51 protein-coding genes (2 of these 51 running past the window's edge) are annotated in these 57671 nt (G+C 52.5%); 28 read left to right on the top strand and 23 right to left on the bottom strand.

Features of this window, described 5'->3' with window-relative positions; all coding sequences use genetic code 11:
- The 6 genes from ftsA to mutT form a co-directional block, all read left to right on the top strand.
- Positions 1 to 501: the final stretch of a cell division protein FtsA gene (gene ftsA, locus SK39_RS07515; protein ID WP_003018755.1), read on the top strand. The gene continues 762 nt to the left of window position 1, outside the view; 501 of the gene's 1263 nt are visible here — the last part of the coding sequence; the start codon falls outside the window, past its left edge; its stop codon occupies positions 499 to 501.
- 62 nt (positions 502 to 563) lie between these two features.
- Positions 564 to 1715 (top strand): cell division protein FtsZ, encoded by a 1152-nt coding sequence (ftsZ, locus tag SK39_RS07510; protein WP_003018753.1) that lies wholly within the window; start codon positions 564 to 566, stop codon positions 1713 to 1715.
- A gap of 100 nt (positions 1716 to 1815) precedes the next feature.
- Positions 1816 to 2733 (top strand): UDP-3-O-acyl-N-acetylglucosamine deacetylase, encoded by a 918-nt coding sequence (gene lpxC, locus SK39_RS07505; protein ID WP_003018750.1) that lies wholly within the window; start codon positions 1816 to 1818, stop codon positions 2731 to 2733.
- Positions 2734 to 3016: 283 nt separating this feature from the next.
- The gene (gene secM / locus SK39_RS07500; RefSeq protein WP_003018748.1) at positions 3017 to 3523 is read left to right on the top strand and encodes a secA translation cis-regulator SecM; all 507 of its coding nucleotides are present in this window, start codon (positions 3017 to 3019) and stop codon (positions 3521 to 3523) included.
- Between the two features lie 60 nt (positions 3524 to 3583).
- Entirely contained in the window at positions 3584 to 6289 is a 2706-nt protein-coding gene (gene secA / locus SK39_RS07495; RefSeq protein WP_003018746.1) for a preprotein translocase subunit SecA, read from the top strand.
- Positions 6290 to 6345: 56 nt separating this feature from the next.
- On the top strand, positions 6346 to 6735 hold the full coding sequence (gene mutT / locus SK39_RS07490) for an 8-oxo-dGTP diphosphatase MutT (protein WP_003837443.1): 390 nt from the start codon (positions 6346 to 6348) through the stop codon (positions 6733 to 6735).
- An 88-nt stretch (positions 6736 to 6823) separates the two neighbouring features.
- Here the strand turns inward: mutT and yacG are convergent, their stop codons facing one another.
- The 3 genes from yacG to coaE are packed head-to-tail and all read right to left on the bottom strand — an operon-like array spanning position 6824 to position 8391.
- Positions 6824 to 7018 carry a DNA gyrase inhibitor YacG gene (gene yacG, locus SK39_RS07485; protein ID WP_003018740.1) on the bottom strand — a complete coding sequence of 65 codons (195 nt, stop codon included), beginning with the start codon at positions 7016 to 7018 and terminating at the stop codon, positions 6824 to 6826.
- A 9-nt stretch (positions 7019 to 7027) separates the two neighbouring features.
- Positions 7028 to 7771, bottom strand: a complete 744-nt coding sequence (gene zapD / locus SK39_RS07480; RefSeq protein WP_003837445.1) for a cell division protein ZapD — start codon at positions 7769 to 7771, stop codon at positions 7028 to 7030.
- Positions 7771 to 8391, bottom strand: a complete 621-nt coding sequence (coaE, locus tag SK39_RS07475; RefSeq protein ID WP_003837447.1) for a dephospho-CoA kinase — start codon at positions 8389 to 8391, stop codon at positions 7771 to 7773. Before coaE ends, zapD begins: the two co-directional genes overlap by 1 nt.
- A 225-nt stretch (positions 8392 to 8616) precedes the next feature.
- Between coaE and SK39_RS07470 the strand changes: the two genes are divergently transcribed.
- Positions 8617 to 9660, top strand: a complete 1044-nt coding sequence (locus SK39_RS07470) for a GMP reductase (RefSeq protein WP_003018732.1) — start codon at positions 8617 to 8619, stop codon at positions 9658 to 9660.
- A gap of 56 nt (positions 9661 to 9716) precedes the next feature.
- Here the strand turns inward: SK39_RS07470 and hofC are convergent, their stop codons facing one another.
- The 4 genes from hofC to nadC all read right to left on the bottom strand — a co-directional run bounded on the left by hofC (position 9717) and on the right by nadC (position 13875).
- Positions 9717 to 10919, bottom strand: coding sequence for a protein transport protein HofC (hofC, locus tag SK39_RS07465; protein WP_032937546.1), 1203 nt, complete (start codon positions 10917 to 10919; stop codon positions 9717 to 9719).
- Positions 10909 to 12291 carry a type II secretion system protein GspE gene (gene gspE / locus SK39_RS07460; protein WP_032937547.1) on the bottom strand — a complete coding sequence of 461 codons (1383 nt, stop codon included), beginning with the start codon at positions 12289 to 12291 and terminating at the stop codon, positions 10909 to 10911. The genes hofC and gspE overlap by 11 nt, the downstream gene beginning before the upstream one ends.
- Before the next feature lie 9 nt (positions 12292 to 12300).
- Complete coding sequence (gene ppdD / locus SK39_RS07455) at positions 12301 to 12738, bottom strand: prepilin peptidase-dependent pilin (protein WP_032937549.1); 438 nt, start codon at positions 12736 to 12738, stop codon at positions 12301 to 12303.
- Between the two features lie 243 nt (positions 12739 to 12981).
- Positions 12982 to 13875 carry a carboxylating nicotinate-nucleotide diphosphorylase gene (nadC, locus tag SK39_RS07450; RefSeq protein ID WP_003837454.1) on the bottom strand — a complete coding sequence of 298 codons (894 nt, stop codon included), beginning with the start codon at positions 13873 to 13875 and terminating at the stop codon, positions 12982 to 12984.
- An 87-nt stretch (positions 13876 to 13962) separates the two neighbouring features.
- Here nadC and ampD point away from each other — a divergent pair, with 87 nt between their 5' ends.
- Both ampD and ampE read left to right on the top strand, forming a co-directional pair.
- Positions 13963 to 14526: a 1,6-anhydro-N-acetylmuramyl-L-alanine amidase AmpD gene (gene ampD / locus SK39_RS07445; RefSeq protein WP_003018719.1), complete on the top strand. Its 564-nt coding sequence runs from the start codon at positions 13963 to 13965 to the stop codon at positions 14524 to 14526.
- Entirely contained in the window at positions 14523 to 15377 is an 855-nt protein-coding gene (gene ampE / locus SK39_RS07440) for a beta-lactamase regulator AmpE (RefSeq protein WP_003018711.1), read from the top strand. Before ampD ends, ampE begins: the two co-directional genes overlap by 4 nt.
- 92 nt (positions 15378 to 15469) lie before the next feature.
- On the opposite strand, the gene SK39_RS07435 is transcribed toward ampE, so the two are convergent.
- The 3 genes from SK39_RS07435 to aroP all read right to left on the bottom strand — a co-directional run bounded on the left by SK39_RS07435 (position 15470) and on the right by aroP (position 19357).
- Entirely contained in the window at positions 15470 to 16420 is a 951-nt protein-coding gene (locus tag SK39_RS07435; protein WP_032937551.1) for a glycoside hydrolase family 43 protein, read from the bottom strand.
- Entirely contained in the window at positions 16420 to 17826 is a 1407-nt protein-coding gene (locus SK39_RS07430; RefSeq protein WP_003845756.1) for a glycoside-pentoside-hexuronide (GPH):cation symporter, read from the bottom strand. Before SK39_RS07430 ends, SK39_RS07435 begins: the two co-directional genes overlap by 1 nt.
- A 157-nt stretch (positions 17827 to 17983) precedes the next feature.
- Positions 17984 to 19357, bottom strand: coding sequence for an aromatic amino acid transporter AroP (gene aroP, locus SK39_RS07425; protein ID WP_085951556.1), 1374 nt, complete (start codon positions 19355 to 19357; stop codon positions 17984 to 17986).
- A gap of 564 nt (positions 19358 to 19921) precedes the next feature.
- On the opposite strand from aroP, the gene pdhR reads away from it, so the two are divergent.
- The 5 genes from pdhR (at position 19922) to traT (ending at position 27943) form a co-directional block, all read left to right on the top strand.
- A complete protein-coding gene (gene pdhR, locus SK39_RS07420; RefSeq protein ID WP_003018699.1) occupies positions 19922 to 20686 on the top strand; it encodes a pyruvate dehydrogenase complex transcriptional repressor PdhR in 765 nt (254 codons plus the stop codon).
- Between the two features lie 163 nt (positions 20687 to 20849).
- The gene (gene aceE, locus SK39_RS07415) at positions 20850 to 23513 is read left to right on the top strand and encodes a pyruvate dehydrogenase (acetyl-transferring), homodimeric type (RefSeq protein WP_003845758.1); all 2664 of its coding nucleotides are present in this window, start codon (positions 20850 to 20852) and stop codon (positions 23511 to 23513) included.
- 14 nt (positions 23514 to 23527) lie between these two features.
- Positions 23528 to 25417: a pyruvate dehydrogenase complex dihydrolipoyllysine-residue acetyltransferase gene (gene aceF, locus SK39_RS07410; protein ID WP_032937553.1), complete on the top strand. Its 1890-nt coding sequence runs from the start codon at positions 23528 to 23530 to the stop codon at positions 25415 to 25417.
- Positions 25418 to 25592: 175 nt separating this feature from the next.
- The gene (lpdA, locus tag SK39_RS07405) at positions 25593 to 27017 is read left to right on the top strand and encodes a dihydrolipoyl dehydrogenase (protein WP_003018686.1); all 1425 of its coding nucleotides are present in this window, start codon (positions 25593 to 25595) and stop codon (positions 27015 to 27017) included.
- A gap of 194 nt (positions 27018 to 27211) precedes the next feature.
- Entirely contained in the window at positions 27212 to 27943 is a 732-nt protein-coding gene (gene traT, locus SK39_RS07400) for a complement resistance protein TraT (RefSeq protein ID WP_003837465.1), read from the top strand.
- A gap of 63 nt (positions 27944 to 28006) precedes the next feature.
- On the opposite strand, the gene SK39_RS07395 is transcribed toward traT, so the two are convergent.
- Positions 28007 to 28801, bottom strand: a complete 795-nt coding sequence (locus SK39_RS07395; protein WP_016149562.1) for a DUF2950 family protein — start codon at positions 28799 to 28801, stop codon at positions 28007 to 28009.
- A gap of 10 nt (positions 28802 to 28811) precedes the next feature.
- Positions 28812 to 30416 carry a DUF3300 domain-containing protein gene (locus tag SK39_RS07390; RefSeq protein ID WP_048216835.1) on the bottom strand — a complete coding sequence of 535 codons (1605 nt, stop codon included), beginning with the start codon at positions 30414 to 30416 and terminating at the stop codon, positions 28812 to 28814.
- Between the two features lie 448 nt (positions 30417 to 30864).
- On the opposite strand from SK39_RS07390, the gene acnB reads away from it, so the two are divergent.
- Both acnB and yacL read left to right on the top strand, forming a co-directional pair.
- Positions 30865 to 33462: a bifunctional aconitate hydratase 2/2-methylisocitrate dehydratase gene (gene acnB / locus SK39_RS07385; RefSeq protein WP_003829483.1), complete on the top strand. Its 2598-nt coding sequence runs from the start codon at positions 30865 to 30867 to the stop codon at positions 33460 to 33462.
- A gap of 174 nt (positions 33463 to 33636) precedes the next feature.
- The gene (gene yacL / locus SK39_RS07380) at positions 33637 to 33999 is read left to right on the top strand and encodes a protein YacL (RefSeq protein ID WP_003018670.1); all 363 of its coding nucleotides are present in this window, start codon (positions 33637 to 33639) and stop codon (positions 33997 to 33999) included.
- 33 nt (positions 34000 to 34032) lie between these two features.
- Here the strand turns inward: yacL and SK39_RS07375 are convergent, their stop codons facing one another.
- A complete protein-coding gene (locus tag SK39_RS07375) occupies positions 34033 to 34380 on the bottom strand; it encodes a YacC family pilotin-like protein (RefSeq protein ID WP_003018667.1) in 348 nt (115 codons plus the stop codon).
- Between the two features lie 153 nt (positions 34381 to 34533).
- Between SK39_RS07375 and cueO the strand changes: the two genes are divergently transcribed.
- From cueO to hpt, 3 genes are all read left to right on the top strand, one after another.
- Entirely contained in the window at positions 34534 to 36171 is a 1638-nt protein-coding gene (gene cueO, locus SK39_RS07370; RefSeq protein ID WP_048216834.1) for a multicopper oxidase CueO, read from the top strand.
- A gap of 184 nt (positions 36172 to 36355) precedes the next feature.
- Complete coding sequence (gene tcp, locus SK39_RS07365) at positions 36356 to 38011, top strand: methyl-accepting chemotaxis citrate transducer (RefSeq protein ID WP_003837476.1); 1656 nt, start codon at positions 36356 to 36358, stop codon at positions 38009 to 38011.
- A gap of 251 nt (positions 38012 to 38262) precedes the next feature.
- Positions 38263 to 38799: a hypoxanthine phosphoribosyltransferase gene (gene hpt / locus SK39_RS07360; RefSeq protein ID WP_003018658.1), complete on the top strand. Its 537-nt coding sequence runs from the start codon at positions 38263 to 38265 to the stop codon at positions 38797 to 38799.
- A 93-nt stretch (positions 38800 to 38892) separates the two neighbouring features.
- Here the strand turns inward: hpt and can are convergent, their stop codons facing one another.
- Positions 38893 to 39555 (bottom strand): carbonate dehydratase, encoded by a 663-nt coding sequence (can, locus tag SK39_RS07355; RefSeq protein WP_048216833.1) that lies wholly within the window; start codon positions 39553 to 39555, stop codon positions 38893 to 38895.
- 108 nt (positions 39556 to 39663) lie between these two features.
- Here can and SK39_RS07350 point away from each other — a divergent pair, with 108 nt between their 5' ends.
- The 4 genes from SK39_RS07350 (at position 39664) to SK39_RS07335 (ending at position 43192) form a co-directional block, all read left to right on the top strand.
- Positions 39664 to 40590, top strand: a complete 927-nt coding sequence (locus tag SK39_RS07350) for an ABC transporter ATP-binding protein (RefSeq protein ID WP_044698970.1) — start codon at positions 39664 to 39666, stop codon at positions 40588 to 40590.
- The gene (locus SK39_RS07345; RefSeq protein ID WP_044698968.1) at positions 40587 to 41357 is read left to right on the top strand and encodes an ABC transporter permease; all 771 of its coding nucleotides are present in this window, start codon (positions 40587 to 40589) and stop codon (positions 41355 to 41357) included. The genes SK39_RS07350 and SK39_RS07345 overlap by 4 nt, the downstream gene beginning before the upstream one ends.
- Positions 41358 to 41460: 103 nt before the next feature.
- Positions 41461 to 41901 carry a PTS sugar transporter subunit IIA gene (locus tag SK39_RS07340; protein ID WP_003837482.1) on the top strand — a complete coding sequence of 147 codons (441 nt, stop codon included), beginning with the start codon at positions 41461 to 41463 and terminating at the stop codon, positions 41899 to 41901.
- Between the two features lie 61 nt (positions 41902 to 41962).
- Positions 41963 to 43192 carry a polysaccharide deacetylase family protein gene (locus SK39_RS07335; protein ID WP_048216832.1) on the top strand — a complete coding sequence of 410 codons (1230 nt, stop codon included), beginning with the start codon at positions 41963 to 41965 and terminating at the stop codon, positions 43190 to 43192.
- 6 nt (positions 43193 to 43198) lie between these two features.
- On the opposite strand, the gene panD is transcribed toward SK39_RS07335, so the two are convergent.
- From panD to thpR, 9 genes are all read right to left on the bottom strand, one after another.
- The gene (gene panD / locus SK39_RS07330; protein WP_003018640.1) at positions 43199 to 43579 is read right to left on the bottom strand and encodes an aspartate 1-decarboxylase; all 381 of its coding nucleotides are present in this window, start codon (positions 43577 to 43579) and stop codon (positions 43199 to 43201) included.
- A gap of 95 nt (positions 43580 to 43674) precedes the next feature.
- A complete protein-coding gene (gene panC / locus SK39_RS07325) occupies positions 43675 to 44529 on the bottom strand; it encodes a pantoate--beta-alanine ligase (protein ID WP_003018638.1) in 855 nt (284 codons plus the stop codon).
- Positions 44530 to 44650: 121 nt separating this feature from the next.
- Positions 44651 to 45442 (bottom strand): 3-methyl-2-oxobutanoate hydroxymethyltransferase, encoded by a 792-nt coding sequence (gene panB / locus SK39_RS07320; protein ID WP_003018636.1) that lies wholly within the window; start codon positions 45440 to 45442, stop codon positions 44651 to 44653.
- 120 nt (positions 45443 to 45562) lie between these two features.
- The gene (gene folK, locus SK39_RS07315) at positions 45563 to 46042 is read right to left on the bottom strand and encodes a 2-amino-4-hydroxy-6-hydroxymethyldihydropteridine diphosphokinase (protein ID WP_003837487.1); all 480 of its coding nucleotides are present in this window, start codon (positions 46040 to 46042) and stop codon (positions 45563 to 45565) included.
- The gene (gene pcnB, locus SK39_RS07310) at positions 46039 to 47436 is read right to left on the bottom strand and encodes a polynucleotide adenylyltransferase PcnB (protein WP_203237415.1); all 1398 of its coding nucleotides are present in this window, start codon (positions 47434 to 47436) and stop codon (positions 46039 to 46041) included. Before pcnB ends, folK begins: the two co-directional genes overlap by 4 nt.
- Positions 47437 to 47507: 71 nt before the next feature.
- A complete protein-coding gene (gene gluQRS / locus SK39_RS07305) occupies positions 47508 to 48404 on the bottom strand; it encodes a tRNA glutamyl-Q(34) synthetase GluQRS (RefSeq protein ID WP_003837490.1) in 897 nt (298 codons plus the stop codon).
- Between the two features lie 69 nt (positions 48405 to 48473).
- Entirely contained in the window at positions 48474 to 48929 is a 456-nt protein-coding gene (dksA, locus tag SK39_RS07300) for an RNA polymerase-binding protein DksA (RefSeq protein ID WP_003018625.1), read from the bottom strand.
- 177 nt (positions 48930 to 49106) lie between these two features.
- A complete protein-coding gene (gene sfsA, locus SK39_RS07295) occupies positions 49107 to 49811 on the bottom strand; it encodes a DNA/RNA nuclease SfsA (protein ID WP_048216831.1) in 705 nt (234 codons plus the stop codon).
- Between the two features lie 15 nt (positions 49812 to 49826).
- On the bottom strand, positions 49827 to 50357 hold the full coding sequence (gene thpR, locus SK39_RS07290) for an RNA 2',3'-cyclic phosphodiesterase (RefSeq protein WP_048216830.1): 531 nt from the start codon (positions 50355 to 50357) through the stop codon (positions 49827 to 49829).
- 73 nt (positions 50358 to 50430) lie between these two features.
- Here thpR and hrpB point away from each other — a divergent pair, with 73 nt between their 5' ends.
- The 5 genes from hrpB to SK39_RS07260 all read left to right on the top strand — a co-directional run.
- Positions 50431 to 52860: an ATP-dependent helicase HrpB gene (hrpB, locus tag SK39_RS07285; RefSeq protein ID WP_048216829.1), complete on the top strand. Its 2430-nt coding sequence runs from the start codon at positions 50431 to 50433 to the stop codon at positions 52858 to 52860.
- Positions 52861 to 53037: 177 nt separating this feature from the next.
- Positions 53038 to 55575 (top strand): bifunctional glycosyl transferase/transpeptidase, encoded by a 2538-nt coding sequence (gene mrcB, locus SK39_RS07280; protein WP_003018611.1) that lies wholly within the window; start codon positions 53038 to 53040, stop codon positions 55573 to 55575.
- A 564-nt stretch (positions 55576 to 56139) separates the two neighbouring features.
- On the top strand, positions 56140 to 56682 hold the full coding sequence (locus tag SK39_RS07270; RefSeq protein WP_048216828.1) for a fimbrial protein: 543 nt from the start codon (positions 56140 to 56142) through the stop codon (positions 56680 to 56682).
- Between the two features lie 50 nt (positions 56683 to 56732).
- Complete coding sequence (locus SK39_RS07265; RefSeq protein WP_171279009.1) at positions 56733 to 57446, top strand: fimbrial biogenesis chaperone; 714 nt, start codon at positions 56733 to 56735, stop codon at positions 57444 to 57446.
- A gap of 32 nt (positions 57447 to 57478) precedes the next feature.
- Positions 57479 to 57671 carry the beginning of a fimbria/pilus outer membrane usher protein gene (locus SK39_RS07260; RefSeq protein WP_048216826.1) on the top strand. 2291 nt of this gene lie beyond the right edge of the window, so the window shows 193 of its 2484 coding nt (coding positions 1-193); its start codon is at positions 57479 to 57481; its stop codon lies beyond the right edge, outside the window.

The raw sequence follows: 57671 nt of genomic DNA, 5'->3' as shown, positions 1-57671 counted from the left end.
GAAGCCATTAAAGTGCGCCATGGCTGTGCGCTGGGGTCCATCGTGGGTAAAGACGAAAGCGTTGAAGTGCCAAGCGTAGGTGGTCGTCCACCGCGTAGCCTGCAACGTCAGACCCTGGCAGAAGTCATTGAGCCGCGTTATACCGAGCTGCTCAACCTGGTCAACGAAGAAATTTTGCAATTACAAGAACAGCTTCGCCAGCAGGGTGTGAAACATCATCTGGCGGCGGGGATTGTGTTAACCGGTGGTGCTGCGCAAATTGAAGGTCTTGCGGCCTGCGCACAGCGCGTGTTCCATACGCAAGTACGTATTGGCGCGCCGCTGAATATCACTGGTCTGACGGATTATGCTCAGGAGCCGTATTATTCAACGGCAGTGGGGCTGCTTCACTACGGAAAAGAATCCCATTTGAGTGGTGAGGCTGAAGTAGAAAAACGCGTAACGGCATCAGTTGGCTCGTGGATCAAACGACTCAATAGCTGGCTGCGAAAAGAGTTTTAATTTTTAAAGAGACTAACGCACATTAACGGTCTCAGGCGACAGGCACAACGGAGAGAGAAACTATGTTTGAACCTATGGAACTTACCAATGACGCGGTGATTAAAGTCATCGGCGTCGGCGGCGGTGGCGGTAATGCCGTTGAACACATGGTGCGCGAGCGCATCGAAGGTGTTGAATTCTTCGCGGTGAATACCGACGCTCAGGCGTTGCGTAAAACGGCGGTTGGACAGACCATTCAGATTGGTAGCGGCATCACCAAAGGTCTGGGCGCGGGTGCGAACCCGGAAGTCGGCCGTAATGCGGCAGACGAAGATCGTGAAGCTCTGCGTGCAGCGCTTGACGGGGCAGACATGGTGTTTATCGCAGCAGGCATGGGCGGCGGTACCGGTACCGGTGCAGCGCCAGTGGTTGCTGAAGTAGCAAAAGATTTAGGTATTCTGACCGTTGCTGTCGTGACTAAGCCTTTCAACTTTGAAGGCAAGAAGCGTATGGCATTCGCGGAGCAGGGTATCACCGAGCTGTCCAAACATGTGGACTCTCTAATTACTATTCCGAATGACAAACTGCTGAAAGTACTGGGTCGCGGTATCTCCCTGCTGGATGCGTTTGGCGCAGCTAACGACGTGCTGAAAGGCGCGGTTCAGGGTATCGCTGAACTGATTACTCGTCCGGGCCTGATGAACGTCGACTTTGCAGACGTGCGCACCGTGATGTCCGAAATGGGCTACGCGATGATGGGCTCCGGCGTGGCAAGCGGTGAAGACCGTGCAGAAGAAGCGGCTGAAATGGCTATCTCTTCTCCGCTGCTGGAAGACATCGATCTGTCCGGCGCACGCGGTGTGCTGGTCAACATTACTGCGGGCTTCGACCTGCGTCTGGATGAGTTCGAAACCGTGGGTAACACCATCCGTGCCTTTGCATCGGATAACGCGACCGTGGTAATCGGTACCTCTCTGGACCCGGATATGAACGACGAACTGCGTGTGACCGTTGTTGCGACTGGAATTGGTATGGACAAGCGTCCTGAAATCACTCTGGTAACCAACAAGCAGGTACAGCAGCCGGTAATGGATCGTTACCAGCAACACGGCATGGCGCCGTTGACGCAAGAACAGAAGCCGGTAGCGAAAGTGGTTAACGACAATACGCCGCAAACCACTAAAGAGCCGGATTATCTGGATATCCCTGCATTCCTGCGTAAGCAAGCTGATTAAGAATTAGCTGGAATTTGGGAATCTGCGCTCTTTGTGCTAAACTGGCCCGCCGAATGTATAGTACACTTCGGTTGGATAGTTAATTTGGCGAGATTATACGATGATCAAACAAAGGACACTTAAACGTATCGTTCAGGCGACTGGCGTCGGTTTACATACCGGCAAAAAAGTCACGCTGACGCTACGCCCTGCGCCGGCCAACACCGGGGTCATCTATCGTCGCACCGACTTGAATCCTCCGGTAGATTTCCCGGCCGATGCCAAATCTGTGCGTGATACCATGCTCTGTACGTGTCTGGTCAATGAGCATGATGTACGGATTTCAACCGTAGAGCACCTGAATGCTGCTCTGGCGGGCTTAGGTATCGATAACATTGTTATTGAGGTTAACGCCCCGGAAATCCCGATCATGGATGGTAGTGCTGCTCCATTCGTATACCTGCTGCTCGATGCGGGTATTGAAGAACTGAACAGCGCTAAGAAATTTGTTCGCATCAAAGAGACCGTTCGTGTCGAAGATGGCGATAAGTGGGCTGAATTCAAACCGTTTAATGGTTTCTCGTTGGATTTTACCATCGACTTTAACCATCCAGCGATTGATGCCAGCACGCAGCGCTACGCGATGAACTTCTCTGCAGATGCGTTCATGCGTCAGATCAGCCGTGCGCGTACTTTCGGCTTCATGCGTGATATCGAATATCTGCAGTCCCGTGGCCTGGCCTTGGGCGGCAGCTTCGATTGTGCCATCGTTGTTGACGATTATCGCGTATTGAACGAAGACGGTCTGCGTTTTGAAGACGAATTCGTTCGTCATAAAATGCTCGACGCGATTGGTGACTTGTTCATGTGTGGTCACAACATTATTGGTGCATTCACCGCGTATAAATCCGGTCATGCATTGAATAACAAACTGTTGCAGGCGGTCCTGGCAAAACAGGAAGCCTGGGAATATGTGACCTTCCAGGACGATGCAGAACTGCCTCTGGCGTTCAAAGCACCTTCGACCGTACTGGCATAACGACATACACTGTCGTATAAATTCGACTGGTAAATCTGGCACTCTCTCCGGCCAGGTGAGCCAGTCGTTTTTTTATGTACTCATTAACGCAGCCTTTTCCAACGCAAATATTTCCCTGCCACTAGGTTAAAATAGTGTGCGATCGCTGCTTTCTTGAGCATATTTACCCATGGCCGGTTGTCATTACTGCTGTGGAGCGTACGCTTTAATGATAAGATTCGTGCGCAAAAAAAATGTTTTGCATTCGTAACCCCAAACGCAGGGTATATCAGGTGGCAAAAACGTGAGTGGAATACTGACGCGTTGGCGACAGTTAGGCAGACGGTACTTCTGGCCGCATCTCCTGTTGGGGATGGTCGCGGCGAGTTTTGGCCTGCCCGCGCTCGGTAATGCTGCTGAACCCAATACCCCCGCGAAGGCGACCGCCAGCAATCACGATCAATCCGCTAAAGTTAACTTTAGCCAGCTTGCTTTGCTGGAAGCGACTAATCGCCGCCCAAATTTTACCGTCGATTACTGGCATCAACATGCCATTCGTACGGTTATCCGCCATCTTTCTTTTGCCATGGCGCCTCAGGCGTTGCCTGTTGCCGAAGAGCCGTTGCCAATCCAGGCGCACCATCTTGCGTTACTGAATACGCTCAGCGCGATGCTGACGCAAGAAGGCACTCCGCCCGCGACAGTAAGTCGCGTGACATACGCCCACTTTACTTCTCAGGCCGCGTTTAGCGTTCCGGTCTGGATCAGCCAGCTGCAGGGTATCCGCGCTGGTCCTCAACGCCTCAGCTAAAAAAGAACCTTCCAACTTATAATTTTTGACTCCGCATCGCGGGGCGTTTGAGATTTTATTATGCTAATCAAATTATTAACCAAAGTATTCGGTAGCCGTAACGAGCGTACGCTGCGTCGTATGCGTAAAGTGGTCAATGTCATCAACGCAATGGAACCGGAGATGGAAAAACTCTCCGATGATGAACTGAAAGCAAAGACCGCTGAATTCCGCGCCCGTCTGGAAAAAGGTGCCAGCGTTGAGAGCCTGATCCCGGAAGCGTTCGCAGTGGTGCGTGAAGCGAGTAAACGCGTGTTCGGTATGCGCCACTTCGATGTTCAGCTGTTGGGTGGTATGGTGCTTAACGATCGCTGCATCGCGGAAATGCGTACTGGTGAAGGTAAAACCCTGACCGCGACACTGCCAGCCTACCTGAACGCATTAAGCGGGAAGGGCGTACACGTAGTTACCGTGAACGACTACCTGGCTCAGCGTGATGCCGAAAATAACCGCCCGCTGTTTGAATTCCTCGGCATGACCGTTGGTATCAACATGTCTGGCCTGCCAGCGCCAGCCAAGCGTGAAGCCTACAACGCCGATATTACTTACGGTACCAACAACGAATACGGCTTTGACTACCTGCGCGACAACATGGCGTTTAGTCCGGAAGAGCGTGTTCAACGTAAACTGCACTATGCGCTGGTCGATGAAGTTGACTCCATCCTGATCGATGAAGCGCGTACGCCGCTGATCATTTCCGGCCCGGCTGAAGACAGCTCGGAAATGTATAAAAAAGTGAACAAAATTATCCCACACCTGATCCGTCAGGAGAAGGAAGATTCCGACACGTTCCAGGGGGAAGGCCACTTCTCTGTTGATGAGAAAGCGCGCCAGGTTAACCTGACCGAACGTGGTCTGGTACTGATTGAAGAGTTGTTGGTTAACGAAGGCATTATGGATGAGGGCGAGTCTCTGTACTCTCCAGGCAACATTATGCTGATGCACCACGTGACTGCCGCACTGCGTGCGCACGTGCTGTTTACCCGCGATGTTGACTACATCGTGAAAGACGGCGAAGTTATCATCGTTGATGAACACACCGGCCGTACCATGCAGGGGCGTCGCTGGTCTGATGGTCTGCACCAGGCTGTTGAAGCTAAAGAAGGCGTAGAGATCCAGAACGAGAACCAGACGCTGGCATCTATTACCTTCCAGAACTACTTCCGTTTGTACGAAAAACTGGCCGGTATGACCGGTACAGCAGATACCGAAGCCTTTGAATTTAGCTCCATCTACAAGCTGGATACTGTAGTTGTACCAACTAACCGTCCGATGATCCGTAAGGATTTACCGGATCTGGTGTACATGACCGAAGCGGAAAAAATTCAGGCGATCATTGAAGATATTAAAGAGCGTACCGCAAATGGCCAGCCGGTGCTGGTGGGTACTATCTCCATTGAAAAATCTGAAGTGGTCTCTAACGAGCTGACCAAGGCAGGCATCAAACATAACGTCCTCAACGCCAAGTTCCATGCCAGCGAAGCGGATATCGTCGCACAGGCGGGTTACCCGTCTGCCGTGACAATCGCTACTAACATGGCGGGTCGTGGTACCGATATCGTGCTGGGCGGTAGCTGGCAGGCAGAAGTTGCCGAGCTGGAAAACCCAACTCCGGAACAAATCGCGCAGATCAAAGCCGAGTGGCAGGTTCGCCATGACGCGGTATTAGCTGCTGGTGGTTTGCATATTATCGGTACTGAGCGTCACGAATCTCGTCGTATCGATAACCAGCTGCGTGGTCGTTCTGGTCGTCAGGGGGATGCGGGTTCTTCTCGTTTCTATTTGTCGATGGAAGATGCGCTGATGCGTATTTTTGCCTCTGACCGCGTGTCCGGCATGATGCGTAAACTGGGTATGAAGCCTGGTGAAGCCATTGAACACCCATGGGTGACCAAAGCAATTGCTAACGCGCAGCGTAAAGTGGAAAGCCGCAACTTCGATATTCGTAAGCAGTTGCTGGAATATGATGATGTTGCCAACGACCAGCGTCGTGCTATCTACACCCAGCGTAACGAACTGCTGGACGTAACTGACGTTAGCGAAACCATTAACAGCATTCGCGAAGACGTATTCAAAGCGACGATTGATGCCTATATTCCGCCGCAGTCTCTGGAAGAAATGTGGGATATTCCGGGTCTGCAGGAACGTCTGAAAAACGACTTCGATCTGGATATGCCGATTTCAGAGTGGCTGGATAAAGAACCTGAGCTGCACGAAGAAACGCTGCGCGAACGTATTCTGGCAAACGCAGTAGAAGTTTATCAGCGCAAAGAAGAAGTTGTGGGCGCGGAGATGATGCGTCACTTCGAAAAAGGCGTGATGCTGCAAACGCTCGACTCTTTGTGGAAAGAGCACCTGGCTGCGATGGATTACCTGCGTCAGGGTATCCACCTGCGTGGTTACGCGCAAAAAGATCCGAAGCAGGAATACAAGCGTGAATCCTTCTCTATGTTTGCATCAATGCTGGAATCACTGAAGTACGAAGTGATCAGCACTCTGAGCAAAGTTCAGGTGCGTATGCCTGAAGAAGTAGAAGCGATGGAGCAGCAGCGTCGCGAAGAAGCTGAGCGTTTAGCGCAGATGCAGCAGTTGAGCCATAAAGGTGATGATTCTGCTGCGGCAGAAGAGCTGGCGGCACAAACCGGCGATCGTAAAGTGGGTCGTAACGATCCGTGTCCTTGCGGTTCCGGCAAGAAATACAAACAGTGTCATGGCCGTCTGAGCTAAGAAAATAACTTATTGAAAAGGCGCAGACTTCTGCGCCTTTTTTATGGACGATGAAAATGAAAATATTGCAGATCGCCGTCGGGATTATTCGTAATCAGCACAATGAAATTTTTATCACCCAGCGTGCGGCTGATGCCCACATGGCCAATAAGCTGGAGTTTCCCGGCGGGAAAATTGAAGCGGGCGAAACGCCGGAGCAGGCGCTGATTCGCGAGCTACAGGAAGAAGTAGGGATCACGCCGACTCAAAGTTCATTGTTCGAAAAGTTGGAGTATCAGTTTCCGGACAGGCATATCACTCTGTGGTTCTGGCTGGTTGAAAGCTGGGAAGGCGAGCCGTGGGGAAAAGAGGGGCAACCGGCGCAGTGGATTGCGCAATATGCTCTGAATGCGGAAGATTTCCCGCCGGCGAATGCACCGGTCATTGAAAAGCTGATTACTGGATAATGGTGTTCGTAGGCCGGATAAGGCAACACCGCCATCCGGCAAATTATGGCGGGGGTGCTACGCTTGCCCGCCCTACTTATTAGCAGAATTACTTCTGCTCCTCACTCCAGTCGTCGCTTTCCGACAGATCGCCTGAGCTTGGGATGCGTTTCTCTTCTGCAGCCCACTCTCCCAGATCGATTAACTGGCAGCGCTTGCTGCAGAATGGGCGAAACGGACTGACTTCAGCCCATACTACAGGCTTGCCGCAGGTTGGGCAGTTGACGATGGTTTGTTCAGACATGTTGACTCCTTAACAGCACGCCAGTTCAAAATCGAGGCGCTCAGGCACCTGACCATTCTCGCTATCCAGCGGCATAAAGCGGATGGCAAAACGGCTCTTATGACCAGAAATTTGCGGATAAAGCTGCGAATCTAGCGGCAGCTGCAAGCGCAGCAGATCTGCATCTTCGCCGTTGTCCTGATAAAAACCATTCAGGCTGGTTTGCTTACGAAACGGCGCTGAGTTGCGAATTAAATCCAGCACCAGCGACAGCGCTTGATTGAGCGGATTCAGGCTGGCAAGCCAGGTTTCAACCTGCGCGTCACGATACGATTGCGCCAGGTGTAACCAGATATGCAGAGTCGGCAGATCGAAACTGCAGCACCCGCCAGGAATACTTAAACGTTGACGTACGAGACCAATCAGACGATCTTCGCGCAGCGTCTGTCCAATACGCGGGGCAGAAATCAGAATGCTGCCTGCACTTTTTAACTGCTGGCGCAAAGAGTCGATTCTGCTTTGATCGACGCCGGGAACTTCGACCCAGGCCTGGAGTTTACGCTGCTGTCGCTCCAGTTCTTTGAGGAGTTCGGTACGGACTTCGCCGCGTTCAAATACATCCAGTAAATCTCCGATATTGCGGAAAAAATGCAGAGCGCCGGCATGGTCAGCAATGGGTAAATTAACAGAGAGCTGTTGGATTAAAAACTCAATGCGCAGCCATGTACGCATCTTCTCATTGAGAGGGTGTTCAAAAAGGACCTGGGTGTGCATTACGGTTTTTCCTGTGAGACAAACTGCGACGCGCATTGCAAATAGAGCGCGTGCAGGCGGGCGACATCCGAGGCGATGGCTTCCGGTGCGCCATTATTATCAATAACATCGTCTGCCACGGCCAGCCGCGCTTCACGCGTTGCCTGGGCAGCAAGAATTTGTTCAACATGCTCACGTGTGACGTCATCACGCTGCATGGTGCGTCTGAGCTGGGTTTCGGGCGTGACATCCACCACGAGTACGCGGTCGGCTTTTTTATACAGCGAATTTTCCACCAGCAAAGGGACAACCCATAACAGGTAAGGTGAGGTCGCTTGCTGAAACTGGCGCTGCGTTTCCTGCTGAATAAGCGGATGGAGCAGGGCATTCAGCCAGCTTTTCTCCTCTGGGGCGGAAAAAATGCGTTCGCGTAAAATGCGCCGCTGCAACGATCCGTCTGCGGCGATAACCTCGGAACCAAAATGTTCTTCGATTGCCTTAAGAGCAGGTGTGCCGGGTTCAACCACCTGGCGCGCAATAATATCTGCATCAATGATGTTTATTCCGAGGTCAGCGAACGCATTTGCAACGGTGCTTTTACCACTGCCAATGCCGCCGGTTAAGGCTACCGTATACCTCATAGATGCCGATCCTGGAGTTTAAGTTTGATTATCAAACAGTTAAAAGTTAAGCGTGCGAAGGCGAGGCTGTTGCAGGATTAACCTACTATTCGCCAGGTAAATTTATGGGATTGTAGCGTAAAAAAAGAGAATTTCGCAGTCTTGCGCGGCATTGATTAGTGCGTATGATAGCGTCACTGGAGTTGTGAGTTTCGATTTTTCGCCATTAACCCCAGGAATCCGCACATGCGTATCGAAGAAGATCTGAAGTTAGGTTTCAAAGACGTTCTTATCCGCCCTAAGCGTTCTACTCTCAAAAGCCGTTCCGATGTTGAGCTGGAACGTCAATTTACCTTTAAGCATTCAGGTCAGACCTGGTCCGGCGTACCTATTATTGCCGCGAACATGGACACTGTCGGGACGTTTGCCATGGCAACGGCGCTGGCATCCTTCGACATCCTGACCGCTGTGCACAAACACTATTCTGTTGAAGACTGGGCCGCCTTCATCGCAGAGACTTCTGCCGATGTACTCAAACACGTAATGGTTTCAACCGGCACGTCTGACGCAGATTTCGAAAAAACCAAACAGATTTTGGCGCTCAACCCAGCGCTGAATTTTATCTGCATTGATGTGGCAAATGGCTACTCAGAGCATTTTGTTCAGTTTGTGTCGAAAGCGCGTGAAGCATGGCCGACAAAAACGATTTGTGCGGGCAATGTAGTCACCGGTGAAATGTGTGAAGAGCTGGTGCTCTCCGGTGCTGATATTGTCAAAGTAGGCATAGGCCCGGGTTCTGTATGCACCACACGTGTAAAAACCGGCGTTGGCTATCCACAGCTTTCTGCGGTTATTGAATGTGCGGATGCAGCCCACGGTCTGGGCGGCATGATTGTCAGCGACGGCGGTTGCACAATGCCGGGTGACGTTGCAAAAGCGTTTGGCGGCGGCGCAGACTTCGTTATGCTCGGCGGTATGTTGGCCGGTCACGAAGAAAGCGGCGGCAAAATTGTTGAAGAAAACGGTGAGAAATTCATGCTGTTCTACGGTATGAGCTCAGAATCTGCCATGACGCGTCACGTTGGTGGTGTTGCACAGTACCGCGCTGCAGAAGGTAAAACCGTCAAGCTGCCACTGCGCGGCCCGGTTGATAATACCGCTCGCGATATTCTCGGCGGTTTGCGTTCTGCTTGCACCTATGTAGGCGCATCCCGTCTGAAAGAGCTGACCAAACGTACAACGTTTATTCGTGTACAGGAACAAGAGAACCGCGTATTCAATAGCCTGTAAAACAGGTCGTTCTGTGAAATGCCGGATGGCGTTACGTCGCCATCCGGCATTTGAATTTATCCCACTCCGCTCATCGCATCTCCCAAATGGAAAATCGGTAAATACATCGCGACAACCAGCGTACCGATGATAAGCCCCGTGATGACCAGCAACGCAGGCTCAAGTAATGCAGCCAAATTCTCAGCTTGAGCCAGGGTTTTCTCGCCATGGTGATGCGCGAGATTGCGCAGCATTGCATCCAGCGAGCCGGAAGCTTCACCAGTTCGGACCAGCTGTATGCACAATGGGCTGAATTCACCGCTATTTTTAAGCGCTAACCAGACCGGCTTTCCGGCGCTAATGTCGTGCTGAACCAGCGCTAAACGTTGCGACCAGAAAGGGTTAGCCAGCGTTTCGGTAACGCTCTCAAGACCCTGCAAAAAGGGAATGCCCGCATTTTGCGTTAACGCCAGAACGGTGAAGATCTGCGTGAGCTTTTGCCCTCTCACCATCGGCCCTATGACCGGGAGGCTGAGCAGCAATTTCTGGCGCAGAACGAGCCAGTACGGTTTCTGATTTATCAAATGATGTGCCGCAACCGCTACCAGGCCAAGTGCTACCGCCAGCCATCCCCATTGGCTGCTATAGTGTGCGATGGTAATAATCCACTGAGTGAGGGCCGGTAGCGGGGTGTTGAATGTCTGGTAGATGGCGGCAAACTCAGGGAGTACAAACTGCAACATCGCAAATACGACCAACACCGCCATTGTGATGATGATAATCGGATAGCGCAGGGCTTTTTTAACTTTATCAGCAAGTTGCTGTTGTTTCTTTTGCTGGTAGGCGAGTTCAAAACAGCAGTCGTCCAGCTTACCCGTAAGCTCTCCGGTGCGGATCATTGCTTGGTAAAGGGGCGGAAAAACGTGTTGCCATTGTGATAGCGAGGTGGAGAGGGTAATGCCCTGTTCCATATCGTAAGCCAGCGTACGCAGTAGCGCCTGCCATTGACTGCTGGGATGCTGTTCAGCAAGCAGAGCTAGCCCTGTTGAGAGCGTTAACCCTGCTTTTAGCAATGTCGCCAACTGGTGTATGGTTTCGGCACTTCTTGTACGGCTCCAGTGCGAGGTTTTGACACGCATACGTTTAATGCGTAGCGGCGTAATCTGTTGTTTCTCAAGAGCCAGCATTAATGACGGTCGCGTATCGGCCCATAGTGTACCTTCCAGCGATTTACCTTTGTTGTTAATGCCTTGCCAGCGCCAAAGCTGTTTAGCGGACATGAGGCACGCCCAGTACACGAATCAGCTCTTCAAATGTCGTTAATCCTTGCTCGACGGCCTGACAGCCATTCTCGAAAAGCGTTCTCCCTGATAGCTGAGCATCAGGTTCCACTCCGTCTACGGGGGTGTCACTGGCAATACTCTGACGTAATGCCGGTGTAACAGGGAGTACTTCAAACAATGCCGTACGGCCATAAAATCCGTGATAACAATGTTTGCAGCCAGGGGCCTGCCAATTCGGTAGTGGTGTAGGCCAGACAGCTTTCGGGAGTGTTATAGGCGTACTCTGACGTTGTCGGCAATGGGGGCACAACTTTCTGACCAATCGCTGTGCAATGACGAGCGTCAGCGCGGAGGCGATCATCCAGCGTGCAACCCCCATTTGTTGCAGACGCACCAGCGTTTCACTGGTGGAATTGGTATGCAGCGTAGAAAGAACCAGATGACCGGTTTGTGCGGCTTTAAGGGCTATTTCTGCTGTTTCTCCATCGCGGATTTCACCCACCATGATAATGTCGGGATCCTGGCGCAACAGAGCACGTAAGACTCCCTGAAAAGTCAAACCGGCGCGTGGGTGAATTTGCGTCTGGTTGATGCCTGTGATCGGGATCTCTACCGGATCTTCTACGCTACAGAGATTAACATCTGGCGTGTTTCGGGTTTGCAGCGCACTGTACAGTGTGACCGTTTTACCGCTTCCGGTAGGCCCGGTAACCAGAATCAGCCCCTGAGGCTGCTGCAAGGCTTGCGAAAATGCGGCCAGTTGCGCGTCTTGCATTCCCAGTGCGGCGATCTCCAGTGACTGCTCGACCTGATGAAGTAGCCTCAACACGACTTTTTCGCCGTAGCGACAGGGCAGGGTGGCGATGCGAAACGAGATAGGTTCTCCTGAAATCTCAACGGTAAATTGTCCGTCTTGTGGAAGCCGATGCTCGGCAATATCCAGACTGCCTAATACTTTTAACCTCGCGGTGATGGCAATGCCCATCTCGGTCGTGATTTCCGGTAACGCGTGGAGTACTCCATCCACACGTAATCTGATCCGATAGTGATTTTCCGCTGGCTCAAAATGAATATCAGAAGCCCGTTTCTCCAGAGCGGAATGAAACGTCTGATTCAGCAAGTCTGCTGCGCTGGCGCTGCTTTTTGTGACTACTGCCGGGAGCATTTTCTGCGGTGTATGCGTGTGGCCTTCCATTTGCTGACGTGTCCAGCAGACAATGTCGATGCGCCGGGTGGTGGCAAAATGCAGTGCATCCAGCAGTTCGTGTGATGGGGCGTCTACGACGGCGATATGTACCACTTCATTGTCTGCATCCAGTAATATTCCCTGATAACGTTGGCATAGCGCTGTAAGCTGGGTGGTATTCATCTCTGTTCCTTAGTGGGTATCGAAGCGGAAAACATCTTCACAGGCCTGCTGCAATGCGCTGTCGTTCTGGATGATGCAGTTACGGTTCCAGCCGGTAATGCCGTTGGCATTGTCCCAAGCCGGCATCATGGTGATGCTTAACCCGTTCAGGCTTTCCTGCCCACTAAGGCTGACAACGCCTTTTTCAATGCTCATGGCTGAGACGTAACGGGTAGTTGTTGGAGTGGGAATACCATTCGTTCCGGCATCGCAGGTATCTGTTCCTCCATGCTCCAGTGCACAGAGCTCAACCGCTGTGCGATAGGGGACAAAGGTTTGCAGCATGTCTGTCAGCGCGGCCTTGCGCAGATAGTTTTGATATGCCGGAATACCGATGGCGCTAAGAATGGCAATAATGCCAATCACCACCATGAGTTCGATAAGCGTAAAGCCTCGTTGCTTGTTCATTGTTTACTCCTTGAGTTTGCTGGCGCTACTTTGGCAAACCGACGGGAGGACGGCGAGAGACAAAAAACAGAATGGGAAGGCGGATTCCGAGGACTTTTACGAAATTACAGAATCAGACAATGTATTTGCTAAGAGGCTCGAAGAAACTGCCGGATGGCGGCGTAAATGCCGTATCCGGCTTACAGAATAAACCTGTGTAGGAGGCCCGATAAGCGAAGCATCATCGGGCAATACAATCAGCAATTAGCGAAAACGCATGGAGAGATCGAGAGCGCGAACATGTTTGGTCAGCGCGCCAACAGAGATGAAATCCACGCCGGTTTCGGCAAATTCGCGCAGCGTTTCATGGGTGACATTGCCCGAGACTTCCAGACGCGCCTGGCCGTTGGTGCGTTTTACCGCTTCGCGCATTTGGTCGGTTTCGAAGTTATCGAGCATGATGATGTCGGCCCCGGCTTTCAGCGCGTCGTCCAGCTCATCCAGGCTTTCTACTTCGACTTCAACCGGCACATCCGGGTGCAACCAGAATGCTTTTTCTACGGCCTGACGTACCGAGCCGGAAGCAATAATGTGGTTTTCTTTAATCAGGAAAGCGTCGGACAGCCCCAAACGATGATTCGCGCCGCCGCCGCACAATACGGCGTATTTTAGCGCGGTACGCAGTCCTGGCAGGGTTTTACGCGTATCCAGCAGTTGGGTCTTGGTCCCAGCTAACAGGTCGACGTATTTACGCACCTCGCTTGCTACACCTGAAAGCGTCTGCACAAAATTAAGCGCGGTACGTTCACCGGTCAGTAACACGCGGGAAGGGCCGTCCAGTTCAAACAGTGGCTGATTAGCCTTAATGCTGTCGCCATCTTCGACATGCCAGGTGATGTTTACATCATCGCCAGCCAGTTGAATAAAGACCTCTTCCACCCAACGTTTCCCACAAAAAACGCCATCTTCGCGGGTAATTACGGTAGCGTGGGAGCGCATGTCTTCGGGTAAAAGCTGTGCGGTGATATCGTTATTGGCATCAACTTCTCCGCCTAAATCTTCACGCAGCGCCTGAGCGACAGCGGCAGGGATATCGAGATTTATGCGTTCCAACAGCGCGTCACGTCGGTAGTCAGGGTTATAGCGGCGAGGCGGCATGATAAAACTCCAAATTGCTAACGAATCATAAGGTGGAAACATGCTACCCTGAACCTGATATGAGCACCACCAATAAGGAGATTCTGCATGTTGTTAGACGAGGGCTGGCTGGCAGAGGCGCGACGCGTTCCCTCTCCGCATTACGATTGCCGCCCGGATGACGAAAACCCTTCTCTGCTGGTGGTGCATAATATCAGCCTGCCGCCCGGCGAGTTTGGCGGCCCGTGGATAGACGCGCTGTTCACTGGCACGATTGATCCCAACGCCCATCCTTATTTTGCCGGAATCGCCCACTTGCGCGTTTCGGCCCATTGTTTAATTCGCCGTGATGGTGAAATCGTGCAGTATGTCCCCTTTGATAAACGCGCCTGGCATGCCGGTGTCTCGAGCTATCAGGGCCGTGAACGCTGTAATGATTTCTCAATTGGTATTGAGCTGGAAGGGACGGATACGCTGGCCTATACCGACGCGCAGTACCAGCAACTGGCAGCCGTGACCAATGCCCTGATTACGCGTTATCCGGCTATTGCTAACAATATGACAGGACATTGCAATATTGCGCCCGAGCGTAAGACCGATCCCGGGCCCTCATTTGACTGGGCAAGGTTTCGCGCCCTGGTCACCCCCTCGTCGCACAAGGAGATGACATGACGCTGTTTACAACATTACTGGTGTTGATTGTTGAACGCCTGTTTAAGCTGGGTGAGCACTGGCAGCTTGATCACCGGGTTGAAGCTTTTTTCCGCCGGATTAAGCATTTCTCGATGATGCGTACGGTAGGCATGACTCTTATTGCGATGGGAGTGACGTTTCTGCTACTGCGCGCACTTCATGGGCTGCTGTTTAACGTTCCGTTGCTGGTGGCGTGGATCTTAATTGGCTTGCTGTGCATCGGCGCAGGCAAGGCGCGCCTTCACTATCACGCTTACCTGAACGCGGCCGCTCGCGATGACGCTCACGCTCGTGAGGCGATGGCCAGCGAGCTGACGCTTATCCATGGTGTTCCGCCGGACTGTGACGAGCGTGAGTTCCTGCGTGAACTGCAGAACGCGCTGTTATGGAACAACTTTCGCTTTTACCTGGCGCCGTTATTCTGGCTGATTGTCGGTGGCCCGTGGGGACCTGTGACGCTGGTTGGTTATGCCTTTTTACGTGCCTGGCAGTCCTGGCTGGCGCGCTATCAGACACCGCACCAGCGTCTGCAATCGGGTATTGATGCGATCCTGCATGTGCTGGACTGGATCCCGGTGCGTCTGGCGGGCGTGGTCTATGCGCTGCTGGGACACGGCGAGAAGGCGTTGCCAGCCTGGTTTGCGTCGCTTGCTGATCTGCATACTTCGCAATATCAGGTGCTTACGCGTCTGGCGCAGTTCTCGCTGGCGCGCGAACCTCATACCGATAAAGTCGAAACGCCAAAAGCGGCTGTTTCGATGGCGAAGAAGACCTCATTTGTGGTGGTGGTGATTATTGCGTTGCTGACCATTTATGGGGCATTAGTATAGCGTTGTGCCGGATGGCGCTAACGCTTATCCGGCCTACAATGGAAAAACGTGTAGGCCCGGTAAGCGTTAGCGCCACCGGGCAGTGCAACGGTTTAGTTCGTATCAGCAGGCGGGATGCCAAAATCTGGCATGCCGTTTTCGTCCCAACGCACGAGCTTCAGACGAGTGTGGCGGTTTGGGTCGTACAGCGGATCGCCCTCGATTTCGGTGTAATTTCTCGCGTGATACACCAGCACATCTTCACCTTCTGGCGTTTGCGTAAAGCTGTTGTGTCCCGGCCCAAACTGGCGGTTTTCATAGCTGGTGGTAAAGACCGGGCGCGGTGATTTGTGCCAGTTCTGCTGGTTGAGCGGATCTGCGTCTAAGTCAATCCACAATAATCCCATACAGTAGTTCTCATCGGTAGCGCTGGCGGAATAGCTGATAAACAACTTGTCGCCGTGAACCATGACGGCAGGACCTTCGTTGACCCAAAAACCCCGGCATTCCCAGTCATATTCAGGATGGCTTAGCATGACCGGCTCGCCTTTAATCGTCCATGGATTTTCCAGTTCTGCGAGATAGATATTGGAGTTTCCGGCGATATCGGGCGATTTCTGCGCCCATAGATACCACTGTTTTCCCTGATGGTTAAAGGTGGTGGCATCGAGCGCAAAGGTATCAAACTGCGTTTTAATCTGACCTTTCTCCGTCCACTTTCCGGTCAGCGGATCGGCGTCGGCACATTCGAGCGCAAACATGCGATGCTGGAACATCCCCAGCTTGTCGAGCGACTGTGTGTGGGTGGCGGCAAAATAGATGTACCACTTGCCTGCCAGATGATGGATTTCGGGCGCCCAGATGAGTTGGCTCATGGGGCCGCTTTCTGGCTTGCGCCAGATGATAACCGGGGCGGCGGTGCGCAACCCTTCCAGCGAGTCGGCCCGGCGTATCTCCAGCCGGTCATATTCAGGTACTGAAGCAATGAAATAGTAGTGGCTACCGTCACGTAAGATAAACGGATCGGCACGCTGTTCAATAAAGGGATTTGGCCACTGATTCATTAGGCTTTCCTTACGGTTTCAGTCGTTTTTATATCGTGGTATTCATTCAGTTCACGGTAGTTGGCGCGGCGCTTTTCTAAATCTGTCTGGATTTGCTGCATAAACTCGCGGTCAACTTTCAGCAGACGAACCACGCCAGCAGTAATCAGGTAGCCTGCGCCCGGTATGATGGTAAACAGCAGCATAATACCGTTAATGGCGGAGTCGCTTTGCGTTTTCGCCCCAGCGTCGTAGCCGTACCAGGAGAGCAGGAAGCCAACCATCGCTCCGGCAATCGCCAGGCCCAGTTTCAGGAAGAACAGGTTGCCGGAGAAGCTGATTCCGGTGATACGTTTACCGGTTTTCCACTCGCCGTAGTCATCGACATCCGCCATCAGCGACCAGTGCAGCGGGGATGGGATCTGATGCAGGATGTTGAGCAGGAAGTAGAGCACCATAATCATCATGGTGGCTTTCGGATCGAAGAAGTAAAACGCGGCGGAGAAAATCGCCAGGATGATATTGGTCCAGAAGAACACTTTCAGTTTGCACCAGCGATCGGTTAACACCTTCGCCAACATGCTGCCGATCATCATGCCTACAACGCCAAGGCTGATAAACAACGTCGCAAATTGTGTACTCTGCTGCATAACCCAGGTCACGTAGTACATGGTGGCAGCCATGCGAATAAAACCCGGACAGACGTTGCACAGGGTTAACAGCAGGATTTTTACCCACTGATCGTTCTTCCATACGTCTTTCAGATCGGCTTTTAAATCGTCATTGGTCTGGACAGCAGGGCGTACACGTTCACGGACGGTTGCAAAGCAAAACAGGAACATACACATGCCGATGAAGGCCAGTACCGCCATCGCCATTTGATACCCTTTGGCTTTGTCTTCCCCGCCGAACCAGTCGGCCATGGGGAGCAGGGTAAGGGAGAGCAGCAGAGTTGCAATTCCTACCAATACAAAGCGATATGACTGGCAGGCGACGCGTTCTTGCGGATCGTTGGTGATGACGCTGCCGAGAGAGCAATAGGGGATATTGATCGCCGTATAGGTAATTGAGAGCAGGAAATAGGTAACAAAGGCATAGATAACTTTGCTGTTATATGTCCACTCAGGGGTGGTAAACATCAGTACGCTGAATAATGCGTACGGGAAAGCCATCCACAAAAGCCATGGACGAAATCGACCATATTTGCTGCGGGTGCGGTCGGCCATTGCGCCCATTATAGGGTCGGTAACGGCATCGATAACGCGTACTGAGAGCAGTAACACGCCGACCAGTGCAGGCGCGAGTCCAAAAATGTCTGTGTAAAAATAGTTAACAAACAACATGATGGCGCCAAAGATGATGTTGCATCCGGCGTCGCCCATTCCATAGCCAATCTTTTCTTTCACCGTGAGCTTACTGGTTTCCATCAACTGCACTCCATGAATGAGATATGGAGAGAATTATTGTCTGGTACCGGTGTTTTTGCGTTGCAGGATAACGCCGCTGATATGGACTAAACAGTCGTGAGTGGGAAAGTGTGAGGCAGGTAACAACCCCCACCTGGCGCAGGTGGGGGAGGAAAAATTAATGTGCTTTAACCGTGCCGGCCGTTTTCTGTTTGAACAGGTAACCAATGCCAAGAATAGCAATCCATACCGGGATTAAGTACACCGAGATCGCCATGCCCGGCGTCATCAGCATAATCACCAGTACTGCAGCCATGAAAATCAGGCACACCCAGTTACCCAGCGGATAGAGCAGCGCCGGGAAGCGGGTGGTAACGCCCTGCTGCTGTTTGGCTTTGCGGAACTTCATGTGCGCAAGGCTAATCATTGCCCAGTTGATCACCAGTGCGGAAACTACCAGCGCCATCAACAGGCCAAAGGCAGATTCTGGCGCCAGGTAGTTGATCAGCACGCACAGAGCCGTCACCAGTGCGGAAACCAGAATGGTGTTCACCGGCACGCCGCGTTTGTCGACGTTCATCAGCGCTTTCGGCGCATTGCCCTGCTGTGCCAGACCGAACAGCATACGGCTGTTGCAGTACACACAGCTGTTATAGACAGAAAGGGCAGCAGTCAGCACCACGATGTTCAGGGCATTAGCAACAAACGTGTCGCCCAGCTCGTGGAAAATAAGGACAAACGGGCTGGTATCAGCCGTAACGCGCGTCCACGGCATCAGGGAAAGCAGAACCGCCAGCGAACCCACATAGAAAATCAGGATACGGTAGATAACCTGGTTGGTTGCTTTGGGAATGCTTTGTTCCGGGTTATCCGCTTCTGCTGCGGTGATCCCAACCAGCTCCAGTCCGCCGAAAGAGAACATGATAATCGCCATCATCATCACCAGACCGGTGAAGCCATGCGGCAGGAAGCCCCCCTGGTTCCACAAGTTGCTGACGCTGGCCTGCGGCCCGCCGTTGCCGCTGAACAGCAGCCAGCCGCCGAAGATGATCATCGCGACGACAGCAATGACTTTAATAATGGCGAACCAGAACTCCATCTCACCAAACACTTTCACGTTGGTCAGGTTAATGGCGTTGATAATCACGAAGAAGGCTGCAGCAGAGGCCCAGGTTGGGATCTCCGGGTACCAGAACTGGATATATTTACCGACTGCAGTCAGCTCAGCCATGGCAACCAGCACGTACAGTACCCAGTAGTTCCAGCCAGAGGCGAAACCTGCGAAACTGCCCCAGTATTTATAAGCAAAGTGGCTAAAGGAGCCTGCTACCGGCTCTTCAACCACCATTTCACCTAACTGACGCATAATCAAAAAGGCGATAAAGCCGGCAATAGCGTAACCCAGAATAATACCCGGTCCTGCAGACTGGATAACGGATGCGCTACCGAGGAATAACCCGGTACCAATCGCGCCACCCAGCGCGATTAGCTGTATATGGCGGTTCTTAAGACCGCGCTTGAGCTGATCGCCATGCTGTTGACTTTCCATCATGAAACCTCGTGTGTGGTTTTACTCTTCATATTTCGAGTACTTATTTTTTGAACTACGCAGCAATGCGTGTGTAAGTTTGCAATTCCGTTTGTTGTATTAATTTGTTTACAGATGCTTTTGATAAAATGTTGCCTTAATACTTTTGTCTTGATCAGAATAATGATATGCGAGCGCGAATGCACCTGCTTTATGCGGGGAAGATGAAGAGTTGAATAAAAAGAAACCATTTGTAAATGCGAGTTTATCTACCACAAAATTTCCATTTTGAATTTCTATTCATTAATAGTGATTTAAGTATCGATAAATAAGCAGGTGAATCGGTTCAGATGAGATAATTTTTCGTTTCAATTCCGTTAAAACTACCTCGAGGTGGGTAAATTTAACATTTGTGCATAGTTACATGTTTGAAACGTTATTTCTGTAATGTTGTTAAAATATGCCTCCTTTACTGATTTCAATCAAAACCTGTATGGACAGAAGGTGAATACTTTGTTACTTTAGCGTCAAGAACATGAAATTGGTAAGACCAATTGACTCCGGGCAAATGGCTTAAGACAGGAAATCATGGCCTACAGCAAAATCCGCCAACCAAAACTCTCCGATGTGATTGAGCAGCAGCTGGAGTTTTTAATTCTTGAGGGGACACTTCGCCCCGGAGAAAAACTCCCACCGGAACGCGAGCTGGCAAAACAGTTCGACGTCTCCCGCCCCTCCTTACGCGAGGCGATCCAACGCCTTGAAGCGAAGGGGTTACTGCTTCGTCGTCAGGGCGGTGGCACTTTTGTTCAGAGCAGCCTGTGGCAGAGCTTTAGCGACCCACTGGTAGAGCTGCTCTCCGACCATCCTGAATCCCAGTTTGACCTGCTTGAGACGCGCCATGCGCTGGAAGGTATTGCAGCTTATTACGCTGCACTGCGCAGCACGGATGAAGACAAAACGCGTATCCGTGAACTCCACCATGCGATCGAGCTTGCTCAACAGTCCGGCGATCTTGACGGTGAATCTGATGCAGTACTCCAGTATCAAATTGCTGTCACCGAAGCGGCACATAATGTGGTGCTGCTCCATTTGCTAAGGTGTATGGAGCCGATGCTGGCCCAGAACGTTCGGCAAAACTTCGAATTGCTGTATGCGCGTCGTGAAATGCTGCCACTGGTTAGCAGTCACCGTACCCGTATTTTTGAAGCAATTATTGCCGGGAAGCCGGAAGAGGCGCGTGAAGCGTCCCACCGTCACCTGGCGTTTATCGAAGAGATTCTGCTGGACAGAAGCCGTGAGGAAAGCCGTCGTGAACGCGCCTTACGCCGTCTGGAGCAACGAAAGAATTAGTGATTTTTCTGGCAGAACGTTAACCAGAAGATGTTGTAAATCAAGCGCCATATAAAGTGCGCGGCAACTAAACGCAGAACCTGTCTTATTACGCTCTCTGGCGAGAACGTAATGGGACAGGTTCCAGATAACTCAACGTATTAGATAGATAAGGAATACCCCCATGTCAGAACGTTTCCCAAATGACGTGGATCCGATCGAAACTCGCGACTGGCTACAGGCGATCGAATCGGTCATCCGTGAAGAAGGTGTTGAGCGTGCTCAGTATCTGATCGACCAACTGCTTTCAGAAGCCCGCAAAGGCGGCGTGAAAGTAGCGGCAGGTGCAGGGGCCAGCAATTATGTAAACACTATTGCCGTTGAAGATGAACCGGAATACCCGGGCAATCTGGAGCTGGAACGTCGTATTCGTTCTGCTATCCGTTGGAACGCCATCATGACCGTACTGCGCGCGTCTAAAAAGGACCTTGAGCTGGGTGGCCACATGGCATCCTTCCAGTCCTCCGCAACGGTATATGATGTTTGCTTCAACCACTTCTTCCGTGCACGCAACGAGCAAGATGGCGGCGATCTGGTGTACTTCCAGGGCCACATCTCTCCGGGCATCTACGCACGCGCATTCCTGGAAGGTCGTCTGACTGAAGAGCAGATGAACAACTTCCGTCAGGAAGTACATGGCAAAGGCCTGTCTTCCTACCCGCACCCGAAACTGATGCCAGAATTCTGGCAGTTCCCGACCGTATCTATGGGTCTGGGCCCAATCGGTGCTATCTACCAGGCTAAATTCCTGAAATATCTGGAACACCGTGGTCTGAAAGATACCTCTAAACAAACCGTTTACGCCTTCCTGGGCGACGGCGAGATGGATGAGCCAGAATCAAAAGGTGCGATCACCATCGCGACCCGTGAAAAACTGGACAACCTGGTCTTTGTGATCAACTGTAACCTGCAGCGTCTTGACGGCCCGGTAACCGGTAACGGCAAGATTGTTAACGAACTGGAAGGCATCTTCGCGGGCGCTGGCTGGAACGTTATCAAAGTCATGTGGGGCGGTCGTTGGGATGAGCTGCTGCGTAAAGACACCAGCGGTAAACTGATCCAGCTGATGAACGAAACCGTTGACGGCGACTACCAGACCTTCAAATCCAAAGATGGTGCATACGTACGTGAGCACTTCTTCGGTAAATACCCGGAAACCGCAGCACTGGTTGCTGACTGGACTGATGAGCAGATTTGGTCTCTGAACCGCGGTGGTCACGATCCGAAGAAAGTTTACGCTGCACTGAAAAAAGCGCAGGAAACTAAAGGCAGAGCAACTGTAATCCTGGCCCATACCATTAAAGGTTACGGCATGGGTGACACCGCTGAAGGTAAAAACATCGCTCACCAGGTTAAGAAAATGAACATGGACGGCGTGCGTTATATCCGCGACCGTTTCAACGTTCCTGTGACCGATGAGCAGGTTGAAAACCTGTCTTACATCACCTTCCCGGAAGGTTCTGAAGAGCACACTTATCTGCACGCTCAGCGTCAGAAACTGCATGGCTACCTGCCAGCTCGTCAGCCGAACTTCACCGAGAAGCTGGAACTGCCGGCTCTGGAAGACTTCGGTGCGCTGCTGGAAGAGCAGAACAAAGAAATCTCCACCACTATCGCTTTCGTTCGTGCCCTGAACGTGATGCTGAAGAACAAGTCGATCAAAGATCGTCTGGTTCCGATCATCGCTGATGAAGCACGTACTTTCGGTATGGAAGGTCTGTTCCGTCAGATCGGTATCTACAGCCCGAACGGTCAGCAGTACACCCCGCAGGACCGTGAGCAGGTTGCTTACTATAAAGAAGACGAGAAAGGTCAGATCCTGCAGGAAGGTATCAACGAACTGGGTGCTGGCGCATCCTGGCTGGCTGCTGCGACCTCTTACAGCACCAACGATCTGCCGATGATTCCGTTCTACATCTACTACTCCATGTTCGGGTTCCAGCGTATCGGTGACCTGTGCTGGCAGGCAGGCGACCAACAGGCTCGTGGCTTCCTGATTGGTGGTACTTCCGGTCGTACGACGCTGAACGGTGAAGGTCTGCAGCACGAAGATGGTCACAGCCATATTCAGTCTCTGACTATCCCGAACTGTATCTCTTACGATCCGTCTTACGCGTACGAAGTTGCGGTCATCATGCACGATGGTCTGGAGCGTATGTACGGTGAGAAACAAGAGAACGTTTACTACTACATCACCACGCTGAACGAAAACTACCACATGCCGGCAATGCCAGCAGGTGCCGAGGAAGGTATCCGTAAAGGTATCTACAAACTCGAAACCCTCGAAGGTAAGAAAGGTAAAGTTCAGCTGCTGGGCTCCGGTTCTATCCTGCGTCACGTCCGTGAAGCAGCACAGATCCTGGCGAACGACTACGGTGTAGGTTCTGACGTTTACAGCGTAACCTCCTTCACTGAACTGGCGCGTGATGGCCAGGATTGTGAGCGCTGGAACATGCTGCACCCGATGGAAACTCCGCGCGTTCCGTACATCGCTCAGGTGATGAACGACGCTCCGGCAGTAGCATCTACTGACTATATGAAACTGTTTGCCGAACAGGTTCGTACTTATGTACCGGCTGATGATTATCGCGTACTGGGTACTGACGGTTTCGGTCGCTCTGACAGCCGTGAAAACCTGCGTCACCACTTCGAAGTTGATGCTTCCTACGTGGTTGTAGCGGCCCTGGGCGAACTGGCTAAACGTGGCGAAATCGATAAGAAAGTGGTTGCAGACGCAATCACCAAATTCAACATCGATGCAGATAAAGTTAACCCGCGTCTGGCGTAAGAGGTAAAAGAATAATGGCTATCGAAATCAATGTACCGGACATCGGGGCTGATGAAGTTGAAATCACCGAGATCCTGGTCAAAGTGGGCGACAAAGTTGAAGCTGAACAGTCGCTGATCACCGTAGAAGGCGACAAAGCCTCTATGGAAGTTCCGTCTCCTCAGGCTGGTATCGTTAAAGAGATTAAAGTCTCTGTTGGCGATAAAACTGAGACCGGCAAACTGATCATGATTTTCGATTCCGCCGACGGTGCAGCAGCAGCTGCACCTGCTCCGGCAGAAGAGAAGAAAGAAGCGGCTCCGGCAGCAGCACCTGCTGCTGCGGCGGCGAAAGACGTACACGTACCGGACATCGGCGGCGACGAAGTTGAAGTTACCGAGATCATGGTTAAAGTGGGCGACACCGTTGCGGCTGAACAGTCTCTGATCACCGTTGAAGGTGACAAAGCGTCAATGGAAGTTCCGGCACCGTTCGCAGGTACCGTTAAAGAGATCAAAATCAACACTGGCGACAAAGTGTCTACCGGTTCCCTGATTATGGTCTTCGAAGTAGCGGGCGCAGCGCCTGCTGCTGCACCGGCTCAGGCGGCTGCTCCAGCAGCAGCGGCGGCTCCGGCTGCTTCCGGCTCGAAAGAAGTTAACGTACCGGATATCGGCGGTGACGAAGTCGAAGTCACTGAAGTGATGGTTAAAGTAGGCGATAAAATTGCCGCTGAGCAATCACTGATCACCGTTGAAGGCGATAAAGCGTCAATGGAAGTTCCGGCACCGTTCGCGGGCACCGTGAAAGAAATCAAAATCAGCACCGGCGACAAAGTTAAAACCGGTTCTCTGATTATGGTCTTCGAAGTCGAAGGCGCAGCACCTGCAGCCGCTCCAGCACAAGCAGCTGCTCCGGTTCCGGCCGCAGCACCAGCGCCTGCGCAAGCCGCAGCTCCGGCCGCGAAAGCGGAAGGCAAATCTGAGTTTGCTGAAAACGACGCTTACGTTCATGCAACACCGCTGATTCGTCGCCTGGCGCGCGAATTCGGTGTGAACCTGGCGAAAGTGAAAGGTTCTGGCCGTAAAGGTCGTATCCTGCGTGAAGACGTTCAGGCTTACGTGAAAGACGCTATCAAGCGTGCTGAAGCGGCTCCGGCTGCAGCAGCAGGCGGCGGTATCCCGGGCATGCTGCCTTGGCCGAAAGTGGACTTCAGCAAGTTTGGTGAAATCGAAGAAGTGGAACTGGGCCGTATCCAGAAAATCTCTGGTGCTAACCTGAGCCGTAACTGGGTGATGATCCCGCACGTTACTCACTTCGATAAGACCGATATCACCGATCTGGAAACGTTCCGTAAACAGCAGAACGCCGAAGCTGAAAAACGTAAACTGGACGTGAAATTCACCCCAGTAGTCTTCATCATGAAAGCCGTTGCCGCTGCTCTGGAACAGATGCCGCGCTTCAACAGCTCCCTGTCTGAAGACGGTCAGCGCCTGACCCTGAAGAAATACATCAACATCGGTGTAGCGGTTGATACTCCGAATGGTCTGGTTGTTCCGGTCTTCAAAGACGTGAACAAGAAGAGCATTACCGAGCTGTCTCGTGAACTGACCGTGATCTCCAAGAAAGCACGTGATGGCAAGCTGACTGCTGGCGAAATGCAGGGCGGTTGCTTCACCATCTCCAGCATCGGTGGCCTGGGTACTACCCACTTCGCGCCGATTGTGAACGCGCCGGAAGTGGCTATCCTCGGTGTCTCCAAGTCCTCTATGGAGCCAGTGTGGAACGGTAAAGAGTTTATGCCGCGTCTGATGATGCCGATTTCGCTCTCCTTCGACCACCGTGTAATTGACGGTGCGGATGGTGCGCGCTTTATCACCATCATCAACAACATGCTGTCTGACATTCGCCGCCTGGTGATGTAAGCGAAAAAGCCGGCCCGACGGCCGGCTTTTTTCTGGTAATCTCATGAAGTCAGTGAGGTTATTGTGCGAAAGACAAATCGGTTGCCGTTTGTTGTTTCAAAATTGTTAACAATTTTGTAAAATACGGGCGGATAGAACGACCCGGTGGACGACGGGTATAAATTAAGAGGTCATGATGAGCACTGAAATCAAAACTCAGGTCGTGGTACTTGGGGCAGGCCCTGCAGGTTACTCTGCTGCCTTCCGTTGCGCAGATTTAGGTCTGGAGACCGTCATCGTAGAACGTTACAGCACCCTCGGTGGTGTTTGTCTGAACGTCGGCTGTATCCCTTCTAAAGCGCTGCTGCACGTAGCAAAAGTTATCGAAGAAGCCAAAGCGCTGGCTGAACACGGTATCGTTTTTGGCGAGCCGAAAACCGATATCGACAAGATTCGTACCTGGAAAGAAAAAGTTATCACTCAACTGACTGGCGGTCTGGCTGGTATGGCCAAAGGCCGTAAAGTGAAAGTGGTTAACGGTCTGGGTAAATTTACCGGGGCGAACACCCTGGAAGTTGAAGGCGAAAACGGCAAAACCGTAATCAACTTCGACAACGCGATCATCGCGGCGGGTTCCCGTCCGATCGAACTGCCGTTCATTCCGCACGAAGATCCGCGCGTGTGGGACTCCACTGACGCGCTGGAACTGAAAACTGTTCCTAAGCGCCTGCTGGTTATGGGCGGCGGTATTATCGGCCTGGAAATGGGTACCGTGTACCATGCACTGGGTTCAGAGATCGACGTGGTTGAAATGTTCGACCAGGTTATCCCAGCTGCCGACAAAGACGTGGTTAAAGTCTTCACCAAGCGCATCAGCAAGAAATTCAACCTGATGCTGGAAACCAAAGTGACCGCCGTTGAAGCGAAAGAAGACGGTATCTACGTTTCCATGGAAGGCAAAAAAGCCCCTGCCGAAGCTCAGCGTTACGATGCTGTGCTGGTAGCTATCGGTCGTGTACCGAACGGTAAAAACCTCGACGCGGGCAAAGCTGGCGTTGAAGTTGATGACCGTGGCTTCATCCGCGTTGACAAACAGTTGCGCACCAACGTGCCGCACATCTTTGCTATCGGCGATATCGTCGGTCAGCCGATGCTGGCGCACAAAGGTGTTCACGAAGGTCACGTTGCCGCCGAAGTTATCGCCGGTAAGAAACACTACTTCGATCCGAAAGTTATTCCATCCATCGCGTACACTGAACCAGAAGTTGCATGGGTTGGCCTGACTGAGAAAGAAGCGAAAGAAAAAGGCATCAGCTACGAAACCGCCACCTTCCCGTGGGCTGCTTCTGGCCGTGCTATCGCTTCTGACTGCGCAGACGGTATGACCAAACTGATTTTCGACAAAGAATCTCACCGTGTGATCGGTGGTGCGATTGTCGGTACCAACGGCGGCGAGCTGCTGGGTGAAATCGGTCTGGCGATCGAAATGGGCTGTGACGCTGAAGACATCGCGCTGACCATCCACGCTCACCCGACTCTGCACGAGTCCGTTGGTCTGGCAGCTGAAGTGTTCGAAGGTAGCATCACCGACCTGCCGAACCCGAAAGCGAAGAAAAAGTAATCTTCCCGCTTTTGTGAAAACGCCTCTTCGGAGGCGTTTTTTTTCCCGAAAGCTACCAGTTCTGGTAGTCATCTTATTGATATCTCCACTAAAAAAAATTGCGCAACTGCCGATACTTTTTTCGCCATTGTGTGGCTACTGGCCGCGCGGTTAAGAGGCTCTGGACTCTCTATTACACGAAAAAAGGAAAATACATGTCTTTAAAAAAAATCGCGGTTGTTGGCATGATTGTCGCGACAATGACACTGACCGGTTGTGGCGCGATGACCACCGCCGTTAAAAAACGTAACCTTGAAGTGAAAACGCAGATGAGTGAAACCATCTGGCTGGAGCCTTCCAGCGAGAAGACCGTCTACATTCAGGTAAAAAATACCTCTGACAAAGACATGAGTAACCTGCAAACTCTGCTGGCAAATGACCTGTCCGCGAAAGGTTATAAGGTGACCAGCTCACCAGACAGCGCTTATTACTGGGTACAGGCGAACGTATTGAAAGCGGACAAAATGGATCTGCGTGAAGCTCAGGGCTTCCTGAAAACGGGTTATGAAGGTGCCGCGATGGGAGCAGCGTTGGGGGCGGGGATTACCGCCTATAATAGCAACTCCTCTGGTGCTGCGCTGGGTGTTGGTATCGCGGCGGGGCTGATCGGCATGGCTGCGGATGCGATGGTGGAAGACGTAAACTACACCATGGTCACTGACCTGCAGATCTCTGAACGCAGCAAAGCGAAAGTGACAACGGATAACGTTGCGGCGTTGCGTCAAGGGACATCCGGTATCAAGTTGCAAACCAGCAGCGCGCAAGGCGATCGTGCAAAATATCAGACTCGCGTCGTGTCTAATGCTAACAAAGTGAATCTGAAGTTCGAAGAAGCGAAGCCGGTTCTGGAAGCTCAGTTGGCGAAATCTGTCGCTAACATCCTGTAATTTGCTGTGGGTTGCCGGGGGGCGGCTACGCCTTACCCGGCCAACTAATCTTTCGAATTGGTATCAGGGCGCTACGGGCTGCCAGGTTTTATCCGGATGGAATGTGGTTAACGCCTGTGCTTTTTGCTGAGAATCAACGCCGAGATCGGCCTGATAGACTTTATCATCACCGTTAATCATAAAACTCATCACGCCGGTGTGATCATAGCTAACAGGCCAGGCCACCATGGCAAAACCGCTGGTTTTGTCGGGAAGGATACGAAAATGATAGCCGTGATAGCCCGTGCCAGGTTCCTGTGGACTAAAGGCCGGACCGAGCGGGCTTGGCGCTTCGCCGGGCGAAACAGGCCAGTACAGACCATCCTTTTTCCCTTCAGAACTGACAATCTTTTGCGCGTATTTCTGGTTCATCGCAAAATAGCTCTGCTGGGCGTCTACATAAGCGTGTAACGCCTCGATAGCCGCGAGTTCGTTACGTCCAATCTCACGGGTCAGGATCTCTTCGGCCGCTTCCTTGATATCAAATTGCCAGCCTGAAGCGTTTTTGACGACCGGGATTGGCAGTTGCCAGTCGCTATCCCCGACCACCAGATGCGCGGTATTGCCGTCGACAACGGTATTATGGCGAACCTTCCAGTCGCGCAGGAAACGATCAACCGCATCAGGATCGACGCCTTCTGGCGGTAGAAAATCACGCCAGTTTTCCCCGAGCAGGTTGCTCATTGCACTTTCATTTTGCTCACTAATCGCGTTTGCCAGCGCATCGGTCGCCTGGTCTGGTGTGCTGAAGGATTGTTGTGCCATCGCGGCAGCCGAAACCATGAACAACACCATTCCACTGAGTAGTTTATTTTTCATGTCGGTTTCCTTAACGATGACGGAATTCACGGTGTTCAGCACGCCCGCCAGAAGGCTGGCGCGATGGCTGATTACGGGCGACCTGCCGGCTCTGTGCCCCTCGCTGTTGCTGCGCCTGCCAGTTGGCGGAGCGACTGTCGTTCCCGCTCAGCGCATTGGCGCGTGGCTGGCTGGTCCGTTGTTGAAGATTGCGCTGTTGCACATTGCGTTGCTGCGCCGGTTGCGTGACCCGTTTCTCCTGTCGCTGGGCGACTGCCTGACGATTTTCACGTTGCTGTATGCTTGTCCGTTTCGCGGTTTGCGGTTTGGTATCGTAACCACGGTAGTTATTACGTTGGGAAATTTGCTTCAGCTGTTGGCTGGATGCCTGACGCTGGGCGTCTTTCGTGCCCGTACGCGCCGTCTGCGGGAATGTTTTTCCCGTTGATTTTTCCATTTGGCTCATCGCAGCCTGGCGTTGGCTATCACGGTTGACCGGTCTTTTCTGGGTTGAACTTAAACCTGTAGCCGTGTTAGTGGAGTGGAAGCGGTTATTGAGCTGGTTATTTGGGTATGGCACACCCTCACGATAGGCCGGGTTGTGCTGCCAGGTACGGTTGGCGTCTGTCAGTCGTTGTCCACTGATTTTATTAAAGTTATCAACGTTAATATTGATGTTGTTATCACCATTACGGTTATAGCCGCCATGGTTATCCCAGTCATCATTATGATGGTGATCGTCGTCGTCATCCCAGTCGATGTTGCTGAAGATGGCATAGGTTGTGGCAACACCGAGGCTGAAGCCTAAACCATTAACGAAGCTGTTACCAAACTGCTCGCCGGGCGTTGGCGGCAGATAGGTTGGCGGATAGGCGGTGTTCGGCCAGGTACCGTAAACCGTATTCGGGTTATAGGTAGGAACGTACACCACCTGCGGATCGGCGGATTCAATTTTGATTACCGTTGGGCTTGTTGAGGCGGTCGTGGCTGTTGTGGTCGCTGAACTGGTCGTCGACTCGCTGGTGACGGTTTTAGCCGGCGCCGCTTTGGTCACGGTGGTGACTGTCTGCTGCGGTGTCGATTGCAACGCACCGGTCTGTTGCGCCAGTGCACGCAGGCGTTGAACGGAATCCATAACATCTTTTGGCTGCGCAAGGAAAGCATCGCCCAGACTTTGTACCCACGGCGGATTTTCACCCATCAGCGACATCAACTGAGGAAAGGCGACCAGCGATTTCACGCTGGGATCCCAGGGCTGGCTGGCAACGGCCTGAATGGCGGCGTCGCCCTGCATTTTGGGATTGTCTTTTGACCACTGTGCGGCCTGGATGACGTTAGCCGGATAGGTTGAGGCCATCAAAATTTGCGACAGCAGCGAGTCTGGATAGAGTGCGATAGGTGCAACCCACTGATCGATTTGTGCTGCCGAGTAGGTTGGTGCCACGACGGGCGCTGTTTGGTCGGCCGGGGCAGGGGCCGCTATGGGCGCTGGAGCCGGTGCTGACGGTTGCTGTGCAACGGGGGCCGGAACTGCAGGCTCCGTAGCACGACTTTTAACGAACATCACGCCTGAGGCGGCAAACAGCCCGACACTGCACAAAAGGACAAGCAGATGTGGCTTAAGGGGCAACTTCATAAAATGACTCCAACGAGACAAGCGCTGTGCCGTGAGGCGTTCCTGTTGCCGCGAGTATTATTCACCCGTGTTAGACAGTTTTGACTTTTATTGGGGATTCACCCGGTAGGTCCGGAAAAAGAGTGTGAGGATTTATTACACAATTATATCTGATGGCTGAAAAGTCGCTGGAAAATTCAGCATCTCGCGCTTGAAAATCAACCGTTTCAGGGTGGTTTTAGGTAGCCTGAATTGCGTTCCTCCTTGCCGCTACACCATTCTTAACGATTCAGCCAATTTTTTATGTTGCTTTTTTGTAAACGGATTAACACTTAATGAAAATCCTGTTATTGTGCCTTATGCGGTACCGGGCATTTACCCTACTAACTACTGTCTCACAGGAGCGTGAAGAGAATCGCCCATCTACAAAAGCGCCGCATTATGACAATGAGAGCGAGGAGATATCGTCGTGCTAGAAGAATACCGTAAGCACGTAGCTGAGCGTGCTGCCCAGGGGATTGTGCCAAAACCTTTAGACGCAACCCAAATGGCCGCACTTGTCGAGCTGCTGAAGACCCCGCCTGTGGGCGAAGAAGAATTCCTGTTAGACCTGTTGATCAACCGTGTTCCTCCTGGCGTAGATGAAGCCGCTTATGTTAAAGCCGGTTTTCTCGCTGCCGTCGCGAAAGGCGACACCACCTCCCCGCTGGTTACCCCAGAAAAAGCCATTGAACTGCTGGGCACCATGCAGGGTGGTTACAACATTCATCCGCTGATCGACGCGCTGGATGACGCCAAACTGGCACCGATTGCCGCCAAAGCGCTCTCTTCAACGCTGCTGATGTTCGATAACTTCTACGATGTGGAAGAAAAAGCCAAAGCGGGCAACGAATATGCGAAGCAGGTAATGCAATCCTGGGCCGATGCCGAATGGTTCCTGAACCGTCCGGCTCTGGCTGAAAAAATCACCGTTACCGTCTTTAAAGTTACCGGTGAAACCAACACCGATGACCTCTCTCCGGCACCGGACGCATGGTCCCGCCCAGATATCCCGCTGCACGCGCTGGCGATGCTGAAAAACGCCCGTGAAGGTATCGAACCGGATCAGCCGGGCGTAGTTGGCCCGATCAAACAGATCGAAGAATTGCAGAAAAAAGGTTACCCGCTGGCTTATGTGGGTGATGTTGTCGGTACCGGTTCTTCGCGTAAATCCGCGACCAACTCCGTGCTGTGGTTCATGGGTGACGACATTCCTCATGTGCCGAACAAGCGCGGCGGCGGCCTGTGCCTCGGCGGCAAAATTGCACCTATCTTCTTCAACACCATGGAAGATGCGGGCGCACTGCCGATTGAAGTGGACGTGTCGAACATGAACATGGGCGACGTGATTGACGTTTACCCGTTCAAAGGCGAAGTACGCAACCACGAAACAGGCGAACTGCTGGCCAGCTTTGAGCTGAAAACCGAAGTCCTGATCGACGAAGTACGTGCCGGTGGTCGTATTCCGTTGATCATCGGTCGTGGCCTGACCACCAAAGCGCGCGAAGCGCTGGGTCTGCCGCACTCAGACGTCTTCCGTCAGGCGAAAGACGTGGCGGAAAGCAGCCGTGGCTTCTCCCTGGCACAGAAAATGGTTGGCCGCGCCTGCGGCGTGAAAGGTATCCGTCCGGGCGCGTACTGCGAACCGAAGATGACCTCCGTGGGATCTCAGGATACCACCGGCCCAATGACCCGTGACGAACTGAAAGACCTGGCGTGCCTGGGCTTCTCAGCTGACCTGGTGATGCAGTCCTTCTGTCACACCGCTGCCTATCCGAAGCCGGTGGATGTCAATACGCACCATACGCTGCCAGACTTCATCATGAACCGTGGCGGTGTCTCCCTGCGTCCGGGCGACGGCGTTATCCACTCCTGGCTGAACCGTATGCTGCTGCCGGATACCGTAGGTACCGGTGGTGACTCCCATACCCGTTTCCCTATCGGGATCTCCTTCCCGGCAGGTTCTGGTTTGGTGGCGTTTGCTGCAGCGACCGGCGTGATGCCGCTGGATATGCCGGAATCGGTACTGGTGCGCTTCAAAGGTAAAATGCAGCCGGGTATCACTCTGCGTGACCTGGTTCACGCCATTCCGCTGTACGCGATCAAACAGGGTCTGCTGACCGTTGAGAAGAAAGGTAAGAAGAACATCTTCTCTGGCCGCATCCTTGAAATCGAAGGTCTGCCGGATCTCAAAGTGGAGCAGGCGTTCGAACTGACCGATGCTTCCGCAGAGCGTTCTGCTGCGGGCTGTACCATCAAGCTGAACAAAGAGCCGATCGTTGAGTATCTGAACTCTAACATCGTTCTGCTGAAGTGGATGATCGCGGAAGGCTACGGCGACCGTCGTACGCTGGAACGTCGTGTGCAGGGCATGGAAAAATGGCTGGCGGATCCGCAGTTGCTGGAAGCCGACGCTGACGCAGAATACGCGGCGGTGATCGACATTGACCTGGCTGACATCAAAGAACCAATCTTGTGTGCACCGAACGATCCGGACGACGCGCGTCTGCTGTCTGACGTACAGGGTGAGAAGATCGACGAAGTGTTCATCGGCTCCTGCATGACTAACATCGGCCACTTCCGTGCCGCAGGTAAGCTGCTGGATGCGCACAAAGGCCAACTGCCGACGCGTCTGTGGGTGGCTCCGCCAACCCGTATGGATGCGGCACAGCTGACCGAGGAAGGTTATTACAGCGTGTTCGGTAAGAGCGGTGCGCGTATCGAAATTCCAGGCTGCTCTCTGTGCATGGGTAACCAGGCGCGTGTTGCCGACGGCGCAACGGTGGTCTCGACCTCTACTCGTAACTTCCCGAACCGTTTAGGTACCGGGGCAAACGTCTACCTGGCTTCTGCGGAGCTGGCGGCGGTTGCGGCGCTGATCGGCAAACTGCCGACGGCGGAAGAGTATCAGACCTATGTGGCGCAGGTGGATAAAACTGCCGTGGATACTTACCGTTATCTGAACTTCGACCAGCTGTCTCAGTATACGGAGAAAGCCGATGGTGTGATTTTCCAGACCGCGGTGTAATGCGCTAACGCGTTTTGTGTAAAAACACATCAATGCCCGGAGAAGTCTGCTTCTCCGGGCATTTTTATTTCTATTCCTTATACCCACTACGCTTTTTTTCTGCCGCGCTGCTGCGATAATTACAGCAAGGCGCGATGCGGTATTGGCGCATTGCCGGGAGTAGAGGAAGACATTATGGATTACGAATTTCTGCGCGATATTACCGGGGTGGTAAAAGTGCGTATGTCCATGGGCCACGAGGTGGTGGGGCACTGGTTTAATGAAGAAGTGAAAGAAAACCTGGCCTTACTTGATGAAGTGGAACAGGCGGCGCGTGCGGTTAAGGGCAGTGAGCGCTCCTGGCAGCGAGCAGGGCATGAATACACGCTCTGGCTGGATGGCGAAGAAGTGATGGTTCGCGCTAATCAGTTGGAGTTCTCTGGAGATGAGATGGAAGAGGGGATGAGCTATTACGACGAAGAAAGTTTTTCACTTTGTGGTGTAGAGGACTTTCTTCAGGTTGTGGCGGCATACCGCGAATTTGTGCAACAGCGTTAATTCATGCGGAGCCAGCGGGCTCCGCTATGTCTGTTACTTCACGTACGCCAGCAGGCTCAGAGAATCACGCGCCAGTGCTTTGCATTTCTTTGCCGTGGGGATGCCGATACCGCTGAGATCGCGGTAGCTGTCTTCACCCAGCGCTTTCATATTGAAGGTGTCGTAATTACTCAGATCCCACTGGTTTTGCTGGGCAAAAAAGACCAGTGCGCGACGAATCTGCCCATTAGGCAAATTCTGGTATCCACAGTCATTTTTCAGAAAAACAAAAACTGCCGTTAAATCGGCCATATCTTCGGCTTCGGACTCGCTAAGCGCGTAGCTGTTTGCGCATACGGCCATCAGGCTACCGAACAAAACTGTTCTGAAAAACGTCTTCATTGCTTCTACCACTGCATCACGGAATTTAAACGTTAGCATACTGCGAGCGAAGCGACGACCTTTATTATTAGCCGTTCACTTGACCTTCCCGTAAGGGGAAGGCTTATGCTTAAAAGATAGCCTGCTTAAGCTGCTGAATATAAGGAAGTGAGAATGCAACGTCGTGACTTTTTAAAGTACTCCGTGGCACTGGGTGTCGCGTCAGCGTTACCTCTGTGGAGCCGGAGCGTATTTGCCGCCGACCGTCCCGCCTTACCCATTCCTGATCTGTTAACCGCCGATGCTTCGAATCGCATCCAGCTGATCGTGCAAGCCGGGCAGTCAAACTTTGCCGGTAAGACGGCCACGACCTGGGGATATAACGGCAATCTGCTCGGCCCGGCGGTCAAGCTGAACAAAGGGCAATCGGTGACCGTCGACATTCATAACCAGCTTACCGAAGATACAACGCTACACTGGCACGGGCTGGAAATCCCTGGTGAAGTCGACGGTGGGCCGCAAGGCATAATCCCGGCGGGCGGGAAACGTTCAGTGACCTTCACGCCGGATCAGCGCGCGGCAACCTGCTGGTTCCACCCTCATCAGCATGGAAAGACCGGTCATCAGGTAGCGATGGGGCTGGCCGGACTGGTGCTGATTGAAGACGAAGAGATTCGCAAGCTGATGCTGCCTAAACAGTGGGGAATTGATGATGTGCCGGTAATTATTCAGGACAAACAGTTCTCTGCTGATGGGCAGGTTGATTATCAACTGGACATCATGACCGCCGCCGTCGGCTGGTTTGGCGATACGCTGCTGACCAATGGGGCGATTTATCCTCAGCATGCCGCACCGCGCGGCTGGCTGCGCCTGCGTCTGTTGAATGGTTGTAACGCGCGCTCGCTGAACATTGCGGCCAGCGACAATCGTCCTTTGTACGTCATTGCTAGCGACGGTGGACTGTTGGCGGAACCGGTAAAAGTGACCGAGCTTCCTATGCTGATGGGCGAGCGCTTTGAAGTGCTGGTGGATGTCAGTGACGGCAAAGCTTTTGATCTGGTAACTCTGCCAGTCAGCCAGATGGGGATGGCAATTGCGCCATTTGATAAGCCGCACCCGGTGATGCGTGTTCAGCCGCTGCTGATTACCGCTTCCGGCACGCTGCCGGATACGCTGACATCCATGCCATCGCTGCCGTCACTGGAAGGTCTGACGGTGCGCAAGCTGCAGCTGTCGATGGATCCGATGCTCGATATGATGGGCATGCAAATGCTGATGAAGAAATTCGGCGGTCAGGCCATGGCGGGTATGGATCATGGAAAGATGATGGGCCATATGAATAATGACAATATGGACCACGGCAATATGAATCATGGCAATATGAACCACGGTGAGATGGGGAATATGCAGCATGGCAACATGGGCAACATGGGCAACATGGGCAACATGAAGCATGGCGGATCGTTTGATTTCCATAATGCCAACCGGATTAATGGTCAGGCGTTTGATATGAATAAACCGATGTTTGCCGCGGCAAAAGGGCAGCATGAACGCTGGGTGATTTCTGGTCAGGGCGACATGATGCTGCATCCGTTCCACATTCACGGCACGCAGTTCCGCATTCTGTCTGAGAATGGCAAAGCGCCTGCCGCACACCGTGCGGGATGGAAGGACACGGTGCGGGTAGAAGGCGGCGTGAGCGAGGTATTGGTTAAGTTTGACCATGACGCGCCAAAAGAGCATGCCTATATGGCGCACTGCCATCTGTTAGAGCATGAAGATACCGGGATGATGCTCGGCTTCACCGTCTAAAAAAATCGCGCTGTGCTTATCCGGCCTACAGAAATCTCTCGTAAGCCGGATGAGACACAGTCTCTTTACAGCGTTTCATCGCACGACTCCCTCCTCCTGCTAATTCTGCTATTGCACATAAAGTAATCGCCTTTAGAGCCGATAATCATTGGGTACCCAATGTGAGTTCAATGGATGAAATACTATGATTAAAAATGTGCGCGTTATTACCGGCATTCTTCTGGTTCTCGCCATTTTCTGTTTGCTACAGGCCGTGACAGGAAGTTTTTTTTATTCTGCAGTAAACAATGATCGCCATAATTTCCAGAACTCAGGCACCCTGAATGCCCAACAGGAAAATCTGAGTGATAGCGTCAATACGCTGATTAAAACCCGGGTAACGGTAACCCGCGTAGCAATTCGTTTCTTAAAGAACCAACGCGATCCGGCCTCACTGGCGGCAATTGATACTTTGCTAAAAACGGCGAGTGAGTCGATGAAGAAGGCTGAGGGATACTTCGCGCATTATCAGTCATTGCCGCAGGTGTCGGGGCAGAATCCGCAAATTGCATCTGAAATGGAAAAACAGTATCGGCAGATGCACGACGTGATGGCGTTATCGATAGAGTATCTGCGCGCGAATAACTATCAGGCCTATGGCGATCTTGATGCTCAGAAGGCGCAAGATGAAATGGAAGCCAGCTATGACCAGTGGCGTAACGAAAATAACGCGTTGCTTCAGCACGCGGCGGCGGAGAATCAGCACAGCTTTACCCGCATGCAATGGACTTTAGGGGCAATTGTCGTCGCTGTGCTCATCGTTCTGGGCATGATCTGGAGTGGGTTGCAGCATATGCTGCTTAAACCCCTGGCGCAGATTATGGAGCATATTCGCATTATTACCCGTGGTGATTTGACCCATCAACTCGACGTCCAGGGACGTAATGAAATGGGGCGTTTGGCGACGGGGTTAGATGAAATGCGACAGTCGCTGATATCGACAGTCACGTCGGTGCGTAACAGCTCAGAAACGATTCATAGCGGTGCAGCGGAAATCTCGTCAGGTAACAACGATCTGTCTTCGCGTACCGAACAGCAGGCTGCTTCACTTGAAGAGACTGCCGCCAGCATGGAACAGCTTACTGCAACCGTGAAGCAAAATACGGACAATGCGAAACAGGCGACTCAACTGGCTAAGAATGCGTCTGATACTGCCGCGCGTGGTGGACGGGTTGTTGATACTGTCGTGCACACGATGAGTGAAATTGCCGGTAGTTCACAGCAAATTGCGCAGATCACCAGCGTCATCGACAGTATTGCTTTCCAGACCAATATCCTGGCGCTCAACGCGGCGGTTGAGGCAGCCAGAGCAGGAGAGCAGGGACGAGGATTTGCTGTTGTAGCGGGTGAAGTCCGTACTCTGGCAAGCCGTAGCGCTCAGGCAGCCAAAGAGATCAAAGCGTTGATTGATAACTCAACTCACAGCGTGGGGATGGGATCTCAGCAGGTGTCGGACGCGGGTAAAACGATGAAAGAGATTGTCGCTGCGGTCACCCGCGTGACGGACATCATGGGGGAAATCGCCTCAGCCTCAGAGGAACAGAGTCGGGGGATTGAGCAAGTGAGTCTCGCGGTCTCGCAGATGGACAGTGTCACACAACAAAACGCCGCGCTGGTAGAAGAGTCTGCCGCCGCCGCCGCTTCGTTGGAACAACAAGCTGAACAGTTACGCCTGGCCGTGGCAGCATTTCGCATCACTCGCGATACCTCCAACAGTGAGCATCGGAAACCGCCTAAGGATGCTCCACAAGCAACCTCTGCGGGGAGTACGACACAAGACCCGCATTGGGAAACGTTTTAGCCACATGCTGTCGTGCGAACCAGGTTTTGCTTAATAAGCATACAAAAAACGACGCAAACGGGTTCTCCTGTGAACTATCAGAGGAACCCGCTCTCTTTACTGGTATACTTCATCAACTGAATTGTTTGTATGCTGTCGCAAGTTTTGTGGTTAGAGCGGGTCGCCGTCTGTCAGTCGGTGTATCAACGTAAGCGCTTTCTTTCGATCTGCATGATGTGTTAACTGATAAAAATCAGTGAGTTATAGGGTTTATGAAACATACTGTTGAAGTGATGATCCCGGAAGCGGAGATCAAAGCGCGTATTGCTGAACTGGGGCGCCAGATTAACGAACGTTACAAAGACAGCGGCAGCGATATGGTGCTGGTTGGTCTGTTACGTGGCTCATTTATGTTTATGGCGGATCTGTGCCGTGAAGTGCATGTCTCCCACGAAGTCGATTTCATGACGGCATCCAGCTATGGCAGCGGAATGTCTACTACGCGTGATGTTAAAATCCTGAAAGACCTGGATGAAGACATTCGTGGCAAAGACGTGCTGATTGTCGAAGACATCATCGACTCCGGCAATACGCTGTCCAAAGTGCGTGAAATTCTGAGCCTGCGCGAGCCGAAATCCCTGGCTATCTGCACGCTGCTGGACAAACCTTCTCGTCGTGAAGTGAATGTTCCGGTCGAGTTTATCGGATTCTCTATTCCAGATGAGTTTGTGGTCGGTTACGGCATTGACTATGCCCAGCGTTATCGCCATCTGCCGTATGTTGGCAAAGTGGTGCTGCTGGACGAGTAATTAGCGGGAGCGCCTGATGGCGCTTCGCTTATCAGACCTGCGGCGTAGGTTTGTAGGCCGGGTAAGGCGTCTCCGCCTCCCGGCAATGTCACATTATTTATGGTTGCTGTGTTTCTGACTCAGGTTAGACAACCCCTGGCGATAGCGCTGCTCCAGCGTTTCGCGGCTGGTGGCGGTGACGTCGAGATCGCGCAATAGACCGTCATGAATACCGTAAGCCCAGCCGTGAATGGTAACTTTCTGACCGCGCTTCCAGGCTGAACGCATAATGGTTGAGTGGCCGAGGTTGTAGACCTGCTCCATGACATTCAGTTCGCATAGGGTGTCCATGCGACGTTCCTGCGGCATTTCGCCCAGCAGTGAGCTGTGTTTGAACCAGATATCGCGGATGTGCAGTAACCAGTTATCAATCAGCCCTTGTTCTTTATTTTCAATCGCCGCCTGGACGCCGCCGCATCCGTAGTGGCCGCATATAATAATATGTTCCACTTCCAGCACACCCACCGCATACTGAACGACTGAGAGACAGTTCAGGTCGGTGTGAATAACCAGATTGGCAACATTGCGGTGAACAAATAATTCGCCCGGTTCAAGACCGGTTAATCGTTCAGCGGGAACGCGGCTATCGGAACATCCAATCCATAGAAAACGCGGATTCTGTGCATGCGTCAGCGTTTCAAAAAATCCGGGATCCTCTTCTACCAGCATCTTTGACCATAGTGCATTGTTGCTGATGAGTGTATCTATGTCTTTCATGGAGTTGTACGACCCGAAGCCAGATAAATTCGATGGGCTAATATAGGGTAACTCCAGCATTAATTAAACTATATATAAAATGTCAGAACGTAAGGTAAGTAAAAAACCATGACCATTGCTCTGGAACTTCAACAACTTAAAAAAACCTATCCCGGTGGCGTTCAAGCGTTACGCGGGATAGATTTGCAAGTCGAAGCGGGTGATTTTTATGCGCTTTTGGGACCGAATGGTGCAGGAAAGTCCACCACCATTGGAATAATCAGCTCGCTAGTGAACAAAACCTCCGGGCGGGTGAGCGTCTTCGGATACGATCTCGAAAAAGATACGGTTAACGCGAAACGCCAGCTTGGTCTGGTACCGCAGGAGTTTAACTTTAACCCGTTTGAAACCGTGCAGCAGATCGTGGTCAACCAGGCGGGTTACTACGGCGTTGAGCATAAAGAGGCGGTCAAACGCAGCGAAGTATATTTAAAGCAGCTCGATTTATGGGAAAAACGTAACGAGCGTGCGCGCATGCTTTCCGGCGGGATGAAACGCCGTCTGATGATTGCTCGTGCTCTGATGCACGAACCAAAATTACTCATCCTGGATGAACCAACGGCGGGTGTCGACATTGAACTGCGTCGTTCAATGTGGGGCTTTTTAAAGGATTTAAACGACAAAGGCACCACCATTATTCTGACCACTCACTACCTCGAAGAAGCAGAAATGCTGTGTCGCAATATCGGCATTATTCAGCACGGCGAGCTGGTGGAAAACACCTCGATGAAGAGCCTGCTCTCTAAGTTGAAATCCGAGACCTTTATTCTCGATCTGGCACCGAAAAGCCCGTTGCCGAAACTGGACGGTTATCAGTACCGGCTGGTAGACACTTCCACGCTGGAAGTGGAGGTGCTGCGTGAACAGGGGGTTAACAGCGTCTTCTCTCAGCTTAGCGCGCAGGGCATTCAGGTATTGAGTATGCGTAACAAAGCGAACCGACTGGAAGAACTGTTTGTTTCTCTGGTTCATGAAAAACAAGGAGATCGCGCATGATGCAGCTTTATTGGGTGGCGCTGAAAAGCATCTGGGCGAAAGAGATCCACCGCTTTATGCGTATCTGGGTTCAGACTCTGGTTCCCCCCGTCATCACCATGACGCTCTATTTTATTATCTTTGGTAACCTAATCGGCTCGCGTATCGGCGAAATGCATGGTTTTAGCTACATGCAGTTTATCGTGCCAGGGCTGATTATGATGGCGGTGATCACCAACTCGTACGCGAACGTGGCATCGTCATTCTTCAGCGCTAAGTTTCAACGCAATATTGAAGAGCTGCTGGTCGCCCCGGTACCAACGCACGTGATCATCGCTGGTTTCGTTGGCGGCGGCGTGGCACGTGGCTTGTGCGTAGGCGTTCTGGTAACGGCTATTTCACTGTTCTTCGTGCCTTTCCAGGTGCATTCCTGGGTCTTTGTGGCGCTTACGCTGATGTTAACGGCGGTACTGTTCTCGCTGGCCGGTTTGCTGAACGCTGTCTTTGCTAAAACCTTTGACGATATCAGCCTGATCCCAACCTTCGTACTGACACCACTGACCTATCTGGGTGGCGTGTTCTATTCGCTAACGCTGCTGCCACCGTTCTGGCAGGGGCTGTCGCATCTGAACCCGATTGTCTACATGATTAGCGGTTTCCGCTACGGCTTCCTGGGGATTCATGATGTTCCGCTGGTCACCACGTTTGGTGTGCTGGTGGTGTTTATCGCTGCGTTTTATTTGCTGTGCTGGTACCTGATTCAGCGCGGACGCGGCCTGCGCAGCTAATTCTTTCTTCCTCTCCTTGCCTGGGAGAGGAAGACTTTTGATGCTTGTCACCATTATGGATTTATCACACTGATAAACTACTTGCCTGCTAAGGAGGTAGGCAATGTTAGGTTGGGTAATTACCTGTCATGACGATAAGGCACAGGATATGCTGCATCGTCTGGAGAAAAAGTACGGCCCGTTGGCCCAATGTCAGGCGGTAAGTTTTTGGCGTGGACTCAGCTCGAATATGCTAAGCCGCATGATGTGCCATGCTCTGCATGCTACAGATTCAGGTGAGGGTGTGGTATTTCTGACGGATATGGCTGGGGCTGCGCCTTACCGTGTCGCGTCGTTAATGAGTCATAAACACCCCCAGTGTGAAGTGATTTCAGGTATCAGCTATCCATTGCTTGAGCGAATGATTTCGTCACGGGAATCGCTGAGCAGTTCTGCGTTTCGGGATTGCATCGTCGCACTTGGAGGCCCCGAAGTCTCCAGCCTCTGGCATCAACAACAAAAAAATCCCCCCTTCGTATTGAAGCATGATTTGTATGAGTATTAATCATTGGTATTGATGATGCTTTTGCTACAATAGCCGAGGTTACTCGCCTCGGTTATCTCATATGGTTATGCGCGTTCTGCTTGTTTTATTGCTCCTGTTTTCTGGCTGCGTCGCTGCGGCTTTGCCTGCTCGTTATATGCAAACCACCGAAGCCGCCGCCGTATGGGCGCAGATTGGCAATAAGATGGTGACGGTTGGGAATATTCGCGCCGGGCAGATCCTCGCTGTTGAGCCTATTGCGGCAGACTATTACGAATTTTCCTTTGGTTTTGGCACCGGGTTTATTGATAAGGGACACCTGGAGCCCGTTCAGGGGCGGCAGAAAGTCGATGATGGTCTGGGCGATCTCAATAAACCGCTCAGTAACCAAAGTCTGATAACCTGGAAAGATACATCGGTTTATAACGCTCCGGATGTCGGTAGCGCCCCGTTTGGCGTGCTGGCGGATAATCTGCGTTATCCGATTATCAGCAAGCTTAAAGACCGACTCAACCAGACCTGGTACCAGATTCGCATTGGTGGCCGACTGGCCTATGTTAGCGCGCTGGATGCGCAGGAAGACAACGGTATCCCTGTGTTAACCTACCATCATATTTTGCGCGATGAAGAGAATACCCGCTTTCGCCATACCTCCACCACAACCTCCGTACGCGCTTTCAGCAACCAGATGGCCTGGCTTCAGGATCGCGGCTACACCACGTTGACGATGTATCAACTGGAAGGCTACGTGCAGAATAAAATGAATCTCCCGGCGCGGGCGGTGGTGCTGACTTTTGATGATGGTCTCAAGTCAGTGAGCCGTTATGCTTACCCCATTTTGAAGCAGCACGGCATGAAGGCCACGGCGTTTATCATCTCCTCACGCATCAAGCGCCACCCGCAGAAGTGGGATCCGAAATCGCTGCAGTTTATGAGTCTTTCTGAACTGAACGAGATCCGCGACGTGTTCGACTTCCAGTCGCATACCCATTTTTTGCATCGGGTTGATGCGAATCGCCGGCCGATCCTATTGAGTCGCAGCTATCATAATATTCTGTTCGATTTCGCCCGTTCGCGCCGGGCATTGTCCCAGTTTAATCCTCATGTTCTGTATCTTTCGTATCCGTTTGGGGGTTATAACGCCACGGCGGTAAAAGCAGCAGGCGACGCGGGATTCCACATGGCGGTCACCACGGTGAGAGGGAAGGTTAAGCCGGGAGATAATCAGTTCTTATTGAAAAGGCTTTATATTTTAAGGACGGATTCGCTGGAGACGATGTCGCGGCTGATAGTCAATCAGCCGCAGGGGTAAGTACTGTCAGGCAACCTGTACCGGAATAGCTTTCGCGGTGCGCTTCATCTCGTTGTCGCCTTCAAAATAGGCCACTTTCGGACGCCAGGTGCGGGCTTCTTCGTCAGACATGGTGACGAAGCTGGCGATAATTACAATATCGCCAACATCAGCGCAATGCGCCGCTGCTCCGTTCACCGAGATGATTCTGGAGCCGCGTTCAGCCGCAATTGCATAGGTTGAGAAACGTTTACCGTTGGTTACGTTCCAGATATCAATAGCTTCGTTTTCCAGAATACCTGAGGCATCGAGGAAATCCTGGTCGATGGCGCAGGAGCCTTCGTAATGCAGGTCCGCCTGCGTGACTTTTACGCGGTGGAGCTTGCCTTGCAGCATGGTGCGAATCATAACTTCTATACCCTGTCGTTTACCTTGGCTAAGCAGACGAAACTGGCCTGCTTTGAGAAATTCTCAGGCAGTATTGCCCGATTTTTAACCCCTGTCTACTGGGCTAATGTAACGCTTTGATTATCGATCAGACGCGCCTGACCCAGCCAGGCGGCAGCCAGAATCACCGCGCGTTTGCTGGTTTCCGTCAGCTCCAGCAGCGTGTCGGCATCACGAATCTGAATATCGTCGGCGCGGAAGCCTTTTTCATTCAGCTCCTGCTCGGCAATAGCAATAATCTCCTGCAACTCACGATTACCCGCAATCAGTTTTTCTGCGATGCTATTCATCACTTTGTGCAGACCCGGCGCAATTTTACGCTGTTCAGCGGTCAGATAACCGTTACGTGAGCTAAGCGCCAGGCCGTCTTTGGCGCGAATAATCGGCACGCCAACGATCTCAATGTCATAACCCATATCCGCCACCATTTTGCGGATCAGCGCCAACTGTTGGAAATCTTTCTCGCCGAAGCAGGCGAGGTCAGGCTGGATAAGGTTGAACAGCTTGCTGACGATAGTGGAAACGCCACGGAAATGGCCCGGACGGCTGGCACCTTCCAGCATGGTGGAGAGACCGGGAACCTCAACAAAAGTCTGGCCTTCCAGACCCTGTGGATAGATTTCCTCAACGGCTGGTGCAAAAACATAATCGACTTTGCGCTTGTTCAGCTTTTCACAATCTTCCTGCAGTGTGCGCGGATAACGCACCAGATCGTCCGGTCGGTCAAACTGCATCGGGTTGACGAAAATGCTGGCGATTACCACATCAGCCCGGGCTTTTGCCTCATCGACCAGCTTCATATGGCCGTCGTGCAGATTTCCCATGGTGGGAACCAGTGCGATGCGTTTACCTTCCTGACGCAGACGACGAATATGCTGGCGCAGCAGCGGCAGGGTTTCAATAATTAACACAACAAGACTCCTTAAATACGATGCCTGATGGCGCTTCGCTTATCAGGCCTACGCGTGAAGATGTAGGCCGGATAAGGCGCGTAGCGTCACCATCCGGCGTAATGGCGTGCTGGCGGATAAATTAATGGAAGCTGTGTTCTTCGCCCGGGTAAACGCCGGACTCCACTTCAGTCATATACTGCCGCACTGCGGCGCGCATGTCGCCTGCTTCATTGAGGAAATTCTTCGCAAATTTCGGGATATGACCACCGGTAATGCCAAACGCATCGTGCATGACGAGAATTTGCCCGTCCGTGACGTTACCTGCGCCAATACCGATAACCGGAATAGAAAGTGCTTCAGTGACGCGCTTCGCCAACTCAACCGGCACGCACTCCAGCACCAACAGCTGAGCGCCAGCGGCTTCTAAGGCCAGCGCGTCATCCAGCAGCACTTGTCCGGCATCGCCGCGGCCCTGAATTTTATAGCCGCCAAACACGTTCACCGACTGCGGAGTTAACCCCAGATGGCCGCAAACCGGTACGGCGCGTTCGGTGAGCATTTTCACCGTATCAACCAGCCACGCGCCGCCTTCAATTTTGACCATGTTGGCGCCCGCACGCATAACCACCGCGGCGTTTTCAAACGCCTGTTCCGGGGTGGCGTACGTCATAAATGGGAGATCGGAAAGCAGTAGACAGTTAGGGGCGCCGCGACGCACAGCGCGAGTGTGGTAGGCGATATCGTCAACGGTGACAGGCAGAGTGGAGTCATGTCCCTGGATCGTCATGCCCAGCGAGTCGCCAACCAGCATCACGTTAATGCCCTCGTCAGCAAATAGTTTGGCAAAGCTGTAGTCGTAGGCGGTAATTGTCGCGAAGCGTTTTTTCTCTTGCTTGCATTTCTGCAGCAGTGAAATGGTAGTGGGTTTCATAACATTTCCTGATGATGAAAGTCATATTTATCGGCATTCTAACAGTCACATTCAGGGGGGCAATTGTTTTAAGCAATCGTTTGGCGCTAAAGCAGTAAACGCTAAAGGGGAGGAGATACTTTACCAGTGTGCAGGTTTTGCAGTACCAAGATGGGTGAGGTGCTGATGCAGTCTGATTCCATCCGGAAAAATAAGCTCAGGCGCAATTTCGAATAACGGCCACAGCATAAAACCACGATTTTTCATGTCGTAGTGCGGCACGGTTAAACGTTCCGTGTTAATCACTTCATCGCCGAACAACATAATATCCAGATCCAGCGTTCGCGGTCCCCAGCGTTCAGCTTTGCGCACCCGGCCCTGTTGCAGTTCAATTCGCTGGGTATGATCCAGCAACGCTTCGGGGGCGAGAGCGGTATCCAGAGCCACGGCGGCGTTCAGATAGTCGGGCTGATCCTGTGGACCCAACGGGGGGGTACGATAAAACGAAGAAACCGCAACGATACGGCTGTCAGGGATTTCGCCGATCGCTTGCACGGCAGCATTCACCTGCTCCAGGGGAGAAGCTAAATTACTGCCGATGGCGATATAAACGACGGTCACGCGCTACCTTCGCGACGCGGCGCACGCTTACGCGGGCGGCGATGGCGACGGCGTACGTCAGGCTCTTCATCCAGTTCGTTCAGCATGCCTTTTTGTTCCGGCGGCGCGGAAACCTGGAATTCACCCCACCATTTCGCCAGTCGTTGCAGTTCAGCGTTGTGTTCTACTTCGGCACGCAGTGCTAACAGGTCATAAGCTGCGCGGAACTTTGGATGTTCCATCAGCTTCCAGGCGCGTTTACCCTGACGACGGGACATACGTAATTGCAACTGCCAGATATCGCGGGTTAGCGAGGTCAGACGTTTCGGGATCGCCAGCGAGCGGCAGGCTTCGTCCAGCACGTCGTTCATTGCCAGCGCGAAAGCGTCGTAGTAGGCCAAACCGCTTTCTTGCGCAATTTTCTGCGCGGCTTCCAGTAACGGATACCAGAACATCGCGGCGAACAAGAACGCCGGGTTAACGCGCATATCATTGTTAATGCGGTTATCGGTATTCTTCAGCACCTGAGCGATAATGCGTTCCATCGGGCTGTCACCGTCTTCGGTGAAGTAGCGTGTAATGGTTGGGAACAGCGGCTGGAACAGGCTGTACTCACGCAGTTTTTTATAGGTTTCATACCCATAGCCCGCCTGTAACAGCTTAAGTGCTTCTTCAAACAGGCGTGCGGGAGGAATGTCGTTCAGCAGCGTTGCCAGACGCGGGATCGGCTCTGCGGTTTCCGGGCTGATACGCATGTCGAGCTTGGCGGCAAAGCGCACGGCGCGCAGCATACGCACGGGATCTTCGCGATAGCGCGTTTCCGGATTACCGATCAGGCGAATGATGCCCTCTTCGAGGTCCTGCATACCGCCGACGTAATCACGCACGGTGAAATCGGCCACGCTGTAATACAGGCTGTTTATCGTGAAATCGCGACGTTGGGCATCTTCTTCAATGGAGCCGAAGATGTTGTCGCGCAGCAACATACCGTTTTGCCCGCGTTGCGACGTGGTACGATCGGCTTCGCTGCCTTCATGATGGCCGCGGAACGTCGCCACTTCGATAATTTCTGGACCGAACATGACATGAGCCAGACGGAAACGGCGACCGACCAGGCGACAGTTACGAAACAGTTTACGCACCTGATCCGGCGTTGCGTTAGTAGTGACATCAAAATCTTTCGGCTTTTTGCCCAGCAAAAGATCGCGTACACCACCGCCAACCAGCCATGCCTCGTATCCGGCCTTATTGAGCCTGTACATTACCTTCAGGGCATTTTCACTGATATCTTTGCGGGAGATAGAGTGCTGCTCACGCGGAATTACCGTCATATGTGGACGGGCGACGGCGAGCTCAGCCTCGCGCTCCTCGCGGCTTAGCACCTTGCGGCAAAAATTAGCGACTCGGGTAAAAATAGTGCACCTCGGTAGTGTCAAACTTCAATCAGAACAAGTGTTGCTGTGTAAAAATAGCGGCTAATCATAGCTCAGCGTGGCGCATTTGAGAATGCCGGATTTAAGATCGCTGATTCTGGCACTGTTGTCAGACGCCAGTTCTCAACGGCAAACTCCAGGATCTGGTCCACACGCATCTCCTGCCACGGGATATCGGCACGCTGGCCGAGAAAGCGTAGCGCGGCAATAATCACCGGGCGCGGATCGCCTTGTGGTAGCGCAGGTGCATGATTTTGTTTTGAAAGTTTAGCGCCTTGTTCGTTGAGCGCCAGCGGAAGATGAATATAGTCAGGCGCTTGCCAGCCAAACTGCTGATACAAAGAGATTTGCCGCACCGTGGGTTCGATGAGATCGGCGCCGCGAACAATCTCCGTCACGCCCTGAAAGTGGTCATCAACTACCACGGCGAGGTTATAGGCAAACAGCCCGTCGCGGCGGTGGATGATAAAATCTTCACCAGCAAGTTGCGGGTCAGCCTGAATCACACCGCGTAGCCGGTCAGTAAACTGCATCACGGGATGGCGTTGTTTAATACGGACGGCCGCCTGTTCTGGCCCGAGGCGTAACTCACGGCAGTGACCGTCGTAAATACCGCCGACGCTTTGAATACGCGCTCGCGTGCAGGTGCAGTAATAGCTCAGATCTTGCTGATGCAGCCAGGTAAGCGCCTCGCGGTAGGCTTCGTGGCGTTGGGATTGCCACAAAATATCGCCATCCCAGTGCAGGCCGTAATGTTCCAGCTGACGCAGGATCGTATCTGCAGCACCGGGAACTTCACGAGGGGGATCAATATCTTCAATGCGTACTCGCCAGATTCCGCGCCGGGCACGAGCCTGCAGGTAACTGCCGAGGGCGGCAATCAGTGAACCGAAATGCAGTTCGCCGGAGGGGGAAGGGGCGAAGCGGCCAATATAGTGTGAATCGCTCATTTTGCGGACTGACAAATAATAAGGCGGGAGAAACTCCCGCCTGTAGTAAATGTGGTAAAAATGACCGGATTAACCTGCCATCTGTTTTTCGCGGATTTCTGCCAGCGTTTTGCAGTCGATACATAGATCGGCTGTTGGACGCGCTTCCAGACGGCGAATACCAATTTCTACGCCGCACGATTCGCAGTAGCCGAAATCTTCGTCTTCTACTTTCTTCAGCGTCTTCTCGATCTTTTTGATCAGTTTGCGCTCACGGTCACGGTTACGCAGCTCAAGGCTGAATTCTTCTTCCTGCGCGGCGCGGTCCACCGGATCAGGGAAGTTAGCCGCTTCGTCTTGCATATGAGATACGGTGCGATCAACTTCATCCCTAAGTTGATTACGCCATGCCTCAAGAATACGCCTGAAGTGCGACAGCTGGGCTTCGTTCATATACTCTTCGCCCGGTTTCTCCTGGTACGGCTCCACCCCAGCGATGGCGAGAATACTCAGGGACGATGTTTTACGGTTTTGCCCTTCTTGCATGTTGCTTCTCCTTAACACGCACTATCGATCCCCATGTTCGGGGGAAAAATCAGGTCGCTATAAATAGCAGATGCTTTTCCGGATAGCAATTATCTAAACGTAACACTTGACAACCCTGTGAGGAAAAGCGTATTTGCCCACGCGCCCAGAATACTAATTAACCAAATGTTTACACCATTACAAGGTAATGGGCAACGGCTCTTTAAGAGTCATGCCATGGGCAGAAAGTTCCGCTTTATAAACCAGAATTTCTACCCCCTTAAGCTGTGCTTCAACTAATAATTGCGCATATTTTGCATCGATATGGTGCGCGGGTGAAAACCGTGTAATAGCTGAATGCAGCACGGCGAAAAATATCACTGCCCGCTTGCCTTCAGCCGCTACGCTCATCAATTCCCGAAGATGCTTCTGACCTCGTTCAGTGATGGCATCGGGAAAATAACCCTGCTCTTTTTCTGCCAACGTGACTGATTTCACTTCAATATAGCAGTCAGGTCGGGAATCTGCCTGTAACAAAAAGTCGATACGGCTCCCTTCGGCGCCGTATTTTACTTCACTTTTCAAGACGCTGTAGCCTGAAACTTCTGAAATTAACGACTGCTGAATCGCCTCTTTCGTTAATCTATTGGCCCACAGCGTGTTAACACAAATAAATGCCCCGGATTGGGTTTGCATTAATTCCCAGGTATGTGGATATTTCCGTTTAGTATTTTCTGATGTCGAATACCAGACGGTATCACCCGGGGTGGCGCATCCGGTCATCGCGCCAGTATTTGGGCAGTGTAACGTTAACGTTGAGCCATCCGGTGTGATCACATCCGCTAAAAAACGCTTGTAGCGCTGGATGAGCGTTGCAGGTTGTAAAGGTGGAGAAAATTGCATAAACAGTCCCTTTAATTATTCAGTCAGCGTCCAGCGTTGCAGCTGCGTATAACGCGTGCGTCCTCGTGCGAATGAAGAGGAGTAAAGTGCGAACTCCGTGACCGGAAATGACCAGCCAAAGCCCGGTGGGGGGATGGGAACCGCGTGTCCGGCATCGCGCAGCAGCGTGATATGTGGGTGAAACGGCTGCGGGCTTTGATAACATCCGCTGCGTGCGGCCTGCGCCCGCAGCATATTCGCGAGTTGTAACAGTCCGCGCGGTGGCTGACGCATCCCCAGCCACACGACCCGCGAACGCAGCCATTGCCCGGCATCATCCAGTTTGAGCGTAAAACCTGGCTGGCGAATGCGTCCGGCTAGTTGCGACAACGCCTGTTGTTTCTCTGCGCTGACATCACCTAAAAAGGCCAGCGTCAGATGCAGATTCTCGGCGGCGACGGGACGGCCTGCTTCAGGAGGGAACTGCGCGGTTCGCCAGTGGATTAACTGTTCCCGAACCCCGCCTGGCAATTCAATCGCAAAGAACAGCCTTTTTGGCTCAGACATGATGGATACTCGGTTATGAATTAACGCGATGCTACAATGCAGCGCGAAGAATGTTAACCCTCTGGAGCTATTTGTGACGTCGTTGCCCGTTGCCGCCGTAGTGCCTGAACTGTTTACCGCCCTTGATGCCTCGACGCAGGTGCTGCTGACCGCGCCGACCGGTGCCGGGAAATCGACCTGGCTGCCGTTGCGACTGCTTGAACATGGTGGCATCAAGGGGCGGATTATTTTGCTGGAGCCGCGCCGTCTGGCGGCACGCAACGTGGCGCAGCGGTTGGCGGAGTTGCTGAACGAAAAGCCCGGTGAGACCGTGGGTTATCGCATGCGCGCGCAAAGCTGCGTGGGGTCGCAGACCCGGCTGGAAGTGGTGACGGAAGGCGTTCTGACGCGCATGATCCAGCGCGATCCCGAACTCACTGGCGTCGGGTTAGTGATCCTCGATGAATTTCACGAACGGAGCCTGCAGGCCGACCTGGCGCTGGCTTTGTTGCTGGACGTACAGCAAGGTCTGCGTGACGATCTGAAACTATTGATCATGTCCGCAACGCTCGATAACGGGCGCTTGCAGCAGTTATTGCCCGATGCGCCCATGATTATCTCTGAAGGCCGCACATTCCCGGTCGAGCGACGGTATCAGCCGCTGGCGGCACATCTGCGTTTTGACGAAGCGGTGGCGATAGCCACGGCGGAGCTACTGCGCCATGAAAGCGGGTCGCTGCTGCTGTTTTTACCGGGCGTTGGGGAAATCCTGCGCGTGCAGGAACAACTGGCAACGCGTGTGGGCGGCGATGTTGTGTTATGTCCGTTGTACGGCGCGTTGACGCTGGCCGAGCAGCGCCTGGCGATTTTGCCCGCGCCGCAAGGTAAGCGCAAAGTGGTGCTGGCGACCAATATTGCCGAAACCAGCTTAACAATTGAAGGTATCCGGCTGGTGGTGGACTGCGCCCAGGAGCGCGTGGCGCGCTATGACGCGCGTACCGGTTTAACGCGGTTGATTACCCAGCGCATTAGCCAGGCATCGATGACACAGCGAGCCGGGCGTGCAGGTCGTCTGGAGCCAGGTATCTGCCTACATTTGCTTGCCAAAGAGCAGGCGGAAAGAGCGACGGCGCAGGGAGAGCCGGAGATATTACAGAGCGATCTGTCCGGACTACTGATGGAGCTGCTGCAATGGGGATGTACCGATCCTGAGCAACTGAACTGGCTGGATACGCCGCCCGCTATCAACCTGCAGGCGGCAAAACGGCTGTTGCAGATGCTGGGCGCGCTTGAGGGCGACAGGCTCAGCGCCCGTGGGCAGAAAATGGCGGCATTGGGTAATGATCCCCGTTTAGCGGCTATGCTGGTTAGCGCCAACAATGACAATGAAGCCGCAACGGCGGCAAAACTGGCAGCAATTCTGGAAGAACCGCCGCGCGGGGGCAGCACCGATTTAGCTGTTGCGTTTTCACGAAATCAGTCCGCCTGGCAGCAGCGCAGTCAACAATTATTGAAACGACTTAACGTACGCAGCGGGCAGCCCGACAGCGCGCTGCTTCCCTCGTTGCTGGCGCAGGCGTTTGCCGATCGGATCGCCCGTCGACGTGGGCAAGAAGGGCGCTATCAACTGGCCAACGGCATGGGAGCTATGCTGGATGTCGATGACGCTCTTGGACGCCATGAATGGCTGATAGCACCACTGTTACTGCAGGGCAGCGCGTCACCGGATGCGCGTATTTTGTTAGCGTTGCCGCTGGATATTGAAGTGTTGATGCAGACGTGTCCTGAACTGCTGCAACAGTCCGACACCATCGAATGGGATGAAACTCAGGGAACGTTAAAGGCGTTGCGTCGGTCGTGTATTGGCTCATTGACGGTAAAAGTACAGCCGCTGGCCAAACCCTCGGAAGAGGAGTTGCACCAGGCGATGTTGAATGGCATTCGCGATAAAGGACTCAGTGTGCTCAACTGGACGCCGGAAGCCGAGCAGTTTCGGCTGCGTTTGCAATGTGCGGCAATCTGGTTGCCGGAGTACGACTGGCCTGCGGTAGATGAAGATTCTCTTCTGGCGACGCTGGAGCGCTGGCTGCTGCCGCACATGAGCGGTGTGCACTCTCTACGCGCATTAAAAGCAGTAAATGTGGGTCAGGCATTGCGCGATTTGCTGGACTGGTCAATGCTGCAACGTCTGGATAGTGAACTGCCGGCGCATTACACTGTGCCGACGGGAAGCCGGATTGCTATTCGCTATCATGAGGATAATCCTCCGGTATTGGCCGTTCGGATGCAGGAAATGTTTGGTGAAGCGAAGACCCCAACCATCGCCCAGGGACGCGTGCCGCTGGTACTGGAGCTGCTGTCTCCGGCCCAACGACCGCTACAGGTAACGAGCGATTTGAGTGCGTTCTGGCAGGGATCGTACCGCGAGGTGCAAAAAGAGATGAAAGGGCGTTACCCCAAACATGTCTGGCCGGACGATCCGGCGAATACCGCGCCAACGCGGCGCACCAAAAAGTATTCATAGCTGTATGCGTGGTTGCCTGATGGCGCTGCGCTTATCAGGGCGAACGTAGGCCGGATAAGGCGTTTTACGCCGCCATCCGGCATAAATACAGCTGAAAATTGAGAGATTTCTTCTTCTGTCGCAGGACGGAAGAACAGAGAATCGGGCCTTTGCGCCTGAATGTTGCGGAGAAAAAGCATGGCGGGGAATGACCGCGAGCCAATTGGACGTAAAGGGAAACCCTCACGTCCGGTGAAACAAAAGGTGAGCCGTCGTCAACTCAGAGATGAAGAGTATGACGACGATTATGATGATGATGACTATGAGGATGAAGAACCGATGCCGCGTAAGGGTAAAGGCAAAGGGCGTAAGCCTCGTGGTAAACGCGGCTGGTTCTGGCTGCTGGTAAAACTGTCGATTGTTTTTTTGGTGCTGATCGCCATTTACGGCGTCTATCTGGACCAAAAAATCCGTAGCCGTATCGACGGTAAAGTCTGGCAGCTTCCGGCGGCAGTATATGGCCGCATGGTTAACCTTGAGCCAGAAATGCCCATCGGCAAGAACGAGATGGTGAAGCTGCTGGAGGCCACGCAGTATCGTCAGGTCTCGAAGATGACGCGTCCGGGCGAATTCACCGTACAGGCGAAGAGCATTGAGATGATTCGTCGTCCGTTTGACTTCCCGGACAGTAAAGAAGGGCAGGTGCGCGCACGTCTGACATTTGATGGCGATCATCTGGACACTATCGAGAATATGGATAACAACCGCCAGTTCGGTTTCTTCCGTCTCGATCCACGCCTGATTACCATGCTCTCTTCACCTAACGGCGAGCAGCGCCTGTTTGTCCCGCGCAGTGGATTCCCGGATCTGCTGGTAGATACGCTGCTGGCAACCGAAGACCGTCACTTCTATGAGCATGATGGCGTCAGCCTCTACTCGATTGGTCGTGCGGTGCTGGCCAACCTGACGGCCGGTCGCACGGTGCAGGGGGCGAGTACGCTGACTCAGCAACTGGTGAAGAACCTGTTCCTGTCCAGCGAACGTTCTTACTGGCGTAAGGCCAACGAAGCCTACATGGCGCTGCTGATGGATGCGCGTTACAGCAAAGATCGCATTCTTGAGCTGTACATGAACGAAGTCTATCTCGGTCAAAGCGGCGATAATGAAATTCGCGGCTTCCCGCTGGCGAGCCTCTATTATTTCGGTCGTCCGGTGGAAGAACTGAGTCTCGACCAGCAGGCGTTGCTGGTGGGGATGGTTAAAGGGGCGTCAATCTATAACCCATGGCGTAACCCGAAGCTGGCGCTGGAGCGTCGTAACCTCGTGCTGCGTTTGCTGCAACAGCAGCAGATCATCGATCAGGATCTGTATGACATGCTGAGCGCGCGTCCGTTAGGCGTACAGCCGCGTGGTGGAGTGATCTCGCCACAGCCAGCCTTTATGCAGATGGTGCGTCAGGAGCTTCAGGCGAAGCTGGGCGATAAAGTTAAAGATCTCTCCGGCGTGAAAATTTTCACCACCTTTGATTCCGTGGCGCAGGACGCTGCGGAAAAAGCGGCGGTGGAAGGCATTCCGGTGCTGAAGAAACAGCGTAAGCTGAGCGATCTGGAAACCGCGATTGTGGTGGTTGACCGATTCAGTGGCGAAGTTCGCGCCATGGTTGGCGGGGCAGAGCCGCAGTTCGCGGGCTATAACCGTGCGATGCAGGCGCGTCGTTCGATTGGTTCTCTGGCGAAGCCGGCGACCTATCTGACTGCGCTCAGCCAGCCGAAGCTTTACCGCCTGAATACCTGGATTGCTGATGCGCCGATTGCGCTGCGCCAGCCGAACGGCCAGGTGTGGTCACCGCAGAACGATGACCGTCGCTATAGCGAAAGCGGAAGAGTGATGCTGGTGGATGCGTTAACCCGCTCCATGAACGTACCGACGGTAAATCTGGGGATGGCGCTGGGCTTGCCTGCGGTAACCGATACCTGGTTGAAACTGGGCGCGCCGAAAGATCAGCTTAACCCGGTTCCGGCCATGCTGCTGGGGGCGTTGAACCTGACGCCAATCGAAGTAGCACAGGCGTTCCAGACTATCGCCAGCGGCGGGAACCGTGCGCCGTTGTCGGCGCTGCGTTCGGTGATTGCCGAAGATGGTACCGTGCTGTACCAGAGCTTCCCGCAGGCTGAGCGTGCCGTTCCGGCGCAGGCGGCGTATATGACGCTGTGGACCATGCAGCAGGTGGTTCAGCGTGGTACGGGTCGTCAGCTTGGCGCGAAATATCCTGGCTTGCATCTGGCAGGGAAAACCGGAACCACCAACAACAACGTGGATACCTGGTTTGCCGGGATCGACGGCAGCCAGGTGACCATCACCTGGGTGGGCCGCGATAACAACCAGCCAACCAAGCTGTACGGTGCCAGCGGCGCGATGTCGATTTATCAGCGTTATCTGGCTAACCAGACCCCAACACCGCTGGTGCTGACGCCTCCGGAGGATGTGGTGGATATGGGCGTAGACTACGACGGTAACTTCGTTTGTAGCGGCGGGATGCGCACGCTTCCGGTATGGACCACCGATCCTGATTCGCTGTGTCAGCAGGGTGAAATGCTGCAGCAGTCGGGGAATCCGTTCGATCAATCTTCTCAACAGCCGCAGCAGCAGCCTCAACAGCAGCAACCGCCGCAGCAAGAGAAGAAAGACAGCGATGGCGTGGCTGGTTGGATAAAAGATATGTTTGGCGGTAACTGATTTTTTAGCTGTCCTCCCCCGCATCGGTGCCTGCTGATGTGGGGGAATTCTCCCTCTTGCTGTATTCGCATTTCGGTCTGTATAGCAAGCTCAGGATAGGGTGAACAGTGATGGTGTTTCCTGCCTATATTTTCCGTTTAATCATAAATTCAATATATTATTTTTTTGTATATATCATCGGTTGGTTGATTTTATTCTATTTTTTCTGCGTTTTTTTATTATCTGCCCGTATGCATATGTGGGCAATATTGTTTTTATGAATATATTCATGCTGGCTAAAATCACCATTAAGAAAATATTATTTTCATAAATTGTTCTGCTAAAACAAGATGTTGTGTGTTGTTTCTTTAGTTTTGGTGAATGTGTTGATTAGCTTTTATTCATTATGGTACGTAGAATAGATGACACAAGGGAATGTTTTAAACTGAATGAGTTGATAAAGATATATTATATCTATGATGTTGTTGGATTTATATTCCAGCACTTCTCCAGCCATTGTCTATTTCCCCTCTGTGTTAACTTTTCTCTTCATTGATTTTTGTGAACATATGTAAGGAATACGTTATGTGCAAAAAAATTATCATCTCGTTGCTTGTCAGTAGTGCAATGGCAACTGTAGCAACATCTGCTTTTGCCGTTGATACCGGGACGGTAACGTTTAATGGGAAAATTCTTCCCGATAGTTGCGTGGTTGATGTAAATGGTACAGCGACAAACGGTACTGTGACGTTTAACAACCTTTCTCAAACTGCGTTTGGCGAAGATAAAAAAGTCGGCGACACGCAATCTTTTGCGATTACGCTGACAGAATGTGATGCTGCGGTTGCCAACCTCAATATCAAATTTGATGGGACGCGTATTGCCGGATACGACGATGAAGTCTTGCAGGCGACAGGGACTGCGCAGAACCTCGGGGTACGTATGCTTCCTGAAGGGAGCAGCAACTACGTGAAATTTGATGGCTCAGATCCTGAAGCGGCACTGAATAAGACTAACGGCGAGAGCGTGGTTTTTAATTATAAAGCTGAGGTTATCCAGGTTGGTAGCACTTTACCAATTACCGGTGATTATACCGCACAAGCGACCTATACTCTGCTTTATCGTTAATCATCATAAACCTGGCCCAGGCAGGGTCAGTATTTCAATGGAATGGAAAGATGAAACGACTTTTCACAGCATTAATATTTATATTAACCTCGGGATTAAATTCGGTTCAAGCTGGCGTAGTAGTGGGTGGCACACGAATTATATATCCGGCTAACCAGTCTGAAGTACAGATTGCTTTAAAAAATAAAGATAATGATAAACGTTATCTGGTGCAGAGCTGGGTCAGTAATATTGATGACAGCAAAGCGCCATTTATTATGATACCGCCAATTTACAAATTGGACGAAAACCGCCAGACGCTGCTACACGTGGTTTATACCGGAAATAAATCGGCGCTGCCTCAGGATCGTGAGTCATTATTTATGGCGAACATCAAATCTGTTGCAGCGATCCCAGAGGTATTGCATGACAAGAACACGTTACAATTTGCCATTAAAACTAAATTAAAACTGTTTTATCGCCCGGCCTCATTGACAGAAGACGAGGCAAAAATGGCCTGGCAATCGTTGCAATTTAGCCGCCATCAAAATCAACTGGTGGTGAAAAACCCCACACCCTTCTATGTCACCTTCGGACAGATCTCTGTGGCGGGAAAAGCGATTAAACCGGCTACAAACCAGTCCTCTCCGACGGCATTAACGATGATGGTCGCTCCATTTGGTGAGCAGCGTTTTCCGCTGCCATCGGCAGTAAAAGGCAACGTTGTCTGGACCGCAATTAATGATTTTGGCTCAGAAACCGAACAGCGTAAACAGTCGCTGTAAATCAGCTATCGATGAGTTATGGGGTGACATTTATGCCTTCACATCGTACTGCCCGGCTTTTTGCTCTCAATACGCTGACATTCGCTATATTGACTGCGAGTGGTTCCGTTTGTGCTGATGATTATTTCAATCTCAGTGTACTTGAAACGGGAACCCCACTTGAGAATACCGGGGCGCTTGAAGCTTTTTTACAGCATAATGGTTTATCCCCCGGGCGTTATTTAA

The organism is Citrobacter sp. BIDMC107 (genome assembly GCF_001037575.1).
Lineage (GTDB): Bacteria > Pseudomonadota > Gammaproteobacteria > Enterobacterales > Enterobacteriaceae > Citrobacter > Citrobacter freundii.
Note: the sequence above shows the minus strand (reverse complement) of the source record. Positions and strands in the feature narration are given on the sequence as shown.

Excerpts from the sequence above, each read along its gene's own strand:
- ftsZ (WP_003018753.1), top strand. The coding sequence starts at position 564 with ATGTTTGAACCTATGGAACTTACCAATGACGCGGTGATTAAAGTCATC.
- lpxC (WP_003018750.1), top strand. The coding sequence starts at position 1,816 with ATGATCAAACAAAGGACACTTAAACGTATCGTTCAGGCGACTGGCGTC.
- secA (WP_003018746.1), top strand. The coding sequence starts at position 3,584 with ATGCTAATCAAATTATTAACCAAAGTATTCGGTAGCCGTAACGAGCGT.
- mutT (WP_003837443.1), top strand. The coding sequence starts at position 6,346 with ATGAAAATATTGCAGATCGCCGTCGGGATTATTCGTAATCAGCACAAT.
- yacG (WP_003018740.1), bottom strand. The coding sequence starts at position 7,018 with ATGTCTGAACAAACCATCGTCAACTGCCCAACCTGCGGCAAGCCTGTA.
- zapD (WP_003837445.1), bottom strand. The coding sequence starts at position 7,771 with ATGCACACCCAGGTCCTTTTTGAACACCCTCTCAATGAGAAGATGCGT.
- coaE (WP_003837447.1), bottom strand. The coding sequence starts at position 8,391 with ATGAGGTATACGGTAGCCTTAACCGGCGGCATTGGCAGTGGTAAAAGC.
- SK39_RS07470 (WP_003018732.1), top strand. The coding sequence starts at position 8,617 with ATGCGTATCGAAGAAGATCTGAAGTTAGGTTTCAAAGACGTTCTTATC.
- hofC (WP_032937546.1), bottom strand. The coding sequence starts at position 10,919 with ATGTCCGCTAAACAGCTTTGGCGCTGGCAAGGCATTAACAACAAAGGT.
- gspE (WP_032937547.1), bottom strand. The coding sequence starts at position 12,291 with ATGAATACCACCCAGCTTACAGCGCTATGCCAACGTTATCAGGGAATA.
- ppdD (WP_032937549.1), bottom strand. The coding sequence starts at position 12,738 with ATGAACAAGCAACGAGGCTTTACGCTTATCGAACTCATGGTGGTGATT.
- nadC (WP_003837454.1), bottom strand. The coding sequence starts at position 13,875 with ATGCCGCCTCGCCGCTATAACCCTGACTACCGACGTGACGCGCTGTTG.
- ampD (WP_003018719.1), top strand. The coding sequence starts at position 13,963 with ATGTTGTTAGACGAGGGCTGGCTGGCAGAGGCGCGACGCGTTCCCTCT.
- ampE (WP_003018711.1), top strand. The coding sequence starts at position 14,523 with ATGACGCTGTTTACAACATTACTGGTGTTGATTGTTGAACGCCTGTTT.
- SK39_RS07435 (WP_032937551.1), bottom strand. The coding sequence starts at position 16,420 with ATGAATCAGTGGCCAAATCCCTTTATTGAACAGCGTGCCGATCCGTTT.
- SK39_RS07430 (WP_003845756.1), bottom strand. The coding sequence starts at position 17,826 with ATGGAAACCAGTAAGCTCACGGTGAAAGAAAAGATTGGCTATGGAATG.
- aroP (WP_085951556.1), bottom strand. The coding sequence starts at position 19,357 with ATGATGGAAAGTCAACAGCATGGCGATCAGCTCAAGCGCGGTCTTAAG.
- pdhR (WP_003018699.1), top strand. The coding sequence starts at position 19,922 with ATGGCCTACAGCAAAATCCGCCAACCAAAACTCTCCGATGTGATTGAG.
- aceE (WP_003845758.1), top strand. The coding sequence starts at position 20,850 with ATGTCAGAACGTTTCCCAAATGACGTGGATCCGATCGAAACTCGCGAC.
- aceF (WP_032937553.1), top strand. The coding sequence starts at position 23,528 with ATGGCTATCGAAATCAATGTACCGGACATCGGGGCTGATGAAGTTGAA.
- lpdA (WP_003018686.1), top strand. The coding sequence starts at position 25,593 with ATGAGCACTGAAATCAAAACTCAGGTCGTGGTACTTGGGGCAGGCCCT.
- traT (WP_003837465.1), top strand. The coding sequence starts at position 27,212 with ATGTCTTTAAAAAAAATCGCGGTTGTTGGCATGATTGTCGCGACAATG.
- SK39_RS07395 (WP_016149562.1), bottom strand. The coding sequence starts at position 28,801 with ATGAAAAATAAACTACTCAGTGGAATGGTGTTGTTCATGGTTTCGGCT.
- SK39_RS07390 (WP_048216835.1), bottom strand. The coding sequence starts at position 30,416 with ATGAAGTTGCCCCTTAAGCCACATCTGCTTGTCCTTTTGTGCAGTGTC.
- yacL (WP_003018670.1), top strand. The coding sequence starts at position 33,637 with ATGGATTACGAATTTCTGCGCGATATTACCGGGGTGGTAAAAGTGCGT.
- SK39_RS07375 (WP_003018667.1), bottom strand. The coding sequence starts at position 34,380 with ATGAAGACGTTTTTCAGAACAGTTTTGTTCGGTAGCCTGATGGCCGTA.
- cueO (WP_048216834.1), top strand. The coding sequence starts at position 34,534 with ATGCAACGTCGTGACTTTTTAAAGTACTCCGTGGCACTGGGTGTCGCG.
- tcp (WP_003837476.1), top strand. The coding sequence starts at position 36,356 with ATGATTAAAAATGTGCGCGTTATTACCGGCATTCTTCTGGTTCTCGCC.
- hpt (WP_003018658.1), top strand. The coding sequence starts at position 38,263 with ATGAAACATACTGTTGAAGTGATGATCCCGGAAGCGGAGATCAAAGCG.
- can (WP_048216833.1), bottom strand. The coding sequence starts at position 39,555 with ATGAAAGACATAGATACACTCATCAGCAACAATGCACTATGGTCAAAG.
- SK39_RS07350 (WP_044698970.1), top strand. The coding sequence starts at position 39,664 with ATGACCATTGCTCTGGAACTTCAACAACTTAAAAAAACCTATCCCGGT.
- SK39_RS07345 (WP_044698968.1), top strand. The coding sequence starts at position 40,587 with ATGATGCAGCTTTATTGGGTGGCGCTGAAAAGCATCTGGGCGAAAGAG.
- SK39_RS07340 (WP_003837482.1), top strand. The coding sequence starts at position 41,461 with ATGTTAGGTTGGGTAATTACCTGTCATGACGATAAGGCACAGGATATG.
- SK39_RS07335 (WP_048216832.1), top strand. The coding sequence starts at position 41,963 with ATGGTTATGCGCGTTCTGCTTGTTTTATTGCTCCTGTTTTCTGGCTGC.
- panD (WP_003018640.1), bottom strand. The coding sequence starts at position 43,579 with ATGATTCGCACCATGCTGCAAGGCAAGCTCCACCGCGTAAAAGTCACG.
- panB (WP_003018636.1), bottom strand. The coding sequence starts at position 45,442 with ATGAAACCCACTACCATTTCACTGCTGCAGAAATGCAAGCAAGAGAAA.
- gluQRS (WP_003837490.1), bottom strand. The coding sequence starts at position 48,404 with ATGAGCGATTCACACTATATTGGCCGCTTCGCCCCTTCCCCCTCCGGC.
- dksA (WP_003018625.1), bottom strand. The coding sequence starts at position 48,929 with ATGCAAGAAGGGCAAAACCGTAAAACATCGTCCCTGAGTATTCTCGCC.
- sfsA (WP_048216831.1), bottom strand. The coding sequence starts at position 49,811 with ATGCAATTTTCTCCACCTTTACAACCTGCAACGCTCATCCAGCGCTAC.
- thpR (WP_048216830.1), bottom strand. The coding sequence starts at position 50,357 with ATGTCTGAGCCAAAAAGGCTGTTCTTTGCGATTGAATTGCCAGGCGGG.
- mrcB (WP_003018611.1), top strand. The coding sequence starts at position 53,038 with ATGGCGGGGAATGACCGCGAGCCAATTGGACGTAAAGGGAAACCCTCA.
- SK39_RS07270 (WP_048216828.1), top strand. The coding sequence starts at position 56,140 with ATGTGCAAAAAAATTATCATCTCGTTGCTTGTCAGTAGTGCAATGGCA.
- SK39_RS07265 (WP_171279009.1), top strand. The coding sequence starts at position 56,733 with ATGAAACGACTTTTCACAGCATTAATATTTATATTAACCTCGGGATTA.